Here is a 57671-nt window from a genome sequence, read left to right as displayed (position 1 = left end):
ATCTTGTTGCGGTTGATTTAATCCTTGTAAATAATCCATTTATTTTCTTTTCACTTCCGATGCCGAAGCATCGAGTTACAGCAGTTTTGTTTCTAATATTTCTCTAAATTTCCTTAGGATAGCTATTATTTTTAGAAGGTCTTCTTTATCGGTACTATCAAATGTTTTGGAAACACAGTATGTATGTTTTTCCATTGTAATAAATCGCCAGCTTGCTCCTACTACTTCGCAACCATACAGAGGTTTATCGTCATCATTGTTCGCTTGCCCAATCAGAAACGCCTCTAATAGTTGAGCCATTGGGTCGCCTGTTGGGTTTTTTCCTGGTTTATACTCTTGAAAATGAAAAAATGGACGTATCATATAATCCAATAATCCTTTAGCAATAACAAAATCAGCTTTTACTGAAAGATTATAGCCATTAACTTTTGCTTCTAATTTTTTATCAAAAAAAGAAACAAAATTTGGGTCTTCCATCACAAGTCCTAATTCAAGAATAGGACTAATAAATTTCATTTTCAAATCCTCTTCACTCCATGTACTGACTTTATAAAATTTTTGGGTGAGATATTCAAAATTTCCCTCCTCTCTACTATCAAACTTAGGATTGGACACGTCAAGCCACTCTTCCATAAGTGCCGTAGTATTTGGAATGTCTATCTTAGTGAGTCCGAAGGTCAAAATCATTTCACCTTCACGCCATTCTTTTTTCTTTGCCATAAGTAAAATTGCATAGTATATTTACAAAAGTACAAAAAAAGGATACGCTATCTTGCTAAAAATGTTAAAACAAACTTTCATTGACCTTCTGACCAAATACTCAAATAATCAGGAGTTGATAACTGAATTATGGGCTGAAATTGAGCGTAATTATTCCGACAAAAAAAGACATTATCATACGCTGAATCATTTGGAAAATTTATGGCAACAATTGACGGAAATAAAACCACAATTAGCAAATTGGGACGTAGTGCTTTTTTCACTGTATTATCATGATGTTATTTACAATTCGTTGAAGTCGGATAATGAATAAAAAAGTGCTGATTTAGCCGAAAAACGAATGAAATCAATCGGAGTTCCGTTGGAAATGATAGAGCTTTGCAAAACTCAAATCATGGCGACTAAAACGCACGTTCTGAGTGAAAATATTGATACCAATTTTTTTACCGATGCCGACCTTTCGGTTTTGGGACAGTCTTGGGAAATGTATTCTGAATATTATCAAAACGTTAGAAAAGAATACGCCATTTATCCCGATTTGATTTATAACGCTGGTCGCAAGAAGGTTTTGAAGCACTTTTTAGTAATGGAACGAATTTTTAAAACTGATGAATTTTATCTTAAATTTGAAGCAAACGCAAGAGTGAATTTAGAAAAGGAGTTGGCAATTTTAAACTAAGCGAACAGCGATTTGCGATAAAGCGAATTGCTAAAATGGTTTATCTTTTGCAAATAAATTAAAACAACATTCTAATTCACAAATCACAAATAAAAAATGGAAACCCGAAAAATAAGAGACAACGAAAAAGCTTTAATCACTTTTTTATTAGAAAGCCTGAATTTAGATTTAGCTGATTATCCCATCAATGAAGATGTTTTTGAATACGAAGGTGGTAAAATGGGAAGTATTAGTTTGAATAACAATCCTGATAGTTACGTTGGAGATTTGATACAAGTTGAATACATTGATACCGACGGTATTCCTGTGGTTATTACTTTGACTGAAGATGATAAAGGTCAATTATTAGATTTAGATTTCTGGAAAAATGATATGTCGAAACTCCTAAAATATCCTTCCGTTGATGAAGTCGTGATTTTGAATGGAGAAGAATAATGGTGAATTAGTGAGTTGTGAATTAGAAAAAATGTGAATTAAGGTTTCGATTTCCTTAATAAATACAATTCACTAATTCACAACTCACAATTTAGAAAGTTACCCCGCAACCATACCACCATCAATTGGCAAGGCGTGACCTGTGATGAATGACGCTGAGTCTGAACATAACCATACGATTGCCTCTGCAATTTCTTCTGGTTTGCCAAAGCGTTTCATCGGAATGGAGGCTTCTAATTTATCTTTCATGTCGTCGCCAATTACGTCAAACATTCCCGTAACCAAAGGCGTAATGGTGAACACTGGACAAACGGCATTGACCCGAATTCCTTTCTTGGCATACTCCAAGCCCGCCGATTTAGTCATGCCTACCACGGCGTGTTTGCTGGCGGCATAAGCTATATTGTTCGGGAAGCCCGACAAACCCGCCACCGACGAAACATTCACGATTGAGCCAAAACCTTGTTTGGTCATCACGTCCAATTCTGCACGCATACACATAAAAACACCAGTGGTATTGATAGCCATTACTTTCTCAAAATTATCGGTTGGATATTTATGAGTTGACGTCCACAAACCGCCAATTCCAGCATTGTTTATACCAAAATCAAGTCGCTTGTAAATGTCTATTGTTTTGTAAATGAGATTGTTAACGGATTCTTCGTCAGCGACGTTACATTCTATAAAAGTGGCTTCGCCTCCTTGTTCTTGAATCATTTTAACGGTTTCTTGTCCGTCATCAATAGCAATATCTGAAACGATTACTTTCGCTTGATGTTGGGCAAAAAGTAAAGCGGTGGCTCTGCCCAGACCAGATGCTGCACCTGTGACGAGAGCGACTTTTCCTGCAAAATTTTGTATCATTTTATTAACTTGTTGAGAATTGTTTGAGTATGAGATACTTAAAATGAGCGTTAAAGAAGACTTAAAATGTTTATTTTATTCACTGAATTAAAATCAACACAAATCATTAGTAATTAAAGCGATTGCTTTCTAAATTTGACAAATAATCTTCAAAATACAAAACATTTTACTTTATCAGATAGTAAATATAGAAGTATATCTTAACACTCCAGCCCAAAATTCTTTGTCCAAATTTTATTAGGTTTTCATTTGTACAGGAAATTAGTAGTTCATCAAAAAAAATGAATAGTTAAGCCAAAATAAAACCTAATTAGCTGTCAAATTTGTAATTTCGTTAATATAATTTATACAAAGTAAGTTTAATTTTAAATCATTAGTTTTTTCTGATATTCACTGAAAATATATTATGATTCTGAGGAATTGTAATATCAAATGTGAGAGTTTTTCTTTTAAGCCAACATCAGTTACAGAACTAAAAATTCTTCCTAAAATCATGACAAATACTCCATTGGTAGAGCCTCTTTTGGTAGAAGACCCCAACCGCTTCGTATTGTTTCCTATCAAGCAAAATGATATTTGGCAATTCTACAAAAAAGCAGAAGCTTCTTTCTGGACTGCTGAAGAAATAGACCTTTCTCAAGATTTGAACGACTGGGAAAATCGTTTGAATGATGGGGAAAAACATTTTATTTCACACGTATTAGCATTTTTTGCAGCTTCTGATGGGATTGTTAATGAAAATTTAGCAGTGAATTTCCTTTCGGAAGTTCAATATGCAGAGGCAAAATGTTTCTACGGTTTTCAAATTATGATGGAAAATATTCACTCAGAAACATACTCGTTATTGATTGATACTTACATCAAAAATCCAGTAGAAAAAGACAAAATGTTACGTGCTGTTGACACCATTCCATGTGTGAAAAAGAAGGCAGATTGGGCTTTACGTTGGATTGAAAAAGGGAATTTTGCAGAACGTCTTATCGCTTTTGCAGCCGTTGAAGGAATTTTCTTTTCGGGTTCTTTCTGTTCAATTTTCTGGTTGAAAAAACGTGGTTTGATGCCAGGTTTATCTTTCTCTAACGAATTGATTTCAAGAGATGAAGGTTTACACTGTGACTTCGCTTGTCTCCTATATACCGACCACGTTCAGAATAAATTAGACCCTAAAGATATTTATAGTATTATTCTTGATGCCGTAACGATTGAAAAGGAATTTGTAACAGATGCGTTACCTGTGTCATTAATTGGAATGAACGCAGAGTTGATGTGCCAGTACATTGAGTTTGTAGCTGACCGTTTGTTAGTAGCTTTAGGTTTACAAAAACAATATAATGCAACCAATCCTTTTGACTTTATGGAAATGATTTCGTTGCAAGGAAAAACAAATTTCTTTGAAAAACGTGTGGCAGAATACCAAAAATCAGGTGTAATGTCAGAGAAAGAATCAATGTCTTTCTCTTTAGACGAAGATTTTTAGAGAATATAATTTCAATAAAAAAAGCCGCAAATTATCGAAATTTGTGGCTTTTTTGTTTCAACGGGACTTTATTATTTCTATTTGTCGCAAGACAAAATTAGACCACAGATAATACGGATAAAACAGATTTTTACACCTAATGGAGTTATGATTTCTCTTTGATTTTTCCGACTGCGTCTCAGTGTAAATCTGTTAAATCAGTACAATCTGTGGTCTAATTCTCGTATTACTTTATCAATTTCAAAACTTCTTCTGCTATTTCTCTGGCTGCTTCTGGTTTGGCTAAACCATGAATGTTTTTACTGAGAATTGCCTGTTTCTCTGGGTCTTGCAATAATGAAATGGTTGCCTTGACTAAATCTTCACGAGCGGTAACGTCTTTTACTAAAATAGCCGCATCGTTTTTCACTAAACTCATGGCATTCATGGTTTGGTGGTCTTCGGCGGCAGTTGGTAATGGTACTAAAATAGCAGGTTTAGCCGCCAAACATAACTCAGAAACAGATAATGCCCCTGCACGAGAAACCACCACATCGGCTACGGCATAGGCTAAGTCCATTTCATAAATAAAATCAGAAACAAAAACTTGACCTTCAAATACTTCAGCGGTTTTCTTGGCACGGTCGATGTATAATTTCCCTGTTTGCCAAACTACTTGATAACCTGCCCCGACCAAATTTGTGAGTCCTGCATCAATGGCTTCATTAATTGTTCTTGCTCCCTGACTTCCACCAATAACTAAAACGGTTTTTTTGCTTGATAATAAACCAAAATGTTCAAGAGCTTTTGCACGTTTTGAATTTACTTCCAAAATATCTTTTCTAACAGGATTTCCTGTCATTTTGATTTTGTCTTTGTTGAAAAAGGCGTCCATTTTTGGATAAGCCACACAGATTTTACTCGCACTTTTCGAGAGAAATTTATTGGTTACACCTGCATAAGAATTTTGTTCTTGAATCAAATACGGAATATCCATCATAGAAGCTGCCAACAAAACAGGGCCAGAGGCATAACCACCTACACCAACGGCAACATCTGGTTTGAAATCCTTGATAATTCCACGAGCTTCTGAAAGACTTGAAATTAATTTTTTCGGGAAACTTATATTTGCCAAAAGGTTAGAGCGATTGATACCAGCAATGGGTAAACCGATAATTTTATAGCCCGCCTTTGGAACTTTCTCCATCTCCATTTTACCTTCTGCACCCACAAAAAGAATCTCAGTGGCAGGGTTGATTTCTTTTAAAGCATTGGCAATGGCAATGGCAGGGTAAATGTGTCCGCCCGTTCCTCCTCCTGATATTATGACTTTTGGCATATCGTGATTTTATAAAACTGAATCCTTAATTTTATCTTTACTAACTGAAATGATAATTCCAATCATAGCTCCTGTGAATAAAAGTGAGCTACCCCCCATACTTAAAAGGGGTAATGGTTGCCCCGTAACAGGCCCTAAACCTGTGGCAACACCCATGTGAACCATTGCTTGAATTACTAAACTAAATGTCAGCCCTGCCGACAATAATCCTCCGAAGGCTCGCCCCGAACTATCGACGGCTTTCATGCCTCGATAAAGTAGCCACAAGTACAAACACAAAACGAATAAACCTCCTAACATTCCCCATTCTTCAATAATAATGGCATAAATAAAGTCAGATTCTGATTCACTTAAAAAGTATCTTTGCTGACTTTTCCCCGGTCCTTTTCCTGTAAAACCACCGTTGGCTATGGCATAATAACTTCTTTCAATTTGATAATCAGCATCTTTGCCTGCATCTGATGTTTTCTTGCCTATTAATCCGATAGTAAAGTTGGCAATACGATTTCGGGCTGTTTCAATACGAGTCCCTACCCCAAACGTAACTAAAAAAGTGCCTACAATGAAAATACCTACAAGCGTCATAAGTAGGAAATTACTTGGTACTCGTCCAATAAACATCAACAAAAAACAAGTAGCAAATAGTAATGCCGAAGTAGAAACGTTTGTTAGTGCAATACATCCACAAATAGCAATAATTTTAGCGGTCATTGGTAAAACATCTTTGAAAGAGTATTCCAAATGTTGTCTTTTTGCCAACATAAAAGCCAAATTGGTAATGAGTGAAAGTTTGGCAATATCGGAAGGCATAAAAGTCATTCCACCTAAATGAATCCAACGGTTTGCATTATTGATACCATGTTCAAATTTATAAGCATACAGCAATAAACCGATAGACAGAAAGACACCAATATTTGAAAAAGCAGCAATTTTATGATAGTCAAAACGGTGAAAAAACCACATAGCTCCTAAACCTACGCTCATATAAATAGCGTGTTTGATAACAAGGAAAAATATGCTACCGCCACCTTGAACGGCAAGCCGCCCAGAGGCACTGGCAACTACTACAATACTTATGATGGACAATGCCGCAATAACTGTCCAGATTTGGTAATCACCTTCCAGATTTTTTTTGAGCCAAATAGTCATTTTTTATATATTTAGTAAGGGTTTTTTACAATATTTGTGATTGAGTGAATGGTGATTTAGTGATTAATTGAATACTCCTACAAAATAAAAGTTAATATTATTCCTTCTCTTTCAATCACTAAATTAATAAATCACTAAATCACTAAATCGTATCACGCATGAGCCTCTAACCATTCTTCTCCACCTTCATAAATTTCTTTTTTCCAGATAGGAACAACCGTTTTTAGCGTATCAATCAACCATTGGCAAGCTTCAAATGAGGCGGCACGGTGAGGCGTTGAAACGGCAATAACCACTGCCACGTCACCAATTTGTAAAACGCCTTTGCGGTGAATCATCACTATTTTTTCAATATCCCAACGTTCACGAGCTTTATTAGCAAGTTCTTCCATCTTTTTTACTGCCATACTATCATACGCTTCAAACTCTAAACGGACAACATCTTTGGCATTATTATGATTACGAACTGTACCAATGAACACATCAATTGCTCCTGCACGTTCTGATTGGGCAGCATCTATACACGCTTGAATATCAATGGCTTGGTCGGCTATTTTTATCATTTTAGAAATAAGTAACACAGACTTTAGTCTGTAAGTGAATAAACAGACTAAAGTCTGTGTTACGAAAAGCATCTACTCAACTCCACGAAGGAATATGGGTATTGATGTTTTTCGTCCGTTGTAAAATCTTCTCGATGGGTTTCTTGCCAAATGGATTTATCAATTTCTGGAAAAACTGTATCTCCCTCAAAAGAATGATGCACTTCGGTTAAGTAAATTTTATCTACTAAAGGTAAAGATAACCGATAAATTTCTGCTCCGCCAATGATAAATGCTTCTTCATTTTCTATTTTTTGAGCTTCAATAATTGCATTTTCTAAAGAATCAACGGTAATACAGCCTTCAATTTTAAAATCTGGATTTCGTGAAATAATGACAGAAGTTCTATTTGGTAAAGGCTTCCCGATTGAATCAAAAGTTTTACGTCCCATAATGATACAATGACCCGTTGTGAGTCGTCGAAATTGTTTTAAATCATTGGGTAAATGCCAAATTAATTGATTGTTATTACCAATTACATGGTTTTCGGCAACTGCTACGATGAGGGAAAGTTTCAATTTTTTAGGATTAATATTTACGTAAAATTACGGTTTTAGGACTAATATTTTACAAATTCCTTTCCATTTTTACATATTCAACGCCATCTTTTAACCAATGTTCTGAAACAATTTGAAATCCAAATTTTTGATATAAACCCGTTGCCGTCAGGCGTGCATTACACCATATTTTTTTTACGTTTCTTTGTTTGGTTTCTTCAATTAAGTAGCCTAATAATTGTCCTCCGTAGCCTTTGCCTTGTTCTGAAATTTCTGTCGCAAATTTTCGGAATTGGGCAGAATCATTCTCTATAAAAAGCGAAACGATTGATACCAAATTAGCTTCTTTGAAAAGCCCAAAGTGTAAGCCATTTTCATCTTCCGACAGTTTCACGTATTCAATCGGTTTGTCAGCCCACATCACTCTATGGCGAATTTCCCAAGTATCTGATGGTTGTATTTCTTTTATTTCAAGCATGATTTATTCCTTTCAAAAAAACAAAATTAAGGAAATAAAGAATCAGGAATACGCTATGCCGAAGTGTATTTCATATTGAAGCTGTTTAAACTTTCGCTACCAATGTAAATTGCCTATTATTTAAAGATGTCTTCATTCATTTTTTTCAATGTAGCTCTGCTATATGTCAAAAAATCGCTTCGACCTCTTTAAAAATAAACAAATTTTCAAAAGATACCGAAAGTTTAAACAGCTTCATTTCTAAAAAATGTATATTTGTAGCATTAGACTCTCTTGATAAAATATTAGAATCTCACTGAGCAGTTTTAGCACTGCCATAAGGTGTTTAATTTTTAAACACCTCAACCGTGTATTTTAAATTTTACAGAGAAATCATGAAACAATATCAAACAATCGCCGTTATTGGTGGTACTGGCAAAGCTGGAAAATATTTAGTAAAACAGTTAGTCCAACGAGGTTTCCGCCTTAAACTCCTCATTCGCAATCCTGAAACGTTCCTATTAAAAAATCCTCTAATTCAAGTTGTTGAAGGTAATGCCAACAATGCAGTCGATATTGATTTATTACTGCAAGGTTGCGACGCCGTTATTAGCACTTTGGGACTTGGGCAACCGCCAAGCGAAACGAATATTTTTAGTGAATCCACAAAAAATGTATTATTGGCAATGACTAATCACGCAATCCAACGTTACATGGTTATAACGGGTTTGAATGTCAATACTCCTTTCGATAAAAAAAGTCCTAAAACGCAAATGGCAACGGATTGGATGTACGCTAATTACCCCAAAACAACGGCAGATAAGCAAACAGAATATGATATTTTGTCGGGAAGTAATATTGATTGGACTTTGATTCGTTTGCCCTTAATTGAACAAACTGACGAAAGAACAGGTACAAATATCAGTTTGGAAGATTGTTTAGGAGATAAAATTAGTGCTACCGATTTGGCAGATTTTCTTATTGAACAATTGACGGATGACAGATTTATAAAACAAGCTCCGTTTATCGCAAATAGTTAGGAGAGAGTTATTTTTTGGGTTTTAGGGGTTAGAATATCCGATTATTTTATCAACTAAAACCCCAATCCTAACAACTATTTTTAATTTTTAAAACATGAAAACAATTAAAATATTAGCCATTTTAGGACTTTGGAGTCTGAGTATCATGGGGTGTTCTGAAAAAATAGACCCCACTTCCACACCAGTAACGCCCACTACTCCGACCATTTCCGCAAGTAGCTTTTTTACAGACCCAATCATGAAAAAAGCTAACTTGATTTCGGTAAGTTTTGCAAGTGACCAAACACTTTTTGCCTTCGGGAATGATGCCAATAAAGGCTATCTGTTTAAAAGTACGGATTTAGGAAAAACTTGGTCGGAAGTTAATTTTAGTGCTTCCAATCCGATAATGCAATCGGTAAGTTTTAAAGATGAAAAAGTGGGAATTTTAAACGGTAAAAATGTTTTAGGAACAATTGATGGAGGAACAACTTGGACGTTAATTTCTCGCCCAACTGATGCCCAACAAACTGTATATTCCAAAAATCAAGAAGGACTTGTTTTAATGCGACTTTATGATAATTTTCATAGTAAAAAATATACAGAAGTTCATTCAATAAATACCGCTAATTTGAGCCATAGCAGTTATGTTACACTTGGAGGGTACATTAATGATGTTTATTTCCTGAAAGATAAATTAGGCATTTTTGTAGGAGATTTAGGAGCAATAGATGTAATGATGACCAAGTCAGACGGTACTTATGACTATATCGACCAAATAAAACCTGTAAACGAAGATTTGCTTTCTGTGTATTTAGTGAGCGATAAAAAGGCATTTGTTGGCGGGAAAAATAATACTTTTCTGAAAACGATTGACGGTGGAATAAACTGGACGATAATTAAAACTGGAGTAATTGGGAATGTAGCAAAATTAGCTTTTCAAAATGAAAATTTGGGCTACGGAATTGTAATAGATGGTACAAAAACGCTTCTTTACAAAATAGAAGAGGCTGGCTCAAAATGGACAAAAATTACCACGCCAGACACGGCAGTTTTCAATGATTTAAAGATAAATTCTCAAGGCAAAGCCATCGCCGTTGGGAAAGATGGAGGTGTTTATTTGTTTTGATAGCAATGTAACACAGACTTTAGTCTGTTTATATTTCAAACAGACTAAAGTCTGTGTTACTTTACTTACTAATCTCTAACATCGCTTTCAATGCCTTCAATGCAGGGATACGAACTTCTTCTGCGACTTCAATTTCTGGCAATTCATAGAACATCGCATTGTATAATTTTTCCATCGTGTTCATTTTCATGTATGGACATTCAGAACACGCACATGAATTTTTCTCGTTGGCAGGAGCAGGGATTAACGTTTTATGAGGAACAGCAGTTTTCATTTTGTGCAAAATTCCTGCTTCTGTTGCCACAATAAATTCTTGACATTCAGATGTTTGTACGAAATTTAACAATGCCGTTGTTGAACCCACAAAATCAGCTTGCGACAAAATAATTTCCTTACATTCTGGGTGAGCAATCAATAACGCATTTGGATTTTCTTCCTTCGATTTTTTGAGTTTCTCCAAAGAAATATCAATGTGAACGATACAAGCTCCTTCCCAAAGAATTAAATCACGTCCTGTTTTCTTAGCAACATAACGACCTAAATTGGCATCGGGAGCGAATATAATTTGTTTATCGGCAGGAATAGATTCTACCACTTTTACGGCATTTGACGATGTACAAATAATATCAGTCATTGCCTTAATATCAGCCGTACAGTTGATATAACTTACCACAACGGCATCAGGATATTTAGCTTTGAAAGCCGCAAATTCTTCTTTCGGAGCGGCATCAGCTAATGAACAACCTGCATTCAAATCTGGAAGAACCACTTTTTTATTTGGGTTCAAGATTTTAGCGGTTTCGCCCATAAAATGCACGCCACAGAAAACAATCATATCGGCGTCGGTTTTCTCAGCGGCTTGTGCCAATCCGAGACTATCGCCCAAATAATCTGCAATGTCCTGAATTTCAGCATCTACATAATAGTGAGCCAAGATTACCGCATTTTTTTCTTTTTTCAATTTCAAGATTTGCTCTTTCAAATCTTCACCCTTGAAAGGCACTGAACGGCTAACGTAGCCAACTCGTTGTGATTCTTCTAATAAATTCATGTTTATTTTTAGGGGTTAGGTGTTAGGGGTTGGGTGTTAGTGTATGTACCCGACTCTTATTTCCATGCCCTTCATTGTTTTTAATGTTAAGTCTTGCCTGTTAATCTGTCAAATATTGGAGTAAATCATTGTCATTTATCCAATTAGGAATATGATTGGAAGTGACTTCAAGAATATTTATATCAGAAATATCCAGAAATTTTATTGTTTTGAAAAGAGTTATATTTTCTTTGAATAGAGGGAAGGTATTTTCATACATTTCCTTAATAATTGATGATTCTACTAAATGCCCTCCGTTTTTATGTCTTATATCAGCTCTTAATAAACACAATTCTATGCTATCAGTAAAATAAAGAATAAGGTGAATATGATTACTTGAATCGAAATAAGCAATTGATTTCAAATAATCATAATGAGACTGAAAACCTAAATTGAGTTCTAAAACAAAATCCTTTTTCTGAAATAAGTGGTCTTTGATTAACTCCTAACGTTGCCAATTGTTGATAATCTTGAAAACCATCTTTTCGATACTGATATGCTGCTAAATCTTGGTCAATAATTGGAATTCCATTTGGAACATAATCAAATGAACTCGAGCTTTTCCCAATACCTGGTGGTCCTGCGATGATGTATATATTCATCTTAATTTTTCAATTCGTCCATCCTTATATTCGGCAACTGGTATTCCTTCCAAATAATAAACTAATGGTTGATTAATAGAAAAAAGATAATTTCTAATATCTTTCTTACTTTGCTCTTGCCATTTTTTTAATTCAGCAGGCGACATCTGGCTCGTAGGCTTAGTCATTTTACCAGTTCGATATTTTATTTCTTTTACCATTATTTTGTTGTAAGTAATTGATTATCCAAACCTTTATCTACTTCTATCCCCCAACCCCTAATAAGCTTTCAAACTCAAATCTAAACTATTCACATGATGTGTCAAAGCTCCGCATGAAATATAATCCACGCCACATTCGGCATATTCACGAATGGTGGTTTCATTGATACCACCCGATGCTTCGGTCATGAATTTTCCGTCAATCATTTTTACGGCTTCTCGTAAGTTTTCAAACGAGAAATTATCCAACATGATACGGTCAACTTTCCCAATTTCTAAAACCTGACGTAATTCATCAAGGTTTCTGACTTCAATTTCTATCTGTAAGTCACGCCCAGTAGATTTTAAATATTCAAGTGCCTGATTGATAGCATTATGGATGCCACCCGCATAGTCCACGTGATTATCTTTTATCAAAATCATATCGAACAAAGCGTAACGGTGATTGACCGCCCCACCAATTTTACAAGCCCACTTTTCGCATAATCTGAAATTGGGTGTGGTCTTGCGAGTATCCAATAATTTGGTATTGATGCCTTCCAACAGTTTCACCATCGAAGCCGTGTAAGTAGCAATACCCGACATTCGTTGCATACAGTTTAGCACCAAACGTTCAGCTTTGAGAATAGACTGCGATGAACCCGCCACCGTCAAAACGATTTCGCCTTTTGTGATGGATGCCCCGTCTTGTAAAATGGTTTCTACCTGCAAATTAGGGTCAACTTCGGCAAAAATCATTTTGGCTAATTCTACACCTGCTAAGATACCCGTATCTTTCACCAAAAGCCTCGCCCGACCTGTGGCAGTGCTTGGAATGGTAGAAAGAGAAGTATGGTCACCGTCGCCCACATCTTCGTGCAGGGCGGTTTGGATAAAGTTTTTAATGTATGTTGGTTCTAAGTAATTGAACATTGTTTGGGGTGGTTTTGATTATGGACACACTTTGTAGGTGGCGGTTAGGTCTTTTTGCCAAGTTGTTTTTACTTGACTAAGATTGTTTACACATATAGTTTGGATTTTGTTATTATTACAAAACAAACTTGTTACTTTGAGATTCTTCTTAATATCTAATTCGTTTAAGGAGTTATTATTACATAATAGTATTTCTAATAACGTATTTTGAGTCAAATCTAAATTTGTTATTAGATTCTCGTGACAATAGAGTTCTATGAGCTTATTATTTTTGCTAATATCTATACTTGATAATTTATTAGTGAAACAGTCTAAAATAGTCAAATTCGTATTTTTACTGACATCTAAATTTTTAAGTTGATTATTGTTGCAACGTAACAATTGTAAATTGATATTTTTACTCATATCCAACGTTGTTAATTGATTACCTTGACAAGTCAATCCTGCCAATGCAATATTCTTACTAACATCTAAAGTTGTTAATTTATTTTTATCTATTTGTACTAATATCAAAGCTGTGTTTTGGCTAATATCCAATTGACTTAACTGATTTTCAAAACAATATAGATCAGTTAATTTAATGTTTTTAGAAATATCCAAACTGGTCAATTGGTTACTCCAACACCTTATTGAAGATAATGCAATGTTTTTACTAATATCAATACTCTTAACTAAATTTTTAGAAAACCACAGGGTTTCTAAATTGATAAATGCTTCTATACCTGTAAGGCTATTTATGGGGTCAATATTATCATTAGATGTATCACTAACATTAAGTGAAGTCACTTTAAGAACGCTACTCTTCAATACTTTCCCATCCGAAACATCATCAATTTTTAATGCTATGAGCCATTTTTCAAAATTCGCATCTGGAATGAGAACATAGTCTGCTCCTGTTTTGACATTAAAATTACTAACCGTTTTACTCCCTTTTGTATCTTTTGCTACAACACTTCCTTTTATCTCGGTTTCAAAGGGTAAATTTTTAATCGTATATGTCGTATCGGATAAATTTCTTGTAAGAGTATCATTGTAAACTACTGAGTAGGTTACAATATCTCCATCAGGGTCTTTACTTTTAGTCCATTTTAAAATGACATCTTGACCATTTGTACTTAATGTAGAAGTAATATTGAAGTTTCCAGGAGGTTGATTAATAGGAGCAGGCTCTTCTTTTGATTTACAAGCCATCAGAATTGAAAAAAATGATACTATCAAGGCAAGAACTAATTGATTTGTTTTTGTGGTAATGTTCATTGGTTGTTTCTGCTTAAAATTGTTTTAAAAATTCTCTAAAATGTAAAATCTATAATTTTTCATCTCAAAATTAAGCAATTCTAAAGAAACATTCCATCAAAACTTTGGCACAGAATTCGGAATAACACTCAAAAAAAATGTTGTAGCCTTTTCAAAATATAAATCTTTTTCATAGTGATTTCAAAGTCAATAAAAAAGCCACAGAGATTAAGTTAAACTTTTCTCTGTGGCATCTTGCAGCGAGCATTTTGGGTAAACCCTAATCTTTGTGGTACTTTATTGAATAATTCCCTCTTCTCGGAGATGCTTTTCGATATTAAAACAATGTCCGTTCATTAATTCTACGTCTTTATTCCAACTTCGAGTTATCCAATCTTGTCCTTGTTCGGCAATTAATACTTTTCCATAAAGCGTAAAAATCCATATCACTTTTTCAGTGCCAAAGTCTAATAACTTTTGGGTTTTTCGATACACATAACCACTGTCTTCTGGGTCAGAAATGTCGGCTTTTATATCAATTTCAATTACCACTTTGGCAGGTACATCAGCATATTTGGTATTGATTTTATCGGGAGTCATGACTGATTTTTCAAAAATAGCAATGTCATTTGAAAGGTTGTTCCGATGATCAATATGATTTCCGATTTCATTGCAGTAAATCCGATAATTATCAAAAAAAGCATTTCTAAAGATAGCTTTCATGATATAGGAAACTAATTCAGCTTGTAAGGTGCTACATCCCATAATTTCATCAAGGGTTTTCTTTTTAGATAGAACGTCTTTATAACCTTTGTAGTAGAAAGGTTTTCCGTCTAAAGTTTCATAGACAAGTGCTTCGGGAATTGCTCGAATTCTTGTTTTTCTTTCCAACGGTGCTGTCATATTTGAATAAGTTGTTTAGACAAATTTAAGATATTTTTGCTTTGTGTTATCAGAATTTTACAAGTATATTTATAAATTTAATACAGATTTCTTTTAAAAGTACAAAATCCATTGTAACTTTGACTTGCAAATAACACTATCAACGCTATTTGCCATGTTAGACTCATCGAAGTTCCTTTTTGAAGCCCTTACTTATGACGACGTGCTTCTCCTTCCTGCTTATTCTGAAGTCCTTCCTCGTGAAGTTACTACTCAAACACGACTGACCAAGAACATTACCCTTAATATTCCAATTCTTTCTGCTGCAATGGATACCGTTACAGAAGCTGATTTAGCTATTGCTATGGCTCAAAATGGTGGTATCGGGATTATCCACAAAAATATGACAATTGCTCAGCAAGCAGCTCAAGTTAGAAAAGTAAAACGTTCAGAATCAGGAATGATTATTGACCCAATTACTCTAACAGAAGGACAGACGCTTGGAGATGCTCATAAAATTATGCGTGAGTCAAAAATTGGAGGTATTCCAGTGATTGATGCAGATGGTAAGTTAATCGGTATTTTAACAAATCGTGACTTGCGTTTCCAAAAAGATATGTCTCGCCAAGTTACAGATATTATGACTAAAGAAAACCTTATTACAGCAAAAAAAGGGACATCTTTAGACGAAGCAGAAGTAATATTACAAGAATTTAAAATTGAGAAATTACCAATCGTTGATGAAGAATATAAACTTATCGGATTGGTAACTTATAAAGATATTATCAAACGTAAAAGCCACCCGAACGCTTGTAAAGATGGTTTAGGACGTTTAAGAGTTGGTGCAGCTGTAGGTGTAACGCCTGATTTACTTGACAGAGTAGAAGCATTAGTTAATGTAGGGGTTGACTTAGTAAGTATTGATACTGCTCACGGACATTCAAAAGGTGTAATTGATGCTTTGAAATCTGTAAAAGCAAAATTCCCTAACTTAGATGTTATGTGTGGAAACGTAGCAACGGGTGCAGGTGCAAGAGCTTTGGCAGAGGCTGGTGCAGATGCCGTGAAAGTGGGTGTTGGACCGGGAAGTATTTGTACAACTCGTATCATTGCGGGTGTAGGAATGCCTCAATTATCAGCCGTTTATGAAGCTGCAAAAGCCGTTGCAGATTTGAATGTACCAATCGTTGCCGATGGTGGTATTCGTTTCTCTGGCGATATTGTAAAGGCAATTGCTGGAGGTGCAAGCTCAATCATGGTAGGTTCAATGTTAGCAGGAACTGACGAAGCTCCGGGTGAAGTTGTATTGTATGAAGGACGTAAGTTTAAATCATATCGTGGAATGGGGTCTGTGGAGGCAATGGAAGATGGTTCAAAAGACCGTTATTTCCAAGATGCAGAAGACGATATTAAAAAATTAGTACCAGAAGGAATCGTTGGACGTGTACCGTTCAAAGGTTCAGTTTCAGAAATTATTTACCAAATGGTTGGTGGCTTAAAGGCAGGTATGGGATATTGCGGAGCAGGTTCAATTGATGCTTTAAAACAAGCTCAATTTGTGAAAATTACTTCGGCAGGTGTGAAAGAAAGTCACCCGCACGATATTTCAATCTCGAAAGAAGCACCGAATTATAGCTCTAAGTAGGCGTTGGGGGTTAGGTATTAGGGGTTAGTGGAAAATAGAAGTTCCAGCCCTAATTCCTAATTCCTAACTCCTAATCCCTAAAAAATGGCAAAGGAGAAAATAGAAAAACACGTAGAAATTAAGAATCGGAGGGCATCTTTCGAATATTTCTTCTTAGAAAACTATTCAGCAGGAATTATGCTGATGGGAACAGAAATTAAGTCGATTCGTCAAGGAAAAGTAAACCTGACGGATGCTTATTGTTTGTTTTTGGGGGAAGAATTATATATTCGTCAAATGAATATTTCTAAGTACAATGAAGGGACATATTATAATCATGAACCTTTGCGTGATAGAAAATTGCTTTTGACAAAACGTGAACTTCGTAAGTTGCAAAATAAGTTGAAAGACCAAGGTTTGACGATGGTTCCTACCAGAATGTATATTTCGGAAAGGGGTTTTGCCAAAGTAGAAATTGCATTGGCAAAAGGTAAAAAACTCTACGATAAACGAGATTCTATTAAGGAAAAAGACGTGAAACGAAATATGGAAAGAGAGTAAACGGATTGACGATTTATCGTTTCAACGTTAAAAATAAAAGGTGTTTTCAATTTTTTTGAAAGCACCTTTTATTTTTAGATAGATTCTTTAATAAACCTGATACTGATTTGGAATCACAATGGCATATTTTCCTCCCATAAAAACAAATAAAATGAGAATTGCTACCAAGATAAAAAGTGATAAAATTATGGTAAAATGAGTTTGAGCTTGTTTTTGCCCTACCGCTTTCATGATTTTTAAACGATGTACATTAGCAATATGAAGGGCAAAAGACAAAATTCCTAAAAAGTAATAAGGAACGAAAAATAGATTAATGGGATATTGTAAGACAACTCTTGAGGCAAAATAAAAATTTGTATCAAATTGATAATAAATTCGTTGCCCAATTGTAGCTGAAATATGTTGAATAATAAATAAACCCAGCACTACTCCCGAATATATTTGTAGCTTTTCATAACTTGATTTTTCTTCTTTATTTCTTAATTGAACAATTAAAATTACGCCACTATATGCTTGAAATAAAAAGCATCCAATCAAAATTATTTCTACAACAGGCTGTTGATAAACGATTCTAAGGAATTCTAAAATTTGTTGATGAGTGGCAATACCAAACCATGCCATTGTATGATTGAACAAATGTGCGACCACAAACACAGATACTATAATGCCAGAAAAACGATGTAAGTTTTTAAAAACCATATTAAAATATTTATTTCAACAAAGTTGGGAGCTGAAATATCATTTTCTTTTGATGTAAATCAAATTCGTTTTTTAGAGGCTCTTATTCTACTTAATGTTTCTTGGGTTATTCCGAGAAAAGAAGCTATATCTCCAAGAGGAACTCTATTCTCAATATTGGGATAAATACTGAGCAGACTTTGATAGCGTTGTTGAGCCGTTTCAAATTGTAGAGATACAACCCTCTGTTGGAGTTGAAGCATTGTTTTTGTGATAGTTATTCTTGTCAAACGTTCAACTTCATGGTATTGGTCGCAAAGTTTAAGCATATCATCTCTACGAAGCGTCAATAAGGTAGAATCTTCCAATAATTCGATAAAATGAGGACTTGGAATAAAAAGAAAATAGCTATTGATTGCACAAATAAAGTCATTTTCAAAAGCAAACCAATCTGTAATTACTTTACCATCTTTCAAGTAATAGGCTTTTGCTGAACCTTTTAAAATTAAAAATAGCTTATCCGAATGTTGTCCTTCTTTTACTAATTGATGACCTTTAGGGAAAGTCGAAATTTGAATATGTTGTGCCAATGCCGTAAAAATTTCATCTGAAATCGGAGCATATTGGTCTATAATAGCTTTAATAAAATGCTTGTCCATTGTTTGTAAAATAAAGAGATTTTAAATAAAAAAAGCTTTCAAACGAATCTGAAAGCTAAATGTCACTCTTTAATTTCTATCGCCCGATACCGCCGAACCTCCCTTCAAATCCACAGGTACGCCATCTACTAAATACCCTGTAATTCTGATTTCTGTTCTGCGGTTCATAGCGTGTTCGAGTTCAGTACAAGCCACGCCATCATCACATTTGTTTAATAATTTTGTTTCGCCGTAACCTTTTGCAGAAATTCTATTTGATGGAATTCTCCCTTTTTCAATAATATATTTTACCGCTGCTTCGGCACGTTTTTGAGAAAGCGTAAGATTATAATCATCGCTCGCTCGTGAGTCTGTATGTGAACCCAACTCAACCACAATGTTGGGGTTATCTCTTAAAATCTGAACTAAATTATCCAATTCTTTAGCCGCATCTGGACGAATGTCCCATTTATTGAGGTCGTAACGGATATTTTCAATTTTGAAAGAATCATCAATTTTGATTTTCTTTAACGTAATTGCCCCTTCCACTAAATCAACGCCATTTGGCTGTTTAGAAACATTTTCGATACTAATTCCTGATACACAAAAAACCTTTTTAGGATCTTGCAAATAGCAAGCGGCATTGAAATTTCCTCTTTTACTCATGTAGCGTGTACGTTGTCCTAAGAGGTCATAATCATTACCTTTTTCAAGCATAAAAGTGGCATAACCATTCATGACAACGGCAGAGTCTGCTAATTTCTTTTTAGTCAGATTATATAATTTGATGTAAGTGCCTTCCAAATCGTCTCGGGTATCATAATCATAAGCTTTGATTTGAAGTTGATATTTTTTGATAGGTTCAGCGGTTTTTACTTGAGCGATAATGTCTTCACTATTTAAAAGAAATAAAAAAATGAAGAGCAAGACGATATTTTTCATAATTTAGGACTGATTTTTGATAATTTAGCATTTAAAATTCAAACGAAAAATATACATTTTGTGATGTGTATTTCGTTTTAAATTTTGACAAAGTTGTACCCATTTGTACGTTTTAGAAACAAATTACTGAAAATTTTCTTTATAAAATAAATATCTTAATGAAAGATACCATGAAAAATATACTGTTAATATTACTCATTTCAACCGCTTTTTTCTTACAAAGTTGTGATGAACGCATTACGCCAAATAGTAATACTCCTGAAGTTATACCTCCAACAAAAACAGAATTATTAACGTCACAGACTTGGCAATACAATGAAGTAGTCATTAGAGGTGGCACTAAAACCGTAGTACAGTTTTCTCGTCCTAATTCCATAGGCTTATCGTCTGAATTTAGTACAGTTCTAACGACTTATAAAGCAGATGGTACATATTCGAGTTCTGGAAATGGTGGCACAACTACTGGAAGATGGCAATTTCTTGCCGATGAAACTCAGGTTGCATTGACCAATGCCAATGGCAAAAGACAAGTTTTTGATATTGCGGTGATTAGCAAAGAGAAATTCGATTATACACAAACCACTAAAAAGGCTGATTTTGGTGATGATAGCCTTTGGGCATTGTTTTTAGCTCAGTATGGTTTGCCTACAACATCTACGGAAGTAGTAGTGGCAATTTCAACCATTCCTAAATGATTATAACAATCGTAAAATCATAGAAAGCCCTGTAAGATTTCAAAAATCTTGCAGGGCTTTTTCGTATATTTGCATTAAAAATAACCGAAAATAAGAAATATGCAACACGATATTGTCGTAATTGGTGGAGGAATCGTTGGGCTTGCTACTGCCCTAAGAATCAAGGAGCAACGTCCTGATATGAAGATTTTAGTGCTTGAAAAAGAACGTGAAGTAGCCGTTCATCAAACTGGAAATAACTCTGGCGTAATTCACTCTGGACTATATTATAAACCGGGTTCTTTGAAGGCAACCAACTGTATTCAAGGGTATCATCAGTTAATAGAATTTTGTGAGCAAGAAAATATTCCTTACGAAATTACGGGTAAAGTGGTCGTGGCAACAAAAGAAGAACAACGCCAACAATTAGATAATCTTTATGTGCGTGGACAACAAAATGGCTTGGAAGGAATCCGTAAAATTTCCCCTGCCGAAGTAAAAGAATATGAACCTTATGTGGCGTGTGTAGAAGGAATGTGGGTACCTCAAACGGGTATTGTAGATTATAAAGTAGTTTGTCAGAAAATTGCTGATAAGTTGCGTTCAGAAGGAACAGAATTGAAGTTTGGCGAAAAAGTAACAGGCGTTACCAAAGGTCATTCTTTGTCGATTGTGAAAACAGAACACAATACTTACGAAACCAAATTGGTGATAAATTGTGCAGGTTTATATTCAGATAAAGTTGCCCAAATGTCGCAAGACAATCCAATTGACGTAAGAATTGTGCCTTTCCGTGGAGAATATTTTAAGATTCGTCCTGAGAAACATTATTTAGTGAAAAACCTTATTTATCCTGTGCCAGACCCGAATTTTCCATTCTTGGGCGTGCATTTTACTCGTATGATGCGTGGCGGAATTGAGGCAGGTCCAAATGCCGTTTTAGCATTTAGAAGAGAAGGTTACAAGAAAATGGACATCAACGCCAAAGAATTATGGGAAACCCTAACTTGGGGCGGATTCCAGAAAGTAGCAGCAAAATATTGGGAAACAGGTTTGGGCGAAATGTACCGCAGTTTCTCAAAAGCAGCATTCACAAAAGCCTTGCAAGAATTGATTCCAGATATTCAAGAATCTGACCTTATCGAAGGCGGTGCGGGCGTAAGAGCCCAAGCTTGCGACCGTACAGGAGGACTTTTGGACGATTTCTCAATCATCGAAGACGAAAAAGTTATCAACATTCTAAATGCACCATCACCAGCAGCAACTTCTTCATTATCAATTGGAAAGACAGTAGCAGAAATGGCTTTGAAGAGATTTTGATTTATGTAGCACGGGAATCTGTCCCGTGAAGCCTACAAATAGATTTGACATTGCTTCACGAGACAGATTCTTACTAAATAATTTTAAATCATGGGTATATTCGATATTTTCCGAAGAAAAAAAGATGAAAGCTATTATCACGGAGAGAAGGAAATTATAAGTCAACATAAATTTTCAACGATTGAAGAAATAATAGAATTTATGTTTCAGAATCAATCTGAGCTTAATATAATCCTATATAATAAGGCATCAGATGAAGAAGTTGAATTATTCGAACAGAGTAAAATACATTTGCCCGATGACATAAAACAGTTTTATAAATTCTGTAATGGATTTTATTCTAATGAAGATATGTTTAGAATTATACCATTAAACGAAATTATAGATAATGGAGATGACGAATATCTTAAAAATAAAACTTCATTTCATATTGGTGAATATATGATTTATTGTGATTTGTGGACAATTGATATTAATCCTAATAATAAAAATGATTATATAATTTATCAAAACACAGGAGAGCGTATTATTATTTTGACTAAATCTTTTGTTGAATTTTTAGAGTGCTATATCAATAGAGGAGTTTATGAAGGGTTGTATAATTGGGCTGAAATTAAGAAACCTAAATCTGGTTTGTAGTTGACAATGATTGAATTTTGTAAAACCATATTCTGAATAATGTTTTCTCTATATATTTGATTTAAAATAGTAATACAATGGTTACAGAAAATCAAATACAAAATTATCCCTCAACCTTTGCAGAATTTTTGCTTTGGGAGCCAGAAGATGGCTATAAATACGAGTGGAATGATGGTGAATTAATATGTTTTACAGGAATGAATAAGAAGAAAGTTTACATTTATGACTACATCAATCGTAGTTTTATTGCAAAGCAATATTTAGAATTAGGTTCTTTAGTCTCTGAGTATGATGTTCAATTAAGTGGAATTCAAATGCGGCGACCAGACATCGCTTATTTGACCAAAGAACAAATTACAGAAACTAAAAAAGGCGTAGATGTAATTCCAGAATTTGTTATTGAAATCCTGTCTGAAACGGATAATATCAATCGAGTTGAAGAGAAAGTAACGGAATATTTCAAAGCGGGCGTTAAAGTAATTTGGCATATTTTCCCAGAACTTAAAATGATTTATGTTTATACTTCTCGAAGAGACGTGAAAATATGTATCGAAAATGATATTTGTTCTGCAAGCCCTGTATTGACTGATTTTGAGACAGTTGTGTCGGAATTATTCGCTTAAAAATAATTAATTTACCGTATGGCATGGGGAAACTCATGCCATATTTATTTTACTTCATCATGAAAACCCTCCCTTTTTACATCGTCGATGTTTTTGCTGAAAATAAATATCAAGGCAATCAATTAGCCGTTTTTGAACACGATAATTCGCTTGCTTCGGAAACAATGTTAGCCATTGCCAAAGAAATCAATTTTGCCGAAACCACTTTTATCAATACTCAAACTTCAACTTCGGAAAGTTTTGATGTTCGTATTTTTACGACGGAACAAGAAATTCCTTTTGCGGGGCATCCGACTTTGGGAACTGCCTTTGTGATTCGTGAGCAGATAATAAAACTACCTGTAAGTCAAACCGTTTTGAATTTGGGCGTAGGTAAAATTCCCGTTGATTTTGTAGAAGATAAACTTTGGATGCAACAGATTAATCCAATTTTTGGGAAAGAGTATTCTGCTGATGAATTAGCAGATATTTTAGGACTTCAAGCAGAAGATATGTTTACTGAATTCCCGATTTTAGAAGTTTCGACAGGTTTGGCGTTTTTGATTATTCCTGTAAAAAGTCTTTCGGCAATCCAGAAGATGAAACCCAATGCTGAGAAAATGATAGACTTTTTGTTAAAACAAGAATTGTATAAAACCAATCATCCATCGGGTAAATCTATGAACTTCTTCGTATTCACGAAAGAAACATATTCTGCTGAAAACCAATTAAATGGACGAATGTTTTTGATAGAAGATGAAAAGCTAATTGAAGATTCAGCCACTGGAAGTGCCAATGGTTGTTTATTGGGATATGTATTGAAAACCAATTTCTTGAGAACAGATTCTGTGAAAATTTCAGTAGAACAAGGCTACGAAATTCCAAGACCTTCCATTTTATATCATGACGGACAAAAAATCTCAGAAACAGAATTTAGTATCAGAATAGGAGGGAAGGTGCAGTGGGTTTCTAAGGGAGAGTGGATTTTGTGAGTAACACAGACTTTAGTCTGTAAGTGTGTTGGTACTTACAGACTAAAGTTTGTGTTAATTTTACTTACAGACTGAAGTCTGTGTTACTTTTACTTACAGACTGAAGTCTGTGTTACTTTTTTACTTACAGACTGAAGTCTGTGTTACTTTTTTACTTACAGACTGAAGTCTGTGTTACTTCTTCAATCTCGCAATCATTTCTTCCAAAGCCTTGATTTTCGATTCGGCATCGGCTAATTTTTGGCGTTCTTTTTCTACTAATTCAGGCTTAGCATTGGCTACAAAACGCTCGTTTGCTAATTTAGCTTCTACTGATTTTTTAAACCCTAAATTGTATTCCAAATCTTTTTGAGCGGTTTCTAATTCTGCCTCAACGTCGATTTCGCCTTCGAGCGTAATAAAAAATTCGTCAGATTTTACTACGAATGATAACGCTCCATCTACTTTGTCGGAAACGTAACTAATTGTTTCTGTATTCGCCAATTTTTCAATAATAGCTTTTACATTTTCGTAACGAGCTTGATTATCGGTTTTAATCGCTAATGGTAACGCTACTTTTGGCGATAATTGTTTGGCATTGCGTGTCTCACGAATTTTTGAAACTAATTCAAACATTACGTCAAAACTTGCTAAAATTTCTGAATTAACCTCTCCACCTGTTGGGAATGTTGCTCTACAAATACTTTCACCTTCGTTGCGTTGTGCCAATGCTTGCCAAATTTCTTCGGTAATAAATGGCATATACGGATGAAGCAAGCTCATCAATTTTTCAAAAATCTCAATCGTTGCGTCAAACGTAGCTTTGTCGATTGGTTGTTCAAAAGCAGGTTTAATGATTTCAAGATATTTTGAACAGAAATCGTCCCAAACTAAATTGTATAAAGATAAAAGAGCATCCGAAATTCTGAATTTTGAGAAATGGTCTTGAATCTCCGCAACGGTTTGATTAATTCGTGCATTAAACCAATCAACAGCTAATTGATTACTTTCAATTGTCGCTTGTTCCGTAACTGTCCAACCTTCTACCAAACGGTACGCATTCCAGATTTTATTACAGAAATTACGACCTTGTTCGCACATTTTTTCATCAAAAAGTAGGTCGTTACCTGCTGGTGCAGAGAACAATAAGCCAGAACGAACTCCGTCTGCTCCAAACTTTTCAATTAAGTCTAATGGGTCTGGTGAGTTCCCCAATGATTTGGACATTTTACGTCCTTGTTTATCACGAACGATACCCGTCAAATATACATTTCTGAATGGTAATTCATCACGCCATTCATAACCTGCGATAATCATACGAGCCACCCAGAAGAATAAAATATCTGGACCTGTTACTAAATCGTTGGTCGGATAATAATATTTAATGTCTTCATTATCAGGATTTTCGATGCCGTCAAAAACTGAAATTGGCCATAACCACGAAGAAAACCAAGTATCCAAAACGTCTGGGTCTTGGGTTAAATCTTCTTCGGTCAAGGCAAATAACTGCATTTCGTGCTGAGCTTTACGCAAAGCCTCACGTTTCGTTTTTGCCACGATAACCGTTCCGTCTTGTAGGTAAAACGCAGGAATTTGTTGTCCCCACCACAACTGGCGAGAAATACACCAATCGTGTACATTTTCCATCCAAGAACGGTAAGTATTCTTGAATTTTGAAGGATACAATTTGATGTTATCGTTCATGACATTTTCCAAAGCAGGCTTAGAAATGTCTTCCATCTTCAAAAACCACTGTAACGACAATTTTGGCTCAATAACCGCACCTGTACGTTCAGAAGTTTTTACGATAGATTTGTATTCCTCCATTTTCACTAAGAAGCCAGCTTCTTCCAAATCTTTAACGATATTTCTACGAGCCGCAAAACGGTCTTGACCTACATAAAGAACGGCTTTCTCATTCAAGAAACCGTTATCATCTAAAATATCAATTACAGGTAATTTGTGTTTGATACCCAATTCGTAGTCATTCAAATCGTGAGCAGGTGTTACTTTTAGGCAACCCGTACCAAAATCCATCGTTACATATTCGTCTGTAATTACAGGTATTTCACGATTTAATAATGGAATAAAAACTGATTTACCATGATAGGCTGTATAACGTTCATCATTTGGATTCACACAAATAGCTGAATCCGCCATAATCGTTTCTGGACGAGTGGTGGCAATGGTTAAAAACTCACCTTCGCTACCCACAATTGGATATTGCAGATAATACAGTTTTGCCATCACTTCCTTCTCGATAACTTCTTCATCAGAAAGAGCCGTTTTTCCGAGTGGGTCCCAGTTCACCATTCTCACGCCACGATAAATTTGTCCTTTGTTGTAAAGACGAACAAAAGTGTCGATAACTGCCTCATACAAAGATGGTTCCATCGTGAAACGAGTTCTGTCCCAATCACAAGAAGCACCTAATTTTTTCAATTGGTCAAGAATAATTCCGCCGTATTTATCTTTCCATTCGTGAGCGTATTTCAAGAATTCTTCACGAGAAATATCTTTTTTCTCAATACCTCTTTCCTTCAACATTGCCACCACTTTTGCCTCCGTTGCGATAGACGCATGGTCAGTTCCAGGAACCCAACAAGCCTCTTTGCCTTCCATACGAGCCTTACGAATAAGTACGTCTTGGATGGTATTGTTCAACATGTGTCCCATGTGAAGCACGCCCGTAACGTTTGGCGGAGGAATGACTATTGAATAAGGTTCCTTGTCAGGGTTTGGTTTTGACGCAAAGTGTTTATTTTCAAGCCAGTACTGATACCATTTGGCTTCAATGTCTTGTGGAGCGTATGTTTTTGAAATCATTTTAAAAGTATTAAGTATTAGGTACGAAGTATTAAGTGATGGTAAACTCATCGTTGAGGAAGAAAATCTTAGGACTTAATACCTCATACTCAATACTTCGTAGGATTGCAAAGATAAGAAATTTGAGGCAAAGGCTTTGAGCGTTTTCGTAGAAATGATGAATAGTAGTTTTTTACTATGTTTCAACTAACAAACCCTCTTGATTCATTCAATAAATTCTTGTATGTTTGTAAAGATAGGTTTTTGGTTTTTGTTGCGGCAGGCGTTCCTGTTAGTTTTTAGTCATTAGATTATGAATAATTCTTTTGCTAACCCTAATCCCCAACACCTACCCCCTAATTCCTAAACGAAAAATGGCTCTCCTCAACGAAACTATTGCTTGGCTCATGAAAAGACGCTTGCCCCGTATCCAGTCGTTTATGGAACGACCAATGGAGACGCAGGAGCAAATGTTTTGGCATTTGATTCAGTCGGCAATGTTGACGGAATGGGGAAAAAAATATCATTACGAGTCCATTAGTTCTATTAAAGATTTTCAAGAACGTGTCCCGATTTCTACCTACGAAAATCTTTTCCCTTATATAGAGCGTATGATGCGGGGCGAGCAGGAAATTCTCTGGCATTCCGACGTACAATTTTTCTCAAAATCTTCTGGAACAACCAACGCACGAAGCAAGTTTATTCCTGTTTCCAAAGAAGCCCTTGACGATTGTCATTTTATGGGTGGAAAAGACATGATGACGCTTTTGGTTGCCAACAAACCCGATACCGAAGTGTTCTCGGGTAAAGGACTTTCTATTGGTGGAAGTTTGTATTCTAATGAGTTGAATTCCAGAAGTTTGTTGGGCGATGTGTCGGCAGTGGTGATGAAAAATCTCCCAATTTGGGCTCAATTAATCCGCACGCCCTCGTTGGATGTGGCTTTGATGGACGTTTGGGAAGAGAAAATCCAAAAAATGGCGGAAGTTACCTCTCAAGAAAACGTAACCAGTATTTTGGGTGTTCCGACTTGGACGTTAGTGTTGATTGAGAAAGTTTTAGAAATAACAGGTAAGCAAAATATCCTTGAAGTTTGGCCAAATTTCGAGTTTTTTATTCATGGAGCCGTGGCGTTTCAGCCTTACCGTGAAATGTTTGCGAATCAAATTTTTCCTTCAAAATCAGTAAGTTATCTCGAAATATATAACGCTTCGGAAGGTTTTTTTGGGGTGCAAGATGATTTTTCTCGCCCCGATGAGATGCTTCTGATGTTAGATTATGGCATTTTCTACGAATTTATTCCGATGGAAGAAATTGAAAATGAAAATCCGAAAACCTTAACGCTCGACGAAGTAGAATTGCATAAAAACTACGCCATCGTGATTTCTACCAATGCGGGTTTGTGGCGTTATAAAATTGGAGATACTGTCAAATTTACTTCAAAATATCCGTACCGAATCAAGATTTCGGGACGAACCAAACACTTCATAAATGCTTTCGGAGAAGAACTAATTATTGAGAATGCCGAAAAAGCTATCACCCGTGCTTGCGAAGCCACAGGGGCAATTTTGACCGACTACACCGCAGGCCCTGTTTATATGAACGACCGCCAACAGGGTTGCCACGAGTGGATAATTGAATTCTCGCAAGAGCCTGATAGTCAGGAAGTATTCGATAAAATATTAGATGAAACCCTTAGAGAAATCAATTCAGACTACGATGCCAAACGCTACAAAGACATGGTATTGAAAGCCCCCAAAATCAACGTCGTACCCAAAGAAACTTTCTACACATGGATGCGAAATCGTGGAAAATTAGGCGGACAACACAAAGTGCCAAGACTAAGCAATTCAAGAGAATTTGTTGAAGAAATTTTGTTGGTGGCTAAGGAGGTTTTGGTGTAGGTTTGTTTATTGATTTTTGTTTAGGCTGGAAGCCTTGTAATAGTCGTCACTCGCCAGAGGCGAGCGACTGAGATAGAAAAAATATATGGATTTTAACAAAAAAAATATATTGACTGTTACAGTCATTTTTTTGCAATTATCTTGTGAATTACCAAAAACTAAAAATAATGTGGTAGTACATTATAAAAAAATAACAGCTAATAGAGAGCTTCCGCAGGGAGTAACTATTAATGGATTAAAGCAAGGCTTATGGATAGATTACGATACATTAGGACATTTCAGGTCATCTGTAAGTTTTTTGAATGGAATAGAAAATGGTGAGTTTAGAATATTTGGTGAATTTGGTAAATTAGTTCAAAAAGTAGATATTCAAGAGGGAAAATACAATGGACGTTTTGAAAACTATGGTGAGAATGGAAAGATTTATGCAATGGGCAATTATAAAAATAACAAAAAAATAGGTGATTGGTTATACTACGATGATAATGGAGTATTGACTGAGCAAGAAAAATGGGATAATGGAAAAATGTTAAGTAAGAAGGTATTCAAAAAATGACCCCGCAGTCTGAATCAGTCGCTCGCCTCTGGCGAGTGACGACTATTAAAAGGCTTCCAGCCTAAACAAAACAAACATAAAATCTACAAAAAATGTCAGAACTTAGAAAAGCCAATGTTCCACAATCTACCTATTTTATTACTTTAACTGTTGTTGGTTGGATTGATATATTCACACGGAAAGTTTACGTAGATGACCTGATTAAGAATTTGAAATTTTGCCAAGAAAATAAAGGTTTAGAAATATTTGAATACGTTGTCATGCCAAGTCATATCCACATGATTTGCCGACGAAAAGAAGGGTTATTAAGTGATTTATTAAAAGAATTTAAAAGTTTTACAGCGAAAGAAATATTAAGGCTTATCCAAGAAAATCCACAAGAAAGTCGTCAGGAATGGCTGATGTATATGTTTCAATTTTTTTCAAAACGCTTTGCCCAAAATGCACAGTATATGTTTTGGCAAAAAACAAGTTACCCTATTGAAATATATAATCCAGAAATCATGAAACAAAAATCTCGTTATATCCGCATGAATCCCGAAGTAGCGGGCATCGTTACAGACTCCGCTTATTATACTTATTGTAGTGCTTGTGCTAATTCGCCTTTGGTGATGGATGTTTATTGATTTGATGTCTTGGCTTGAATAGTAGCCATTCCATTTTGGACAAGAGACAAGAGTGACTGAAACTACAAAAGGAGAAGCATTACGCTCCTCCTTTTGTATGGATTAGGGTTACTATTTCTGAACCTGTTGATATTCTACTAATTCATTGACAGCCAATGTTGTTTTGTTATATCTTACCAAAAAGTAAGAGCTATTCAATAATCTTAAAGTTACTATACTGGTCAAAAGCCAAAGAATAAAACGCATATTGGCAAATAAATGGTTGACTACAAAAAAACCATTTTCAAGCGTATCTGTTTCTCGATTACTCTCTTCAAAAAACGTACTGATTGCATCTGCAATTCCTTGATTTATCTGATTTAGGTTTGGAACGCCTAAATTAAATTTAGCTAATAGTGACCAAGTACAAATGCAAAAACTTACGGTTAATAAAAGTTGAAAAAAAATGTCGGAAGGCATTTTACTAAAAATGATTTTCCCTATAAAGAGTTCTTTTTCCATACCCAAAATGTATTAAAGATGATTTAATTCTATTTTAAAGATATAGATTTATTTTTATAAAACTATTTTTAAGGTTTCATTTTGATGTAAAAATTATCAAAAAATTGAAAAATTGCATTTTATAGGTTTTAAAATTATATTTTTAATGATTATTTTTTGGAAATAATTAAAAGTTGGATTCTATGCTTATTGAAGAATTGTCTTTGTTTACTGGTTTTGCAGAGCTTTTATACTTATTGTATTACTTGTGTTAATTCGCCTTTGGTGATGGTGTTTACTGATTTGATGAAGCCTTGTAATAGTCGTCAATCCAAAATTCCACTATGGACAAGCAACTGCGTTTAATTTCGCCAAAGCAGAAAAGCGAACAACAATATCCAAAGTATATCTACGAAATGCCAATAAAAAATAATAAGATTTATTTTTAACTGATTGGGTGGATTGACAGAATAAATGAATGATTCTAAATATGAAATTCTTTTGATGGCTTCTACAAAAATTTTGATTAAGAAAAACAAGCCAACCACAATATGCACAATATGCAAACCCGATAGCATATAAATAAACCCTCTTGCTGTTCTTGCTTCTGGACTGTTATTTTGAGTAAATAATTCTTGCCAACCCCACAATTGCATTCCAATAAAAATTAGACCCAGCGAAAGCGTAATGCCCATTAATATTCTGTAATTCAGGTATTTGTCTTGTTTGAAATTCATGTTAGCAAGGTGTAATGTCAAGCTACTAATCATGATAAGTAATGTGCTTGCCCAGAAAATCTGCGGAATTTCTATTTTGTCAAAACCTGCGTTCGGTCTTTCTAATTTGAGATATGAAGCCATTAAGCCCAAAAACATTAATCCACTACCGAAGATTGCCATTTGGAGCATAAATTTAAAAGGGTCTGTGTGTTTCATAATTTGTAATACGAATCTCCTGATTCGTGAAGTCTAAAATCACGAATTCGGCAATTCGTGCTACATTTTTCCTTGCCAAAGAGAATATTCAGCAAAATGTTCTTTCAAATCTATTGCTTGGTCAAAAATCCCAAATACCGTTGAGCCTGAGCCTGTCATGCTTGCATAAGCTGCTCCATTTTGGTATAATTGGTCTTTGATGGCTTGGATAGCGGGATATTTTGGTAAAAGATGATTTTCAAAATCGTTTTTTACAATTCCAGTCCATTCGTTGATAGGTTTCTGTAAAACCTCCCTCAAATCAATTCCTGTTTTCGTTGGTTTCACACCCGAATAGGCTTCTGCCGTAGAAATATGAATATTTGGATTTACCAAAACGATAAATTTCCCTGATAAATCCAAAGAGATTTCTGCAAATTCATCTCCTTTCCCAAAACAATATTGCGGACGATTTTGAATGAAAAAAGCACAGTCGCTACCCAACTGACGAGCATAATTTTCCATCACCTCCGTTGTAAGATGTAACGCAAAAAGCTCGTTTAGAGTTTTAATGGTAAAGGCACAATCTGCCGAACCACCGCCCATTCCTGCTCCAATGGGTACGGCTTTGTGCAAGTGAATCATCACGGGAGCGATGTCAAAGTCTTGTTTTACAAGGTGATACGCCTTTAAACAAAGATTCGTTTCTGGATTCCCGGGAATTTCAATACCAGAACTTTTAAAGGATAATTTTTCGGCAGGAAAAATCTCCAAAGCATCTGACCAACCGACAGGATAGAAGCAAGATTCGAGATTATGAAAGCCGTCTGCACGTTTTTCTGTAATGTGCAGACCAATATTTATTTTAGCGTTTGGGAATGTTAGCATTTTTGAAGGGACTTAGGTTTTAGGGCTTAGGTTTTAGCTTAGAGACCTCTACAAATCCCTAAATCCTAAAACCTATTTTACAAATCTATCAGGATAATCAGAAATTAAGCCATCTACTCCGATTTCTTTCATTTCTTTCATGGCATCAACGTCGTTTACTGTCCACGGCACAACTTTTACCCCTTTATCATGACACATTTTTACTTTGCCAACGGTCAATTGTTTGTAATATGGACTAAAAATATCAGGCAAAAAACCTAATTTTTCAAAACTTGGCTCAACGCCTTCACGTTCCACTAATGCCGATAAAGTTACCTTTTTATATTTCTTGCTTTTGAATTGTAAGTTCCAATGTTTCAGTATATTAAAGTCGAAACTTTGTAAAATGACTCTTTCAGGAGGAAGCTGTTTTATGATTTCTTTGTAAACTAAATCGGAAAATTCTTCAACCGTTTTTGGCTGAGAAATACCATATTCTTGTTCTTCCGATTTTATCTCAATATTGTATTTTACAGGTTTCAGTTTATGTTCTTTTATGTAGGTTTCACAAGCCGCAATCATATCTTTTAGAAGAGGTTTGTAAGTCGCCAATTTTTGTTGTTCTGGATACAAAACATTTCCTCTAAGTCCTGAATCATACTTTTTGATTTCATCATAAGTCATCGTATAAAGATTCAAACTTTTTTCTTCTGCTTTTGTTACGGGCGAACCGTCTGGCTTTGAACAAAAAAGGCTATTCATGTACGGTTCATGCGAGACAACCACTTGATGGTCTTTAGAAATACAAACGTCCAATTCCAACGTAGTTACGCCTAAGTCAAGAGCTTTTTTAAAGGCAGGAATTGTGTTTTCGGGCATTAAACCCCGGCAACCCCGATGTCCCTCGAAGTCGAATGTTTGAGCATTTACAGAATTAATCATAAAAAGAGCTATGATTGAAAAAATGGAGATTCGCATAATTTGAAATTAAAAAGGCATAAAGCTAATTTCGCCTTATGCCTGTAAATATACCGAATGGATTTATTCTTAGAGATTATATTTTTGTTTTATAGCGATTACAAAAGTCAGAGAAACACCCGAAAATTCAGCAATTTGCTCAATGGATAATTTTGAGTTCATCAGGAAGTTCAAAATAATTTTTTCGGTTGCTTTTTCTTCACCTTTTTCAACGCCTTCTTCCTCTCCTTTTTTATAGAGAAAGTCTTCTTTGATGTCGATGTATTTTGAAATAGAATTCATGATAATTTGTATTTGGTTTTCTAAATTACGAAGTCTTCCTAAAATTAACACATCTTTAATGACAACATAATCAAGAACACTATACCTAATTTCAATGATATGATATTGAAACGCTATACCGTCTCAATAACTTCTTCCTCTTCTACTTTTGTTTCTTCAAAAAGTTTGGCTTCTTGAATATCTTTAAGAGTTACTTGGAAGAATTTTTTATGAACATCAAACGATGCTTCTCCACATTCAGCAGGCGAGGCACAACGCTTAAATGAACCATCTTCTTGCATTTCATAGGCGTTTACATTGTCTTTGAAATTCCAGTATAGAATATGAATAGCCTGTTGTTTTACTTGCTGAGAATGAATTTCAAAAAGAGACTCAATTCTTCGGTCAAAACTACGCACCATAACATCTGCCGAACCTCCATAAACTTTAGGGGCATTATTGTTGTGGAAATAATAAATACGTGTGTGTTCCAAGAAATCACCTACTAATGAACGTACCGTAATATTATCAGAAAGTCCTTTTCTTTGAGGACGTAAACAACAAATTCCTCTTACAATCAATTTAATTGGTACGCCAGCCTGTGATGCTTTGTACAATTCATCAATCGTGATTTTATCTTGTAATGAATTGATTTTGATGCAAATACCACTTGTCAAACCTGCACGAGCATTGTCTGCTTCGTGGCGTATCATTTCTACCAAACGGTTACGCATATCTCTCGGAGCAGTGATTAAACGTTCGTAAGAATGAGGTTGCGAATGTCCTGTAATTACATTGAAAAACTCCGAAATATCTCTTGTCAAGACTTCATCAGTCGTTAAAAGTCCGATGTCAGTATAAAGTTTTGCGGTATCTTCATTATAATTTCCAGACGATAAATGAGCGTAGCTTCTTACTCTATCTCCTTCATTTCTAATTACTTGTAATAATTTTGTATGAGTTTTTAAACCCGGAATTCCATAAATTACAAAACAACCCGCTTTAGAAAGTCTCTGTGCTTCACGGATGTTATTCTCTTCATCGAAACGAGCTTTTACTTCAAATAATACTGAAACGTGTTTTCCGTTTTCGGCTGCATGAAGAAGTGCGTCTGCAATTCGAGAATTTTTTGAAATTCGGTATAACGTTATTTTAATTGCCAAAACCTGTGGGTCTTCAGCGGCTTGTTCCAACAGTTGCAAAACAGGCTCAAAATTATTGAAAGGGTGATGTAGCAAAATATCACCTGCTCTCATCGTTTCAAAAATATCTTCTGGCGTTTGGGTGCTTAAACCCAAAGCTGGAACTGCCGAACGCTGAACTGCCTGTTTACCTTTAAATTCTGGATGCTTGATAATTTGCCAAAAAGCGGTGAAATCTAAAAGGTTTTTAGAGAAAAAGATGCCATTTTTTTCTAACTTCCAACGTTTTAACATTACCTCCAACATCCATTCAGAACATCCCGCTTCCATTTCTACACGGGTTACTCTGCCCAAACGACGGTCTTTGATTTTTTTTCTGATTTCATCAATAAAATCGGTTTCTGAATCTTCATGTTCTACCACATCAAAGTCTCCATTTCGGGTCAGTCTGAACAATGAAACGGCTTCTATTTCTACATTTTTATAAAGTTTCCAGATTTCGTGACGGATAATATCTTCAATAGGAACAAAAAGGGTTTCGTCTTCTCTTTCAAAAATAAAAAAGCGTTTTAAGTTTTGTGGAATTTGTACAAAACTAATTTTTCTGCTTTCGTTTTTGTCATTGTCACTACGCTCATTTTCGCTTTTTGTAACTACACCAAAAATTAAAGTTTTGGCTAATAAACTCGGAAACGTATGCGTATGGTCAAAAACCATAGGCGTAAGCATTGGGTAAATTGTTCGATTGAAATATTCAAGAATTTGTTCTGTTTCTTCACTATTCAAATCGGAAATATTTACAATTCTAAATCCATTTTCTGAAAAATCTGGAACAATTTCTTCTTGGTAAAGTCTTTGTGCTTCTTCAATAAATGCCTGTGTTGCAGCCATTAAGGTTTTTTTGAAAGGTATTTCACGTAAGCCAGAGTAATCGGTACGTTCTTTCCCAAAATCAATATAATTGTATAATGACCCAACTCTAATTGAAAAAAACTCATCAAGATTTGAAGCCGTAATTGCCAAAAACTTCAACCTATCAAAAATATTTCTGCGTGTATCTCTTGCTTGGTCAAGGACACGTTCGTCAAATTTTAACCAACTTAAATCACGACTGATATAATCTGATTTTTCAATTACGTCATACGACTTGTTTATAACTTTTTCAAGACGACGTTTCTCCTCTGGCGTTTGCTTAGTATTCATAAAATTATTTAAAAAAGAAAAAAGATTCCCCACGAGAGAATCTTTTGCCCTACTGCGTTTAGTATATTTTGGAATCATTCCACTCATAGCCTACAAATTTACAAGATAATCTACGATGTTACATCAGATTTAAGGTTAAGAAATTGTTTCCTTTTTTGTGTATAAATTTATGGAATTTCAAGGAATAATTCTAAAACTGTTTTATTTTTCTATTGTTTCAACTTCCGTTTTTACTAAATCACTAATGTATTCTTCTAACTTTTTTAGGCTTTGAGGTGCTTGATAATAGTCCATAATCTTCTTGGTTTTCCCTTGGTCTGTAAATGAAATATAAGTGGTAGGGAAGTCTGAAATTTGGGCTGTATATTGGTTTTTGAAACTGAAAAAATGAGCAGTTCTAAATTTCTCTATCAACGAATTGACTGTACCTTGAGGAATTTTTTTTGATGAAATACCTTCTTTGGCTACATATTTGAACCCTTCATAAACAAGACTATCGTTATCAAAAATTATAACCTTAAAGGCTGGACAAGTTCCGTAGCAAGGCGTTTTTTCTAAATAAAAAACCTGACTTGGTACATTTACAAGTACAGATGTTGAGGCTACTTTTTTAGAACTTTGACACGCCTCTATTATTCCTAAAAATATCAATATGATTAGTAATCTAACTTTCATAACTGCATTAATTTAACGTATTTTTTAGACAAAATAGTATTTAAGAACTTGAAAATAAGGTTATTTGAGCATTATATTAGGTAAAAGGCGAATGGTAAACAAAAAAATTCGTTATTTTGTCTTTTATTAATAGCTATTATTTAAAACGATGAATGTAAAAAAACTCACAGACGAACAATTAGTAGCACTTTTCATAGATACTCAGAAGAATCTTTACTTTGAGCAACTTTATGATAGATATTCCGATAAGGTATATCGTAAGTGTTTATCGTTTGTAAAAGACGATGCTAAAGCTGAGGATTTTACCCACGATATTTTTCTGAAATTAGTCCTCAATCTTTCATCTTACAAAGAGACTGCCAAATTTTCAACATGGCTGTATTCAATTACTTATAATTATTGTATTGACCAAACTCGTATCTCCAAAAAATATTCGGAGGTAGGATTGGATGATAATTTTGACGCTCCCGACGACGACGACGACGCACAAATGGCCGAATTAGAAGCACAACAACTAAATAAGGCTATGCAGCAAATTTTGCCAGAAGAGAAATCTATTTTGATGATGAAATACCAAGATGATTTAAGTATCAAGGAAATCTCTGAATCACTCGATATTTCTGAAAGTGCCGTGAAAATGCGATTGTTGCGTGCGAAAGAAAAACTACGTAAAGTTTATCTCGAAGGTGTTTTATTCTGGGGAGTTGTCATTGCCAAATTAGTGAGTTTGTTTTTTAGAAATGATTAATATTCCTGTATAATAACCACACCATACAAATGACAGATAACGAAAATCCGTTTAAGCTAATTGAACCAGAGGGACAAGTGCCAGAAAGTTTAAAGAAAGCATTGGTTTCAGAAATTGATACAATCCGCAACACTTCAACATTGATTGATTTGTTTGTAGGAAATTTTATCAATACGCTTTCTGCTTCATTTTCTGGTGGTGAAAACAGTCAACAAGAAAGTTAAAAGAGGGTAATACCTCATTATTAAACCACATAAATATTTCCTTAACTAATTTATATTAAGTCATGCCAAATATTCAAGATATTCTGATTGATACCTTCCGAAAACTCTTAGAACAACTTACAGGTTTTGTACCTAAACTTATCGGTGCTATTATTTTACTAATTGTCGGAAAAATTGTAGCTCAACTTATTACCAAATTATTGCAAAAAGCACTTGAAAAATCAGGTTTTGATAAATTAGGTGATAAACTTAATGAAATTGATGTAATTAAGCGTTTTGGAGAATTGAAGTTGAGTGTCGTTATCTCAAAAACACTTTATTATTTTATTCTTTTAGTATTTATTACAGCCGCTACTGAAACGCTGGGCATGAAAGTGCTTACTGATATGGTGGCATCTTTGGTTAATTTAATTCCTAAATTGATTGCAGCCGCTATTATGCTTTTTGCAGGAATTATGATTGCTGATGCTCTGAAAAATGCAGTAATAAATGTTTCGAAATCTTTGAAAATCGAATCAGGGAAGTTGCTGGGTAATATCGTTTTCTTCTTCTTTTTGGTAATTGCCACGATTGCCGCTCTGAAACAAGCAGGAATTGAAACCAGTTTGTTGGAATCAAGTTTTAATTTAATCATTGGAGGAATTATCTTTGCTTTTGCCGTAGGTTATGGCATGGCTTCTCGTGATGTTTTGTCTAATATTCTTTCAAGTTTTTATACAAAAAATAAATTTAAAGAAGGTCAAATCGTTGCTATTGATGGAGTAAAAGGGGAGATTTTATCAATGGATACAACTTCAATCACTTTAAGTACAGGTGAAACCCAAACAGTTTTTCCTTTGAGTGTATTACAAAATAAGAAGGTTGAACTTTTTAGTTAATAGCCTTATCAATTGTTAACTTTTGTCAACGGATAGTTAACAAAAGTTACTTTATTGTTTGAAAATCGTTACGAGTATAAAAAAAATAATACTTTTACACTTTCTTATCTTCATTTGTAAGTTATTAGAGCCTAAATAGTGCTTTTGAAAAACTGAATTCACATCAAAATATCGTCATCTGACGGACAAAATCATTATTAAAAAACACCGTGAGGGACAGGCGTGTCCGTCTGTTTTATCGTTCCTTACAATAAAAAATAGCTATTTATGAAAAAACACGTTTCCTTATTTGTTGTCGTTGCTTTATTAATTACATCAAATTTATTCGCTCAAGAAGCAAAAAAAGATACTTCTTATTGGAAAAAGAAAACTCAATTTGGTTTTAATATCAATGAAGGTGGAGTTAATAATGATTTTGCAGCAGGTGGACAAAACTCTTTCGGTATTAATGCCTTTTTTAATACAAAAGGAGAATACGCAAAAGACAAAACAACATGGGTAAATGATTTACAGTTACAATTTGGATTAATCAATACCTATGGACAAGGTGGTACAGGCGTAAGAAAAAGTATTGACCGTATCTTCTTTGATACTAAAGTAGGACGTAAATTGTCTCCAACTTGGGCTTTAGTAGGCGGTGCCAACTTTCAAACACAATTTGCCAATGGTTATAAATATGGCGGAAATAAAGATGGTTCAAATATGTTGAATTCTGCCATTTTTTCACCAGCTTTCATAACGGAATATGTCGGTTTAGAGTGGAAACCAAAACCGTTTTTTAATGTAGTATTTGCTCCCGGAGCTTTAAGACAAACGGTTGTGTCTGATGATGCCGTTAGAGAAAAAGATGCAACAACGGGTGCATTGTTACCTGCTTATGGTGTTCCTGTTGGAAAATCAGTACAGAACGATGTGGGTATTATGCAAATTGTAGCCAATTTTGATAAAGATGTGGCAAAAAATGTAAATTTGAAATTACGTTATCAAATGTTTATGAATGCCAATCGTATAGAACATATTGATAATCGTTTGGACGCAAAAATGGCGGCTAAAATCAATAAATATTTCAGTGCAACTGCTGATTTAATTATTTTATATTACGATAATCAAAGTACAAAAATTCAAACAGCACATAATTTTGGTCTTGGTTTTCTTTACACATTTTAATATTTGAATAATTTACTCACATAAATCCCCAAACAAGCTATGTTAAACGAATTCAAAAAATTTATTGCACAAGGAAATGTCCTTGATTTGGCTGTTGCTGTAATCATTGGCGGAGCTTTCGGAAAAATAATAGGGTCATTGGTTGACGATATTATTATGCCGATAGTTGGCGTTGCCATTGGTGGAAAGAATTTCTCAGGAATGTCCGTAACCATCGGTGAAGCAACCATCAAGTATGGTAACTTTATTCAAATGGTGGTGCAGTTCTTGATTATTGCTTGGGTTATTTTTCTAATTGTGAAAGTGGCAAATAAAGCTGGTTTCACTGAGAAAAAAACCGATGAAAAAGCTTAATTGAAAATCTTAAAGAAATTACCTGTTTCTATGAAGAATTAGTCCAGCCCGAAGGTTTACTTTCGGGCTTTTTTATGCCAAAACAAAAATCCCCGCCATCGGCAGGGATTTTGTGTATTAACCTTTTCTAAAAATTCACACGAGAAGTGTAAATAGCCTTTGTGAATTATCCCATTTTAGGATTCACGTAATTTCTTTTGCATCAAAAAGTCCGTTTGAGCGTCGTCTCCGAGTTGGAAAATATGTGTTCCAAATACTTCAAAACCCCATTTTTGATAAAATGCAATAGCTTTTGGATTATGTTCCCATACGCCCAGCCAAAGACTTGTATAATTATTTTCAAGAGCGGTATCGATGCAACCTTGCATTAACAATGCTCCCAATTTTTGTCCGTGATATTGTTTCGTGATGTAGATTCGTTCAATTTCCAGAGCTTTTTGGTCTGGATTTTCCACTAAGTTTACCCGCAATTTAGCGTATCCAATTATCTCATTCTCCTGTTCAACAAGTAAAAATATGGTATTGGGAGTGGTAAGTTCATCTGAAATTTGCTTTTCATTGAATTTTTCATCGAGATAGGCTTGCAGATTTTCAGGTGTATTTTGATTTCCGTAGGTTTCCACAAATGTTTTTGCCCCGATTTCACATAGTTGTTCAACATCGGTAATGTTCGCAATACGTATATAGTGGTTTCTGCTCATTTCTGTACAAAAGAATAAAATTCTATTTATAATAAAAAATACTTAATTTGCATTAATTAATAACAAAAACGCATTAAATGGAATTTCGTCAGTTACAAAATTTTCTGTGCGTTGCTTCTGAATTACACTTCTCAAAAGCGGCAGAGAAATTATTTATCGCACAGCCTGCACTTAGTAGGCAAATTCAGCAATTAGAAGAGAATTTAGGCGTTTTACTTTTTGAAAGGGATAAACGTAATGTAAAATTGACGCCTGCGGGTGAGTATTTGCGAGATGAAGCATCGCAGATTTTATCCCAATTAGAAAATATTAGCAAACGAACACAGCTTATCCATAAAGGAGAAGAAGGGGAAATTAGGTTGGGTTATCCCGGTTCGGCGATTTATTCTGTCATTCCGCCACTTTTATCTAATTTACGTTTACATTATCCGCATATAAAATCTAAATTATCAGAGGTTTTGGAAGATGATTTATTCGGGAATTTGAAAAATTATCAGCTTGATGTTGGTTTTATTCGTGAACCATTTTCGGATAAACAAATTGCCAGTAAGGTGATTTTTGAGGAGTGTTTTTCATTGGTAGTGCCTGATAATCATAGAATTACGCCTGATAATTTTGTTAGTTTGAGACAGGTGAAAGATGAGCCATTTATTCTTCCACCACGTTATACGGGTTCGGTGTATTATGATATGCTTGTGCGTATGTGCGAACGAGAAGGTTTTGTGCCAAATGTGGTGCATGAGTCAAATTATGGAGCAACCATTTTGCGTTTGGTTGAACATAATTTGGGCGTTTCATTAATGCCGATTTCTTATCGTTTTAGTTCTGCCATGCGGTTAAACTTTATAGAATTGACTAATATTCCAGAACGAACACATCTTTCAATGGCTTGGCGGAAAGATGATACCAATCCTGTGTTGCATAATTTTCTAAAAGTAGCTGATATGGTGACATTTAATCCTTGATTTAGCGGATAAACTATTTTACAAACATCAATAACTAAAAAACTCATTATCTTTGAGTAATTATTTTTAAACGGTCTAAAAACATCATGGAAGCAATATTTGAGCATCCCCTTCAAGATAAAGTAGAAACAGCTTTAGATAAAATTCGCCCTTATCTAAAAGCTGATGGCGGAAATGTGCGAGTTCTTGAAATTACGCAAGAAAATACGCTACGATTGGAATTAACAGGAGCGTGTGGTTCGTGTTCAATGTCGGCAATGACTTTTAAAGGTGGTATTGAAGATACTATCAAACGAGAAGTTCCTGAGATTTTAAAAGTAGAGGCAATCAATATTAATTAAATTGATATAAGTAGGAGCGAGCATCGCTCAGTTAAAATGTAGTTGTTAGTGTTGAAACTTGTTATTAATCAGGTTATTCCAACATTCTTATTTTTGACGAATACTTTACAATAAAAATGTCTTCAAAGCTGATATTAGCATCAAACTTGAAGGTAAATTTTTGCAGAAAATATTTAAGAAAAGCATAACGAGTTAATGAAAATAGGCATTTTTTTTGGCGGTCCCGCCCGTGAGAGAGAAATTAGTTTTGCAGGTGGTAAAACTGCTATGGAGAACATCGATAAGTCTCTTTTTGAACCCGTACCAGTATTTGTAGATGGTTGCGGAAACTTCATTTTACTAAAACCCGAATTGGTTTATGCTCCTTCAATTCGTGATTTTTATCCTCCAAAATCTTATCAAGGCGACTATCAAATTTATTCAGAATCATTAGGTCAATTGTCTGATGATGAGTTAGAAACCATGATTTCGTCGGTTGGGGTACGCATTACGCCAGATAAATTTGCTGAACATTTCAAATTTGCTTTTATCGCTATGCACGGGCCAGCCTGTGAAGATGGAAGTATTCAAGGACTTTTGGAATGGTACGGAATGCCATATTCTGGACCAAGTTTGATGGGGTCATCGATTGGGATTGATAAAATTGCCCAAAATGATTTAATCAAATTAGCAATTGGACTTGATAAAAAGACCACTACGCTAACTCGTGCTTATTTTGAGAAAAATGAGGCATCTGCGGTTTTTGAAGAAATTAAAGCAAAAGTTGGTCTGCCCTTCGTGGTAAAAGCACCGCATCAAGGTTCGTCGATTGGAGTAGCTTTTGTCAAAAAAGATTCAGTTGAAGATTTCGAAAAAGCCGTAAAACAATGTTTGTTTATCAGAGAAGTGTCTGAAAATGAATGGAATAGTGCAGATAAGCATGAGTTTGTTCAACGCATGGCTAATTTGGATGAAGGTATTGGTTTGCCAGTTTCTTTGAACGGTGAAGTTGTGTATCATCCGCAGGAATTATTAGAAAAATTGAATAATATTTTTGACGGAACTACAAAAACTTCATCTTTAATTTCCATGAATTCGGAAGATGCTGTTTTGATTGAAGGTTTTGTGAAAGGACAAGAATTTAGTTGTGGCGTAATTCAAACACCTGATTGTGAGTCTGTTGCTTTACCTCCAACTGAAATTATAGCAGCCGTTGAAGTTTTTGATTTTAAAGCGAAATATCAATCTTCTGCAACTCGTAAGAAAATCCCTGTTGATACTGCTTTAGAGAATAATCAGCAGATTCAGCACGATGTAAAAGCTACTTTTGATGCTTTGAAATTTGGTGTTTGTACTCGTATTGATGGATTTTTAACGCCAGACGGAAGAGTAATTTTGCACGACCCAAATACGATTCCGGGAATGTCACCTACTTCGTTGATTTTCAAGCAAATGGCAGAAATTGGCATGAACGTAACTGACGCCATTACGTACTTTATTCGTCAGTCAATTCGTGAGCGTATCAGAGTTGGGAAGAATACATTTAAGTTTCAACAATTACTTGATAAATTAGATTTAGCCATTGCTCAACGAGTGGCAGAATTGCCAAAACGTAAAAAAGTAGCCGTAATTTTTGGAGGATATTCTGCTGAAAATCAAGAGGAAAGCTATGTGAAAGCTCGTAAGGCTTTTGGTAAATTAGCGGCTTCTTCGGAATATTTACCGATTCCTGTTTTTGTGACAGAAGATGGAAAATATCATCAATTGCCCATCAATTTGATGTTCAAAGAATTTGCAGAAGACATTATGAAATTATTAGACGGAACAGTTCATCCGTTAATCGTTTCAACCCGTAAAAAAGCAGAACCAATCACTTTACATTTTACAGGAAAACTTTTAGAAAGCGTAAAAATCATTGACACTTTAACAGGGTTTGATTTTGGCGTGTCTTGTGGGGAGGATTTGGTAGTTGATTTGCCTGCGTTGGCTTTTTAAGTAAAAAATTCCTTGCCGATGTGATTGGCAAGGGATTTTTTAAATACATTTTATCTCAGTTTGACCGTTTATAGCCTGCTTTTTTCGCTCCCACAGTCCATTGAATAAATAAATATCCTCCATCAAAATTATAACTTGAATTGCAAACTGACGGTTTTCCATCTGGAGCTTTCAGACACAGTTTTCCTGCTTGTGTAAACCACCGATACCCCGCATTCATAACTGTTTGAATATCTTTATTTAGTTCAAGTTCGCCAATGGCACTAACGTCGATATTTGTCCCGTAAGAAATCATAGATACTCGGGTTGCCTCTTGCATAGTTCCGTCGGGAAAAAATGTCAAATATGTGTCCGAATTAACACCTCCGCTTGTATAAGTTTTTACTTGATACCACTTGCCAATTAGATTTGGGTCACGATTAAGCCCATCATTTGCTTTGGGTTTTACGGAAGCTTGAGGAGCGGTTTTTGTTTCGGCTTTTTGAAATTCACCCATGAGTATAATTAACTCATTTTGTAAAATAACGAACCCAATAATATTACCCTCCTGAGCCATTTTGAAGGTGAAAACTGTTCCGTCTTTATACGTTAAAGTTCCTAAATAGATGCTATTATCCTTTTTCCCTGCAAGTGTGTAACTATCATTTTGACCATCAGTAGTAATAAAAAGTGTTCCTGATACATTTAAACCATTTGTCTGAATATTCAGGGTACTTGGTACTTGAATATTAGCTTTTTGCTGTACCAAAGTACCTTGATAATTGCCAGAAGTGAGTTGTCCAAACATTTGAAATGACAAAGAATAAATGAAGAATGAGAATATGAGGGCTTTCATAGAGCGATGGTAAGTTGTAAACTCTAAATTAAAGATTTCTTATTAAAATTTATTCTTTTGTCGGGGTGATTGATTGAGTGGTTAATTTTCCTTACTTCTAAAAAATAAAGCTCCCAAGGCGATTAAAAGCCAAATCGTTAAATCAATAGCCATTGTATTATAAAATTCAATTTTACGTACATAAACGTTAAACCCATAAATTATGATTGCCAAAAGCGTTAAGAATGCAACCGCCGACAGCCAGCCTTTTCTGGTATTTTTATCGGTAGAGTGATAAGCGATATAACCCCAATAGCCCATTGCGATTTGGTAGCCACCCAAAAAATTGACAAAAGCCTGTTCATGCACACTGTCGGGGTGAGCGTGAAAATATTCCAATGATAAACTCGGAGCAAAAAGAGCAGGAAGACCCAACAGTAAACTGTAAATCGTTACCATTAGGATGAATGTGTTTGTTTTCATGGATTGATTGTTTGGTTTATGATAATCTTAATCGTTCTAAAATTGTCACTGTAAATACATTTTAAATTTTTAAAGAATGTTTTATGCGATTAATTGTAAGCGTTTACTAACTTCAGCACGTCGCCGTCTGGAGATGGACGCTTGTAAATTATTGGTCAAAAATGCCTCTTCATGGAGTCTGTCAATGCGTAAAAGATGGTCGCAATTGATAATGAAACCTCGGTGAGTTCTGAGGAAATTGTAGTTTTCTAAAAGGCTTTCAAAAAGTTTTAACGTTCTTGGAACGAGTGTTTTACGTCCGCCTTTTAGATAAATAAGTGAATAATTGATGTCTCCTTGAATCATGATGATTTCATGGAGTGGGATGATTTTTTTGGTACGGAGAAAATAGATTTTTTCTCGTGATATTTCGCAGAAATGTTGAGATGATGTTTCCATTTTGGTTCGTGTTGGAGATAAGAATTTGAGGCTTAGTCGGGAAGAAGAAAAAAGCACGAACAGATTTTTGTATTTTTTTTAAGAAAATCTGAAATCAATAAAAAATGGCAACTCAGTTTTTAGTATTTTTTTCTATATTTATCCTATCGAAAATTCGTAATAAATAGACTTATTTTAACCGCTCCAATTTTTGAATATTAACCACCAATAACGAATTACCCATTAGCTACTTCATTTATATCCGTTTTCATTATGCCATTCTTTCGTAAAACGCTCACTGACTCAGAACTTATAGATGGAATCTTGACGGGAGGACAACAACAACGGTATTATGAAAATTATCTCTACGACCAATACCTGTACTTAATTCGTGATGCCGTCAGAAAGCATCAATTAGATGACGAAGATGCTTCCATTGTCTATTCAGATACAATTTTGACCAGTATCGAAAATATACAGAGAGGACGTTTTGAAGGGCGTTCTACAATCAAAACCTATATTCATCAAATTTTCTCGAATAAATGTGTTGATGTAATTCGTAAAAAAACGACTAAGCACTCATTGGATTATCAGCGGGTATCGCTACAAGATTTGCTAATGCCCATTCCTGATAATAAGCGTTCAATTTTGGTGGACATCATCAAGCAACAAGACTATTCACAGCTCAATAATTTTATCAAACGACTTGGCGAACGTTGCCAAGAAATTTTAAAACAATGGAGTGAAGGTTTTACTGACGAAGAAATCGCCAAAGAATATCAATATACTTCGGCAGGCGTGGCACAGACTACTCGGTTGAGATGCTTAGAAAAATTAAGAGAGTTTTACAAAGCGAAATAAAAAATCACACCTAAACAAACCGTAAGGAAAACTTAAAATTTAATGACTTACGACATAATGGTTTATAGATATGTGGGAAACGATAGATAATTATTTTCAGGGAAAATTAGGAATAACTGAAAAAGAAGCCTTTAAAGCCCGACTGGAACTCGACAAGAATTTTGCCGAGGAGGTAGCTCTTTATCTTCAAACAAAAACTCATTTACAGGAAGAAAAGCTTCGTCAGCGTCATGCCGAATGGTTGCCAAACCGTCAGCGTGGGAAAAAAGTTGTCATTTATCAGCGTGTAGTTGTGGGTATTGCAGCATCATTGGTATTGATAATGTTTGGATGGTTATTCTTGAAAAAGCCAGAACTGACACCAGAGCAAATGGCTACGGAATATATTGAGCAGAATTTTGATAAACAGATGGGCGTATCAATGTCTGACAATGCAGATAGTTTGGCAATTGGGAAACAGTTAGCAATTGAAGGAAAGGTAAATGAAGCCCTCAAAATATTTGATGAATTGATAAAAAATGACTCAACGAATTTTCAAGCAAAAAAAATCGCAGGAATTGTTAGTGTAAAAGCAAAGTATTACGACAAAGCCATCAAATACTTCGATGTACTCGGAAAGCAACAAGGTTTACAGTCTAATGCAGGATATTTTTATGAGGCTCTCGTTTTGTTAAAAACTAATTTACCGAATAATAAAATAGTAGCAAAAAACTTGCTTGAAACAGTCGTAAAACAGAACTTAGAAGGTAAACCTGAAGCAGAGAGAATATTGGAGTATTGGTAGCACATTATTAACCTTAAAAACTACTAAGATGAAGAAATTAATTATTGCTTTGCTCTGCCTACTTGTCCATTTTGCTGATGCTCAGAATGGTAAGAAAAAACTTCCAAATAATCCTTCTCCTGTAAATCCGCACCCAGATACTACAATTAATGATACTCGATTTGTTTGGTATAAAGGAGGGTATGTGGCAAGAGATCAAAAAATTATATTGTTAGATAAAAATTCTGCAAAGTATAAATTGTTTAAAAAAGATAAATTATTAATTAGTATAAGACAATCTCACGCTGATAAACTACATGTTCCTATTGATTCCATTAAGGTTTTAAGATCCTGCGATTGTGATGAAGAACTATATTTGTTAGGGGCAAGTAATCTTTATTCAACTGCTGTAATACCCGACCCAGACGGCTCATCAGGAGGTAGTGGTGATAATAATGGTTATACTGGTAGCCCTAATCCAGAGACAGAGCTAACAGGACTAAATAATCCTTTAAATCCTTTTAGTATAAATACATTTAAATCTGATTCATCTCAAAAAGAAATAATAGATTTTTGCAAACTTAATTTGCCTATAAAAATTGCATATATTGATGGAGGATTAAGAAATTCTGATCCTAACTTATTTGCAAGTTATAGACATTTTTATTACTTGTATGGAGATTTTGGAACATGGAGAAACCCTAATAATGATAAATTCTATGGTTACAATTTTACTACGTCTCCTAAGAGTCAGAATATCGAGGAAGATGGGTGTCCACATGGGGTAAATATAAGCCATATTTTAGCAGGAGAATTTAGGCATAATGCTCCCGATGGGACTCTTATGGAAGCCTCTGTCAAAATAATGCCTTTAAAAGTATTCCAAAATGGCAAAGGCAATTTATTTGATGCTCTATGTGCAATTCTCTATGCTCAGAAGAATAGATTTGATATTATAAATTGTAGTTGGGGACATAAAGGAGTAAGCAACCCAATTTTTGAAAAAATTATCAAGTCCCTCGAAATTGATAATATTATGGTTGTAGCTTCAGCGGGAAATGATTGTCAAGAATTAGGATCTAATAATTATGGACATTACCCTGCAATGTTTAGTAAGCGGTTTAGTAATGTCATAAGTGTTACTACTGTGATAGACCCCCCAAATGCTTTACCTACTTTAATAACTTCATCAGGAAGCACTGATACACCATGTGTACCTGATAATTTTTGTGGAAATTATGGTAGAGATTATGTGAATGTAGGTTATCGAGGTGGCACAACATTTCAAGTAAGAATAGGCTACCCATTAAGTCAGTCTGCTTTGTATGGAACATCTTATGCAGCAGCACATATAACAGGTATGCTTGCCAATAATTACTTAAAATACTTGAAAATTCGTAGAGATAATATCTTGAATACAGGAAGTAGTCCAAGTATTAGGGATATTTTTCTTAATGATACAAGCCTATTTGAAAAAGATATTATTGGTTATCCGTATATAAAAAATGGTAAAATAAACAAACGCTAATATATGCTAAAAGGGCTATTTCTAATTGGTTTTTTAGTTTTAATAAATACTTTCATTTTAAAGGCTCAGTGCATTTCAGAGAAAGATATTTCCAATAAAATTACCTTTTTCAATGAGAATAGCATCACTGTAAAAGATTCAGTGATGCTATTCTTGTATAAAACAAATTATGAGAAATGTAATTATAAGAAAGACTCTTGTTATGCAAAAATTCTTTATTTGATTGGACTGTATTACTTCCAAAATCAAAAGTTTTCAGAAAGCCTATCTTTTTCTCAACAAGCACTCTCTATTTTTAACCTAAACTCATTGAGTTATATTAAATCACTAAACAGTATTGCAGATTCAAAAAGAAAACTGAAACATTATCAAGAATCAATTAACATTTATTTACAAGTAATAAGTAAAGCGGAATATTTATCATTAGCCTGGCATCTTTCCTCTAATGCACATCGATATATTGCTAATATTCAGTATCGAAGCGGAGAATTTCAAAAAGCAATTGAAAGTACAATCTTAGGAGAAAAAATTGGTATAAAAGCTAATCAAAAGCAGTTAGTTGTTGAAAATCTAAGAGAACGAGCAAAAGCACTAAATGGCTTGAATAGAACTCAGGAAGCTGAGGATGCAATAAATAGAGCTATTGAACAATGTGATACTGAAAGTAATTTAGCTATTCTTTATCAAACAAGAGGTTTTATTTTTGTAAATAAAAAAGACTATAAGGGAGCTTTAGAGTCTTTTTTATTGGCTTCTTCTCTTTTTCAAAAATACAAGGACTACATCAATTTTAATCTTACATGTATTGATATAGGTTTTCTATATTATGACTCTGCTCATGACTATGAAAAAGCTTTATTCTATTATAATTTAGGGCTAAATAATTTTTCTAATTCTTTTACCAAAGTTCAACTTTACGACAATATTGGAGCCGTTTATTGGAAACAAAAAAACTTCAAAAAAGCATTAGCGTTTTATCAAAAAGCATTAACTACAAAAGATTTTTTCAAATTTGATAACCCCGATATTACAACTTTACCTTCGGTCAAAGATTTACAAATTGCGGATTATAAACGTACATTTTTAATAATTTTGGAAGATAAAGCGTTGGCTTGGCTCGACTATTATAAATTTCAACACAACAAAAAACACCTTCAAAACGCTCTAGATACCTACAAAACCGCCGACCGTATGATTGATATTATGCGTTGGGAGCAAACAGGCGAGCAATCAAAATTATTTTGGAGAAAGAAAACCCGTAGTATTTACCAAAATGCTATCGAAACGTGTTTTCTCTTGAATAAACCCGAAGAAGCTTTTTACTTTTTCGAGAAAAGTCGTGCCGTGATGCTTAATGACCGTCTGAAAGAATTGGGAGCAAAACAATTACTTTCTCCAGAAGACCAACAACAAGAAAGTAAATACCAATTGGAGGTTGACAATGCTCGAAAATTAGTCAATAATGGTAAAATCAATGAAGAAAATCAGCAAAAATTATTGAATGCCGAAAATGCCCAAACAACATTTTTGAAGCAAATCGAACTGAAAAATCCTACGTATTACCGCTATAAATATGATACTTCTACGGTAAATATTAGAGATTTGCGGAGGAAACTTAAAGACCAGTCATTGGTAGAATATTTTGTGGGAGAGGAGGTTGTTTATGCCTTTGTTTTATCTCAAAACACCATGAAATTACATCAAATTAAAGCCAATAATTATGGTAGTGTTTCAAATGAAATCTTAGCAATGATGGCGGATGAAAATGCCCTCAATAAGCAATTTGTGAAGTATTTGCGTTTAAGTAATCAGTTTTATACTCAATTTGTTAAACCACTTGCTTTGCCAAAGGGACGTGTTTCTATTTCGCCCGATGGAGTAATTTTACCATTTTCTGCTCTTAGTTTTTCCCCAATGCAGGCGGAATATTTAGTGAAAGATTATGCTTTTAGCTATACTTATTCTGCCAAATTTTTAAATCAAAACAAGGAACAAATTGCTTCTAAATCGTTTTTGGGAATTGCACCAGTGAGTTTTAAAAATAATCAACTCAAACTAACAGGGTCTGATGTTTCTTTACAAAAAATCGCCAGTCATTTTTCTTCGCCACAATTATTATTGAATGAAAAGGCTTCTCGAAGGAGTTTTTTGGAAATGATGGACAATTATCAGATTGTTCAGCTTTACACTCACGCATTAGCCAACGATACAACGGCTCAATTGTATTTTGCAGATTCGATAATTAAAGCTTCGGAACTGACAACCAAAACTTTATTACCAACCGAATTAATGGTTCTTTCGGCGTGTCAAACAGGTATTGGTAAGGAGGAAAAAGGAGAGGGAATTTTTAGTTTAGCAAGAAGTTTTGCGATGTTGGGCATTCCGTCAACACTTACAACATTATGGGAAGTTGATAATCAGGCGACGTATCAAATTACAGAATTGTTTTACCAATATCTTGCCAAAGGTTTACCCAAAGATTTAGCTTTACAAAAGGCTCAGAATGAATATTTATCGCAAAATACCTCTGGTTTAAGTATGCCAAATTTTTGGGCAGGTTACGTTTTAATTGGCGATAGCACCGCTTTGGATAGTCACCATTATTGGATATACTGGGTTGGTGGAATATTTCTGTTGTTGGTATTAGGATATTTTATAAAGAAGAAAACCCGCTTTCACAAGTTGTAAGGTATATACTTACTGCTCAAACTTCACAATTTGTATTTTTCCCTGATTGGCATTTCCATCTACTTTTTGCAAAGGAGCTCCGATAAATATAGTATTTGATTTTGTATTAATGCTGACTGCTCTGCCATAACCATAGCCTTGTTTGGGGTTGGGGTCGGTAATCTCACTTATTTCTGTATTCCAGTTAGTACCATTAAATTTTAGTAATCTGGCATATCCAAAACTATTACCAGTACTTCCTCCTGGCACTATTCCCGAAAGGCCACTACCCAAAGTTAAATAGATATTATTGCAGTCACTCCCTTTCATAATTGACTGTGTAAAACCCATGCCTAATGAGCCATTCCCACCGCCATTTCCAGAATTTGGAATAGTTGTAACCGTAAAATTAGCAACATTGCCAACGATAGAACTAAGCGTTAAATCACTAACTCTACCTATGCCTGTTGTTCTTCCAGGAGAACCTGCAATTACTTTTTGACATTCAAAACAATTGCCGACACTGTACCCAAAAAGTTCGTTATCCAAACCATCTGTTGGGACAATTTTCGCCACATTTACCCATGTTGAAGAGCCCAATGCTTTGCGATAAACTAATACTGAACCAACATTAGTTTTGCTGATTTCGTCATCATAGGGAGCTCCTGCAAATGCCCATACTTCATCAACATTGACATCGTAGTATAATGATACTGATAAACCTAACGAATCACCTGCAAGTCCATTTGGGTCAACTAAATTGGCATCTAAATTCCACTGTAAAGTATTGGGATTATACTTATAAATGTAGATTTCGCCCCTTCCACTGTTTGCTCCAGAAGCCCCCACCACGACATAACCTTTGCCTGTATTGTCATCAATATTTTTTCCATTAATATCAACGGATCTGCCAAAATGAGCATTAGCGGCTTTTCCTGCGGCATCTCCTGCTACAATCTTTTGTTTGAAGGAGTAGTCATCGAATATATAAGCACTTCCACTATTTACATTTGTAGAATCATCTAATGACGAACCAACAATAAAAGCTTCTGAAGTGTTGATTTTATCGACAGCAACAGCATTTCCAAAACCATCACCTGCAAGAACAGTATTGGGTGTATTGGCATCAAAAGACCATAAATTATTCCTCATAAATCTTAATCGATACATCGTTCCTCGACCAGAATTATCTCCAGGAGCTCCCACAATTCCCAGTGTACCATTGGTTCCACCTAATGAAATAGCTGTTCCTGTACGGTCGCCTGCTGCTCCATTTTGGTCGGTTCTATCTGTCGGTTGTTTATATACAGACGATGCTTGATTGGCGAGTTGATTCCATTTGTTGGTATTGAAAAACCAAAAGCTATCGGTTGAAGTATCAAAAACCATTAAGCCATCAATTGGCGAAACTATCGCTAATCTTTGACCAGTTGTCATACGGGGTGGAACAAACCCTTTCGTTGTTGAATTAAGCTGAAAAACTGCACTTGCGTTTGGACTACCACCACCAATAGCTATTTGTGCTTTCGCAGAAAAGATTATTGATAAAGAGATAAGTAACAGGATAAATGATTTCATGGGTTGTTTATAGATTTTGAATAACTACTCTGAACAGAATTTGCTTAACATTTTCTTTACGTTTTGTTGATTCCCAATTCGTCGAGACACATTGGCGACCAAATTATTTTCCATAAGCAATTCTTTATCATCCATTTTGAAATCGTGTATATAATTTGGATTAATAATAAAACTGCGATGAACACGAAGAAAACCATGTTGGGCAAGGTCGTTTTGATAAGTCATAAGCGTATGGGAAAAAAGGCGTTTTCTTCCACCATCCAAATGAAAAACAGTATAATTAGCAAGCCCTTCGAGCATGATAATTTTTTCCACTAACAGGACAATTTTGCGTTTGTAGTCAACTACGAGATGTTCTTTCCCGTGATGAAATATAAGATTCGACATGAGTTTTATGAGGAAAGAGTTTGTAAAATAGATATGACAAACTTATACCATTAAAAATCATGAGGAAACTACTAATATTAGTAGGTGAGGAGGACGGGGAAGATTAATGCCCCAATCGTTTTCAGACTAAATGCCTTTGTATGGCTTGAGAAATGGCTTCTGTGGCAGAATTTACATGAAGTTTTCGGTAGATATTTTTGAGATGAAAATTAACCGTTGAATAACTAATACCACATTCTGAGGCAATCATTTTGTAACTCATGCCTTTCACTAAACATTCTAAAACTCGTTGTTCTGTTGTGGATAATGCTTGAAATTCTTGTTGTTTTTGATTTTGTTGCATGAACATCGTCATGACTTTTCGGGCAATGGCGGGCGACATTGACGAGCCTCCCTGATATACTTCAATAATGGCATCAAGGTATTTTTCTGGACTTGAATCTTTTAGAATATAACCACTTGCTCCTGCACAAATGGCTGCAAAAATCCGTGCATTATCTTCAAAAACTGTTTGAATAAGCACCTGAATATCATTTTGTTGTGCTTTGATGAGTTTTAACGCCTCAATTCCCGAAATCCCTGGCATTTGAATATCCATTAAAACAACATCAGGTTTATCTTTTTTGATGACACGCAATACGTCATTGGCATTTGGATACGCTCCAACCAAGAACAATTCTTCTGAAAGGCTAACCGTTTCAGAAAGAAATTCCCTAATTTCTGTATTATCTTCAAAAATGCAAACTCGTATCATCGTAAGCGTGGTTTATTTTAGGTAGAAATAAACGTAAAACTATTATCTAATGGTCTGTTTTTCAACTACTAATATTAGTAGGAAAATGAAATTAATGCTAAACTTTGAATGTCAGATTTAAAGTTGTTCCTTGTCCGATTTTTGAATTAATATCAAATTTTGCTTTCAATCTGTTTGCTCTATTTTGGAAATTTAACAGACCATTTCCATTGCTTAAAATGCTGGTATCAAAGCCTTTACCATTGTCTTTTATGGTCAAATGAATACTTTGGTGATGCAATTGTATCTCCATATTTACTAAATCTGCTTCTGAATGTTTAGCCATATTATTGACGGCTTCTTTGATAAAAAGATAAAAATCTCGGCGGTAATCAATTGGTAAAATGAAGTTTCGGAGGTGTTCGTCTATCTTTAAATTTACCGTTATTTGTTTGCTTTCAAGGGTTTCGGTAGTGAATTTTATAATTCTGTCCAACCATTCGTCCGACTCATCATTGCGTGGATTCATTTCCCAAACATTTTCTCGAACTAAATTTAAAATGTCTCGTGATTTCTCACTTATTTTAGTGAAAATCAATTCATTGGGAGATAATTCTTTTTGTGCTTTTCTTCGATTTGATTCAGAAAACATCGTTAAACTACTCAATGAAGCCGCTAAATCATCATGTAAATTGGCAGCAATTTCATCTCTCAGATATTGTTGTCGCTCCTTTTCTAATTGCTCTTGTCTGAATTTATCCCCCAAAGCCAACGAAAAAAGTACCATTTCAATCATTGAGCCAATCATCAAATAATAATCCTGATTTTCAGCAGAAAGTACGCCGAAGTTTTTCAAAATCACACAGAATGACGCCAACATCAACGCACTAAAAGCTAAAAGTGAAAAATAGGCAGTTTTTTGTCTTAAAATGGCAAGTTTGATATTCACATAAAAGAACCAAAGAACTAAGAAAACCAAGATAATAATGCCGATAATATTAGAATACCAGCGGTAAAATAGCGTACTAATGCTTATCAGAAAAATAATGAACCAAGATACATACGTTGAAAATTGATGCCAATTAGGAAGGTGCTTTTTTAAATTCCAGAAGTTGCGTAAAAAGTAAATCATGAACAAATTTGACCCAAACATGAAAACAATTACACCTCGGTCGTTAATAAAGCTGTTCGACCATAAATATTGAAAACCATAGCCGTATAAATCTGCTTGAAGTAAACCAAAAGTGAGGGCATAAAAGACATAGAAAATATAGGTTTTGTCTCTGATTGTCAGCCACAAAAAGAAATTGTACAACGAAATAAGCAGAATAAAACCAAAGTAAATTCCCCAAATCAAATTCCGATTAGCAAGATGTTGATAGAGTTTATGTTCTTCCCAAAAAGTAATAGGAAATTTTAAATCTTCGCTACTATTGGCTTGTAAATAAATGATATAATTGGCTGATTTTTCAAGATTCTTTAAGTCGAAAAATATATTCCTATCAGCTATTGAATAAGAATTAAATGGTTGATAATCACCAGTTTTTGAGTGGAAAATGATGTGGTTGTTTTTTGTCAGAAAGAACGATAAATGATTAATTCGTGGATTATCAATTTCCAAAAACCAACGTTTAGAGGATTGATTTTTTACGGCAATTTTCAACCAAATATTAGCCGTTCCGTAGCCAAAATTGGGAATAAAAGAATCGTTTTTTTGAAAGTTTTTCTCAAATTGTTGTGATGAAATATCTTTGGCAGAATAAAGATGTTTTTTATCTTGAAACGTCCAACAATTAAGATTTAAAGGAATTTCATTTAAGGTATCCGAGAGCGTTATTTCTTGTGCAAATATGGGAACTTGCAAGAAGAAAAGAAGCCCCCAAATGAGTATTTTCATGATTAGTTTGATTATCCAATTAAAGGTATTGATAATTAACGCTAATCGCAATTTTGAAAATTATTTCTGGATGAATCGTACAATTTGTCGATAAAAAAGCCAACGTTTTTGCGTTGGCTTTACTGATTATTTGGAGTAAATCACAATTGGCGTTGTTTGTACAATATTGCTTGCATTCAAGGCTCTATCTTTAATTTGTATCTCAAATTTTACAGTATCCTTTTTTCCTGTTAGTAATGGTATTCCTTGAAAAACATTGTATTCAAAAGTTGCTGAATAATCAATTGTTCCTTCAATTGGACCAGGTTTTGAGCCTTGTTTAAATCTGATAGGAATATTTCCACCAAACTTTTCTTTAGGATTACTTTTTACAAATTTTCCATTTTTTGAAACCCATATATTAACGATAAAAGTCTGTAAACTATCGCCTGTGGTCTTTTTTAGTTTCGCTAATTCCTCGGTGGTAAATCCTAAATCTCCATCTCCATCTTGAAAATCAACCGTCATAATTACCGAATCTTTTTTAGAAATGCCCAATAAACCCTGAGTTTCGGTAGTCAGTAATTGAATTTTATTAAAACCAATGGAAGGTACGTTACTAAAATCAGGTTCGCTTACGCAAGCAAACATAAAAAGGAATAAAGCTGGTATATAGAGTATTTTATTTTTCATATTTAAAAACGCTTGCCCATCATAAAATTAAATAGATATTCATATTTTGGGCTGATTGAAATATGAATATTAAACGAAAAATAATGTCGGTTGTTGTTTGAAAACCTCGTAAAGATAATGATTTGACGTAATTTTGTTATACGATTCTCAATCGTTTATATTAAAATTCATGCAACAGGCTCAAATACTCAAACGAAAAGTTTTACAAATGGAATCCAAAGATTTTGACACTTTGGCTTTGGAAGTTTTTCGTTATCAGGCAGAGCATAATTCTGTCTATCAAAAATATCTTCAATGTCTTCAAATTCAAATAGATAGCGTTCGAAGCATTGAGCAAATTCCTTTTTTGCCAATTGAATTTTTCAAGACTCAAACAGTTGTGTCAGGTATTTTTGAACCTCAAACTACCTTTGAAAGTAGTGGAACAACGGGTATGAATACTTCACGACATTATGTAAAAGACCCCAAATTTTATCTAAAGGTTGCAGAGCAAATTTTTGAAAAATTCTATGGTAAACTTTCCGACTTCAAGATTTTGGCTCTTTTGCCCTCATATTTAGAGAGAACCAATTCTTCTTTGGTCTATATGGTTGAGCATTTTATTCAAAAAAGTGGCAATCCTAATTCTGGTTTTTATTTAGATAATTACGAAAAATTAGCCGAAGCTTTAAGAGACGATAGGAGAGAAGACAGAAAAGAAAATGATAATTCCGATATTCAAACATCGAATATTGAATATCGAAATAAAAAAACTTTACTCATTGGCGTAACTTTTGGGCTTTTGGATTTTGCAGAATCTGGGATTGACTTATCTTTTTTGCAAAACCGTGACGACTTAATTGTGATGGAAACAGGAGGAATGAAAGGGCGTAGAAAAGAACTTTTGCGTGAAGAAGTTCACGAAATTTTGACTAATGCTTTTGCGGTAAAATCCATTCATTCTGAATACGGAATGACTGAATTATTGTCGCAAGGATATTCTTATGGCGAAGGTATTTTTGATTTACCTGTTTCTATGCGAATACTCTTGCGTGATGTGAACGACCCATTTACATACATCAATAATGCTCGTTCGGGCGGAATAAATGTTATTGACCTTGCCAATATAGATTCGTGTTCTTTTGTCGAAACCAAAGATTTGGGCAGTTATCAGTTATCAGTGAACAGTGAGCAGTTATCAGTGAACAGTGA

General features: G+C 34.7%; 63 protein-coding genes (1 of these 63 only partly in view). 29 read left to right on the top strand and 34 right to left on the bottom strand.

The features are described from left to right. A protein-coding gene (locus LV89_RS06855) for an ATP-dependent helicase (protein ID WP_109742125.1) crosses the window boundary here: on the bottom strand, positions 1–39 show its 5' end (the start). It extends 2292 nt beyond the left edge of the window; 39 of the gene's 2331 nt are visible here — the first part of the coding sequence; the start codon lies at positions 37–39; its stop codon lies beyond the left edge, outside the window. A gap of 36 nt (positions 40–75) precedes the next feature. Next, positions 76–720 carry a hypothetical protein gene (locus tag LV89_RS06850; protein ID WP_109742124.1) on the bottom strand — a complete coding sequence of 215 codons (645 nt, stop codon included), beginning with the start codon at positions 718–720 and terminating at the stop codon, positions 76–78. A 61-nt stretch (positions 721–781) separates the two neighbouring features. Between LV89_RS06850 and LV89_RS25565 the strand changes: the two genes are divergently transcribed. The 3 genes from LV89_RS25565 (at position 782) to LV89_RS06840 (ending at position 1834) form a co-directional block, all read left to right on the top strand. Next, positions 782–1033 (top strand): hypothetical protein, encoded by a 252-nt coding sequence (locus LV89_RS25565; protein WP_211321164.1) that lies wholly within the window; start codon positions 782–784, stop codon positions 1031–1033. 27 nt (positions 1034–1060) lie between these two features. Then, entirely contained in the window at positions 1061–1399 is a 339-nt protein-coding gene (locus LV89_RS25560) for an HD domain-containing protein (RefSeq protein ID WP_211321163.1), read from the top strand. 96 nt (positions 1400–1495) lie between these two features. Continuing rightward, on the top strand, positions 1496–1834 hold the full coding sequence (locus LV89_RS06840; protein WP_109742123.1) for a DUF6984 family protein: 339 nt from the start codon (positions 1496–1498) through the stop codon (positions 1832–1834). A 99-nt stretch (positions 1835–1933) separates the two neighbouring features. On the opposite strand, the gene LV89_RS06835 is transcribed toward LV89_RS06840, so the two are convergent. Further along, positions 1934–2698, bottom strand: coding sequence for a glucose 1-dehydrogenase (locus LV89_RS06835; protein ID WP_109742122.1), 765 nt, complete (start codon positions 2696–2698; stop codon positions 1934–1936). 493 nt (positions 2699–3191) lie between these two features. Here LV89_RS06835 and LV89_RS06830 point away from each other — a divergent pair, with 493 nt between their 5' ends. Then, entirely contained in the window at positions 3192–4175 is a 984-nt protein-coding gene (locus LV89_RS06830) for a ribonucleoside-diphosphate reductase small subunit (protein ID WP_109742176.1), read from the top strand. A gap of 226 nt (positions 4176–4401) precedes the next feature. Here the strand turns inward: LV89_RS06830 and murG are convergent, their stop codons facing one another. From murG to LV89_RS06805, 5 genes are all read right to left on the bottom strand, one after another. Continuing rightward, positions 4402–5493, bottom strand: coding sequence for an undecaprenyldiphospho-muramoylpentapeptide beta-N-acetylglucosaminyltransferase (murG, locus tag LV89_RS06825; protein ID WP_109742121.1), 1092 nt, complete (start codon positions 5491–5493; stop codon positions 4402–4404). A gap of 9 nt (positions 5494–5502) precedes the next feature. Continuing rightward, positions 5503–6642: an FtsW/RodA/SpoVE family cell cycle protein gene (locus LV89_RS06820; protein ID WP_109742120.1), complete on the bottom strand. Its 1140-nt coding sequence runs from the start codon at positions 6640–6642 to the stop codon at positions 5503–5505. A gap of 152 nt (positions 6643–6794) precedes the next feature. Further along, positions 6795–7205, bottom strand: coding sequence for a molybdenum cofactor biosynthesis protein MoaE (locus LV89_RS06815; protein ID WP_109742119.1), 411 nt, complete (start codon positions 7203–7205; stop codon positions 6795–6797). Positions 7206–7264: 59 nt separating this feature from the next. Continuing rightward, positions 7265–7762, bottom strand: a complete 498-nt coding sequence (locus tag LV89_RS06810; protein ID WP_109742118.1) for a dihydrofolate reductase — start codon at positions 7760–7762, stop codon at positions 7265–7267. Between the two features lie 49 nt (positions 7763–7811). Next, positions 7812–8219: a GNAT family N-acetyltransferase gene (locus tag LV89_RS06805; protein WP_109742117.1), complete on the bottom strand. Its 408-nt coding sequence runs from the start codon at positions 8217–8219 to the stop codon at positions 7812–7814. 374 nt (positions 8220–8593) lie between these two features. Between LV89_RS06805 and LV89_RS06800 the strand changes: the two genes are divergently transcribed. Both LV89_RS06800 and LV89_RS06795 read left to right on the top strand, forming a co-directional pair. Beyond that, positions 8594–9238 (top strand): NAD(P)-dependent oxidoreductase, encoded by a 645-nt coding sequence (locus LV89_RS06800; protein WP_109742116.1) that lies wholly within the window; start codon positions 8594–8596, stop codon positions 9236–9238. 94 nt (positions 9239–9332) lie between these two features. Next, positions 9333–10346, top strand: coding sequence for a WD40/YVTN/BNR-like repeat-containing protein (locus LV89_RS06795; RefSeq protein ID WP_146199099.1), 1014 nt, complete (start codon positions 9333–9335; stop codon positions 10344–10346). Positions 10347–10407: 61 nt separating this feature from the next. On the opposite strand, the gene nadA is transcribed toward LV89_RS06795, so the two are convergent. From nadA to LV89_RS06760, 6 genes are all read right to left on the bottom strand, one after another. Further along, entirely contained in the window at positions 10408–11397 is a 990-nt protein-coding gene (gene nadA / locus LV89_RS06790; RefSeq protein WP_109742114.1) for a quinolinate synthase NadA, read from the bottom strand. Between the two features lie 407 nt (positions 11398–11804). After that, the gene (locus tag LV89_RS06780; RefSeq protein WP_109742112.1) at positions 11805–12038 is read right to left on the bottom strand and encodes a hypothetical protein; all 234 of its coding nucleotides are present in this window, start codon (positions 12036–12038) and stop codon (positions 11805–11807) included. Beyond that, positions 12035–12238: a hypothetical protein gene (locus tag LV89_RS06775; RefSeq protein WP_109742111.1), complete on the bottom strand. Its 204-nt coding sequence runs from the start codon at positions 12236–12238 to the stop codon at positions 12035–12037. Before LV89_RS06775 ends, LV89_RS06780 begins: the two co-directional genes overlap by 4 nt. A gap of 57 nt (positions 12239–12295) precedes the next feature. Beyond that, a complete protein-coding gene (nadC, locus tag LV89_RS06770; RefSeq protein ID WP_109742110.1) occupies positions 12296–13150 on the bottom strand; it encodes a carboxylating nicotinate-nucleotide diphosphorylase in 855 nt (284 codons plus the stop codon). A gap of 18 nt (positions 13151–13168) precedes the next feature. Further along, positions 13169–14407: a fibronectin type III domain-containing protein gene (locus LV89_RS06765; RefSeq protein WP_109742109.1), complete on the bottom strand. Its 1239-nt coding sequence runs from the start codon at positions 14405–14407 to the stop codon at positions 13169–13171. A 276-nt stretch (positions 14408–14683) separates the two neighbouring features. Further along, entirely contained in the window at positions 14684–15289 is a 606-nt protein-coding gene (locus LV89_RS06760) for a hypothetical protein (protein ID WP_109742108.1), read from the bottom strand. A 154-nt stretch (positions 15290–15443) separates the two neighbouring features. On the opposite strand from LV89_RS06760, the gene guaB reads away from it, so the two are divergent. Next, complete coding sequence (gene guaB / locus LV89_RS06755; protein WP_109742107.1) at positions 15444–16913, top strand: IMP dehydrogenase; 1470 nt, start codon at positions 15444–15446, stop codon at positions 16911–16913. Positions 16914–16997: 84 nt separating this feature from the next. Continuing rightward, on the top strand, positions 16998–17453 hold the full coding sequence (gene smpB, locus LV89_RS06750) for an SsrA-binding protein SmpB (protein WP_109742106.1): 456 nt from the start codon (positions 16998–17000) through the stop codon (positions 17451–17453). Between the two features lie 87 nt (positions 17454–17540). Here the strand turns inward: smpB and LV89_RS06745 are convergent, their stop codons facing one another. The 3 genes from LV89_RS06745 to LV89_RS06735 all read right to left on the bottom strand — a co-directional run bounded on the left by LV89_RS06745 (position 17541) and on the right by LV89_RS06735 (position 19711). Beyond that, the gene (locus LV89_RS06745; protein ID WP_146199098.1) at positions 17541–18152 is read right to left on the bottom strand and encodes a hypothetical protein; all 612 of its coding nucleotides are present in this window, start codon (positions 18150–18152) and stop codon (positions 17541–17543) included. Positions 18153–18211: 59 nt separating this feature from the next. Continuing rightward, entirely contained in the window at positions 18212–18790 is a 579-nt protein-coding gene (locus LV89_RS06740) for a Crp/Fnr family transcriptional regulator (RefSeq protein ID WP_109742104.1), read from the bottom strand. A 69-nt stretch (positions 18791–18859) separates the two neighbouring features. Beyond that, positions 18860–19711 carry an OmpA family protein gene (locus tag LV89_RS06735; protein ID WP_109742103.1) on the bottom strand — a complete coding sequence of 284 codons (852 nt, stop codon included), beginning with the start codon at positions 19709–19711 and terminating at the stop codon, positions 18860–18862. A 170-nt stretch (positions 19712–19881) separates the two neighbouring features. On the opposite strand from LV89_RS06735, the gene LV89_RS06730 reads away from it, so the two are divergent. From LV89_RS06730 to LV89_RS06710, 5 genes are all read left to right on the top strand, one after another. Continuing rightward, the gene (locus tag LV89_RS06730; RefSeq protein ID WP_146199097.1) at positions 19882–20406 is read left to right on the top strand and encodes a hypothetical protein; all 525 of its coding nucleotides are present in this window, start codon (positions 19882–19884) and stop codon (positions 20404–20406) included. Positions 20407–20505: 99 nt separating this feature from the next. Then, entirely contained in the window at positions 20506–21705 is a 1200-nt protein-coding gene (gene lhgD / locus LV89_RS06725; RefSeq protein WP_109742101.1) for an L-2-hydroxyglutarate dehydrogenase, read from the top strand. A 90-nt stretch (positions 21706–21795) separates the two neighbouring features. Next, entirely contained in the window at positions 21796–22344 is a 549-nt protein-coding gene (locus tag LV89_RS06720; protein ID WP_109742100.1) for an SMI1/KNR4 family protein, read from the top strand. Between the two features lie 77 nt (positions 22345–22421). After that, a complete protein-coding gene (locus LV89_RS06715) occupies positions 22422–22967 on the top strand; it encodes a Uma2 family endonuclease (protein WP_109742099.1) in 546 nt (181 codons plus the stop codon). Positions 22968–23026: 59 nt separating this feature from the next. After that, complete coding sequence (locus LV89_RS06710) at positions 23027–23938, top strand: PhzF family protein (RefSeq protein WP_109742175.1); 912 nt, start codon at positions 23027–23029, stop codon at positions 23936–23938. A gap of 174 nt (positions 23939–24112) precedes the next feature. Here LV89_RS06710 and LV89_RS06705 read toward each other — a convergent pair whose 3' ends face one another. Continuing rightward, entirely contained in the window at positions 24113–26743 is a 2631-nt protein-coding gene (locus LV89_RS06705) for a valine--tRNA ligase (RefSeq protein WP_109742098.1), read from the bottom strand. A gap of 353 nt (positions 26744–27096) precedes the next feature. On the opposite strand from LV89_RS06705, the gene LV89_RS06700 reads away from it, so the two are divergent. The 3 genes from LV89_RS06700 (at position 27097) to LV89_RS06690 (ending at position 29808) form a co-directional block, all read left to right on the top strand. Next, a complete protein-coding gene (locus LV89_RS06700; RefSeq protein ID WP_109742097.1) occupies positions 27097–28626 on the top strand; it encodes a GH3 auxin-responsive promoter family protein in 1530 nt (509 codons plus the stop codon). Positions 28627–28711: 85 nt separating this feature from the next. Next, positions 28712–29182, top strand: a complete 471-nt coding sequence (locus tag LV89_RS06695) for a toxin-antitoxin system YwqK family antitoxin (protein ID WP_109742174.1) — start codon at positions 28712–28714, stop codon at positions 29180–29182. 92 nt (positions 29183–29274) lie between these two features. Continuing rightward, the gene (locus tag LV89_RS06690; RefSeq protein ID WP_109742096.1) at positions 29275–29808 is read left to right on the top strand and encodes an REP-associated tyrosine transposase; all 534 of its coding nucleotides are present in this window, start codon (positions 29275–29277) and stop codon (positions 29806–29808) included. A gap of 111 nt (positions 29809–29919) precedes the next feature. Here LV89_RS06690 and LV89_RS06685 read toward each other — a convergent pair whose 3' ends face one another. The 7 genes from LV89_RS06685 to LV89_RS06655 all read right to left on the bottom strand — a co-directional run bounded on the left by LV89_RS06685 (position 29920) and on the right by LV89_RS06655 (position 36328). Beyond that, positions 29920–30309, bottom strand: coding sequence for a hypothetical protein (locus LV89_RS06685; protein ID WP_109742095.1), 390 nt, complete (start codon positions 30307–30309; stop codon positions 29920–29922). A gap of 341 nt (positions 30310–30650) precedes the next feature. Next, entirely contained in the window at positions 30651–31223 is a 573-nt protein-coding gene (locus tag LV89_RS06680) for a cytochrome c oxidase subunit 3 (RefSeq protein WP_109742094.1), read from the bottom strand. A 60-nt stretch (positions 31224–31283) separates the two neighbouring features. After that, positions 31284–32090 (bottom strand): 4-(cytidine 5'-diphospho)-2-C-methyl-D-erythritol kinase, encoded by an 807-nt coding sequence (gene ispE, locus LV89_RS06675; protein WP_109742093.1) that lies wholly within the window; start codon positions 32088–32090, stop codon positions 31284–31286. Positions 32091–32162: 72 nt separating this feature from the next. Further along, positions 32163–33047 carry a glycerophosphodiester phosphodiesterase family protein gene (locus LV89_RS06670; protein WP_109742092.1) on the bottom strand — a complete coding sequence of 295 codons (885 nt, stop codon included), beginning with the start codon at positions 33045–33047 and terminating at the stop codon, positions 32163–32165. A gap of 69 nt (positions 33048–33116) precedes the next feature. Then, positions 33117–33329: a hypothetical protein gene (locus LV89_RS06665; protein ID WP_146199096.1), complete on the bottom strand. Its 213-nt coding sequence runs from the start codon at positions 33327–33329 to the stop codon at positions 33117–33119. Between the two features lie 113 nt (positions 33330–33442). Then, complete coding sequence (gene ppk1 / locus LV89_RS06660) at positions 33443–35653, bottom strand: polyphosphate kinase 1 (protein ID WP_109742173.1); 2211 nt, start codon at positions 35651–35653, stop codon at positions 33443–33445. Between the two features lie 201 nt (positions 35654–35854). Next, positions 35855–36328, bottom strand: a complete 474-nt coding sequence (locus tag LV89_RS06655) for a DUF6438 domain-containing protein (RefSeq protein ID WP_109742090.1) — start codon at positions 36326–36328, stop codon at positions 35855–35857. Between the two features lie 148 nt (positions 36329–36476). On the opposite strand from LV89_RS06655, the gene LV89_RS06650 reads away from it, so the two are divergent. The 5 genes from LV89_RS06650 (at position 36477) to mscL (ending at position 39699) form a co-directional block, all read left to right on the top strand. Continuing rightward, positions 36477–37076 carry an RNA polymerase sigma factor gene (locus tag LV89_RS06650; RefSeq protein ID WP_109742089.1) on the top strand — a complete coding sequence of 200 codons (600 nt, stop codon included), beginning with the start codon at positions 36477–36479 and terminating at the stop codon, positions 37074–37076. A gap of 29 nt (positions 37077–37105) precedes the next feature. Further along, the gene (locus LV89_RS06645; protein WP_109742088.1) at positions 37106–37300 is read left to right on the top strand and encodes a hypothetical protein; all 195 of its coding nucleotides are present in this window, start codon (positions 37106–37108) and stop codon (positions 37298–37300) included. 62 nt (positions 37301–37362) lie between these two features. Then, complete coding sequence (locus LV89_RS06640; RefSeq protein WP_109742087.1) at positions 37363–38178, top strand: mechanosensitive ion channel family protein; 816 nt, start codon at positions 37363–37365, stop codon at positions 38176–38178. Positions 38179–38445: 267 nt separating this feature from the next. Next, positions 38446–39345 carry a DUF3078 domain-containing protein gene (locus LV89_RS06635; RefSeq protein ID WP_109742086.1) on the top strand — a complete coding sequence of 300 codons (900 nt, stop codon included), beginning with the start codon at positions 38446–38448 and terminating at the stop codon, positions 39343–39345. 39 nt (positions 39346–39384) lie between these two features. Then, on the top strand, positions 39385–39699 hold the full coding sequence (gene mscL, locus LV89_RS06630; RefSeq protein ID WP_109742085.1) for a large conductance mechanosensitive channel protein MscL: 315 nt from the start codon (positions 39385–39387) through the stop codon (positions 39697–39699). A gap of 176 nt (positions 39700–39875) precedes the next feature. On the opposite strand, the gene LV89_RS06625 is transcribed toward mscL, so the two are convergent. Next, positions 39876–40400 (bottom strand): GNAT family N-acetyltransferase, encoded by a 525-nt coding sequence (locus LV89_RS06625; protein WP_109742084.1) that lies wholly within the window; start codon positions 40398–40400, stop codon positions 39876–39878. A gap of 77 nt (positions 40401–40477) precedes the next feature. Between LV89_RS06625 and LV89_RS06620 the strand changes: the two genes are divergently transcribed. The 3 genes from LV89_RS06620 (at position 40478) to LV89_RS06610 (ending at position 43680) form a co-directional block, all read left to right on the top strand. Next, positions 40478–41365 (top strand): LysR family transcriptional regulator, encoded by an 888-nt coding sequence (locus LV89_RS06620; RefSeq protein ID WP_109742083.1) that lies wholly within the window; start codon positions 40478–40480, stop codon positions 41363–41365. 86 nt (positions 41366–41451) lie between these two features. Then, positions 41452–41706: a NifU family protein gene (locus LV89_RS06615; protein ID WP_109742082.1), complete on the top strand. Its 255-nt coding sequence runs from the start codon at positions 41452–41454 to the stop codon at positions 41704–41706. 195 nt (positions 41707–41901) lie between these two features. After that, complete coding sequence (locus LV89_RS06610; protein WP_109742081.1) at positions 41902–43680, top strand: D-alanine--D-alanine ligase family protein; 1779 nt, start codon at positions 41902–41904, stop codon at positions 43678–43680. 55 nt (positions 43681–43735) lie between these two features. Here the strand turns inward: LV89_RS06610 and LV89_RS06605 are convergent, their stop codons facing one another. From LV89_RS06605 to LV89_RS06595, 3 genes are all read right to left on the bottom strand, one after another. Continuing rightward, positions 43736–44515: a hypothetical protein gene (locus LV89_RS06605; RefSeq protein ID WP_109742080.1), complete on the bottom strand. Its 780-nt coding sequence runs from the start codon at positions 44513–44515 to the stop codon at positions 43736–43738. An 81-nt stretch (positions 44516–44596) separates the two neighbouring features. Beyond that, positions 44597–44977: a hypothetical protein gene (locus tag LV89_RS06600; protein ID WP_109742079.1), complete on the bottom strand. Its 381-nt coding sequence runs from the start codon at positions 44975–44977 to the stop codon at positions 44597–44599. Positions 44978–45058: 81 nt separating this feature from the next. Next, positions 45059–45415, bottom strand: coding sequence for a LytR/AlgR family response regulator transcription factor (locus tag LV89_RS06595; RefSeq protein ID WP_109742078.1), 357 nt, complete (start codon positions 45413–45415; stop codon positions 45059–45061). A gap of 252 nt (positions 45416–45667) precedes the next feature. Here LV89_RS06595 and LV89_RS06590 point away from each other — a divergent pair, with 252 nt between their 5' ends. From LV89_RS06590 to LV89_RS06575, 4 genes are all read left to right on the top strand, one after another. Then, positions 45668–46255: an RNA polymerase sigma factor gene (locus LV89_RS06590; RefSeq protein WP_109742077.1), complete on the top strand. Its 588-nt coding sequence runs from the start codon at positions 45668–45670 to the stop codon at positions 46253–46255. Between the two features lie 70 nt (positions 46256–46325). Beyond that, the gene (locus LV89_RS06585) at positions 46326–47039 is read left to right on the top strand and encodes a tetratricopeptide repeat protein (RefSeq protein WP_109742076.1); all 714 of its coding nucleotides are present in this window, start codon (positions 46326–46328) and stop codon (positions 47037–47039) included. A 28-nt stretch (positions 47040–47067) separates the two neighbouring features. Further along, on the top strand, positions 47068–48546 hold the full coding sequence (locus LV89_RS06580) for a S8 family serine peptidase (protein ID WP_109742075.1): 1479 nt from the start codon (positions 47068–47070) through the stop codon (positions 48544–48546). A 3-nt stretch (positions 48547–48549) separates the two neighbouring features. Further along, positions 48550–51234 carry a CHAT domain-containing protein gene (locus LV89_RS06575; protein WP_109742074.1) on the top strand — a complete coding sequence of 895 codons (2685 nt, stop codon included), beginning with the start codon at positions 48550–48552 and terminating at the stop codon, positions 51232–51234. A 9-nt stretch (positions 51235–51243) separates the two neighbouring features. Here the strand turns inward: LV89_RS06575 and LV89_RS06570 are convergent, their stop codons facing one another. The 5 genes from LV89_RS06570 to LV89_RS06550 form a co-directional block, all read right to left on the bottom strand. Continuing rightward, positions 51244–52791: an FG-GAP repeat protein gene (locus tag LV89_RS06570; protein ID WP_109742073.1), complete on the bottom strand. Its 1548-nt coding sequence runs from the start codon at positions 52789–52791 to the stop codon at positions 51244–51246. 24 nt (positions 52792–52815) lie between these two features. Beyond that, on the bottom strand, positions 52816–53178 hold the full coding sequence (locus tag LV89_RS06565) for a LytR/AlgR family response regulator transcription factor (RefSeq protein ID WP_109742072.1): 363 nt from the start codon (positions 53176–53178) through the stop codon (positions 52816–52818). 121 nt (positions 53179–53299) lie between these two features. Next, positions 53300–53932 carry a response regulator gene (locus tag LV89_RS06560; protein WP_109742071.1) on the bottom strand — a complete coding sequence of 211 codons (633 nt, stop codon included), beginning with the start codon at positions 53930–53932 and terminating at the stop codon, positions 53300–53302. 97 nt (positions 53933–54029) lie between these two features. After that, positions 54030–55808: a sensor histidine kinase gene (locus LV89_RS06555; protein WP_109742070.1), complete on the bottom strand. Its 1779-nt coding sequence runs from the start codon at positions 55806–55808 to the stop codon at positions 54030–54032. Between the two features lie 126 nt (positions 55809–55934). Further along, positions 55935–56480, bottom strand: a complete 546-nt coding sequence (locus tag LV89_RS06550; RefSeq protein ID WP_109742069.1) for a hypothetical protein — start codon at positions 56478–56480, stop codon at positions 55935–55937. A gap of 169 nt (positions 56481–56649) precedes the next feature. On the opposite strand from LV89_RS06550, the gene LV89_RS25080 reads away from it, so the two are divergent. Continuing rightward, the coding region (locus tag LV89_RS25080) for an acyl transferase (protein WP_109742068.1) at positions 56650–57671 on the top strand (1022 nt) is incomplete at its 3' end.

The organism is Arcicella aurantiaca (genome assembly GCF_003148625.1).
Classification (GTDB): Bacteria; Bacteroidota; Bacteroidia; order Cytophagales; family Spirosomataceae; genus Arcicella; species Arcicella aurantiaca.
Note: the sequence above shows the minus strand (reverse complement) of the source record. Positions and strands in the feature narration are given on the sequence as shown.

Coding starts and splice junctions, on each gene's coding strand:
- LV89_RS06795 (WP_146199099.1), top strand. CDS start 9,333: ATGAAAACAATTAAAATATTAGCCATTTTAGGACTTTGGAGTCTGAGT.
- LV89_RS06670 (WP_109742092.1), bottom strand. CDS start 33,047: ATGCGAATCTCCATTTTTTCAATCATAGCTCTTTTTATGATTAATTCT.
- LV89_RS06550 (WP_109742069.1), bottom strand. CDS start 56,480: ATGAAAAATAAAATACTCTATATACCAGCTTTATTCCTTTTTATGTTT.
- LV89_RS06655 (WP_109742090.1), bottom strand. CDS start 36,328: ATGAAAGTTAGATTACTAATCATATTGATATTTTTAGGAATAATAGAG.
- LV89_RS06705 (WP_109742098.1), bottom strand. CDS start 26,743: ATGATTTCAAAAACATACGCTCCACAAGACATTGAAGCCAAATGGTAT.
- LV89_RS06835 (WP_109742122.1), bottom strand. CDS start 2,698: ATGATACAAAATTTTGCAGGAAAAGTCGCTCTCGTCACAGGTGCAGCA.
- guaB (WP_109742107.1), top strand. CDS start 15,444: ATGTTAGACTCATCGAAGTTCCTTTTTGAAGCCCTTACTTATGACGAC.
- LV89_RS06745 (WP_146199098.1), bottom strand. CDS start 18,152: ATGGTTTTTAAAAACTTACATCGTTTTTCTGGCATTATAGTATCTGTG.
- LV89_RS06600 (WP_109742079.1), bottom strand. CDS start 44,977: ATGAAAACAAACACATTCATCCTAATGGTAACGATTTACAGTTTACTG.
- LV89_RS06695 (WP_109742174.1), top strand. CDS start 28,712: ATGGATTTTAACAAAAAAAATATATTGACTGTTACAGTCATTTTTTTG.
- LV89_RS06740 (WP_109742104.1), bottom strand. CDS start 18,790: ATGGACAAGCATTTTATTAAAGCTATTATAGACCAATATGCTCCGATT.
- LV89_RS25565 (WP_211321164.1), top strand. CDS start 782: ATGTTAAAACAAACTTTCATTGACCTTCTGACCAAATACTCAAATAAT.
- murG (WP_109742121.1), bottom strand. CDS start 5,493: ATGCCAAAAGTCATAATATCAGGAGGAGGAACGGGCGGACACATTTAC.
- LV89_RS06815 (WP_109742119.1), bottom strand. CDS start 7,205: ATGATAAAAATAGCCGACCAAGCCATTGATATTCAAGCGTGTATAGAT.
- nadA (WP_109742114.1), bottom strand. CDS start 11,397: ATGAATTTATTAGAAGAATCACAACGAGTTGGCTACGTTAGCCGTTCA.
- LV89_RS06700 (WP_109742097.1), top strand. CDS start 27,097: ATGGCTCTCCTCAACGAAACTATTGCTTGGCTCATGAAAAGACGCTTG.
- LV89_RS06665 (WP_146199096.1), bottom strand. CDS start 33,329: ATGAATTCTATTTCAAAATACATCGACATCAAAGAAGACTTTCTCTAT.
- LV89_RS06710 (WP_109742175.1), top strand. CDS start 23,027: ATGAAAACCCTCCCTTTTTACATCGTCGATGTTTTTGCTGAAAATAAA.
- LV89_RS06625 (WP_109742084.1), bottom strand. CDS start 40,400: ATGAGCAGAAACCACTATATACGTATTGCGAACATTACCGATGTTGAA.
- LV89_RS06615 (WP_109742082.1), top strand. CDS start 41,452: ATGGAAGCAATATTTGAGCATCCCCTTCAAGATAAAGTAGAAACAGCT.
- LV89_RS06850 (WP_109742124.1), bottom strand. CDS start 720: ATGGCAAAGAAAAAAGAATGGCGTGAAGGTGAAATGATTTTGACCTTC.
- LV89_RS06760 (WP_109742108.1), bottom strand. CDS start 15,289: ATGACAGCACCGTTGGAAAGAAAAACAAGAATTCGAGCAATTCCCGAA.
- LV89_RS06575 (WP_109742074.1), top strand. CDS start 48,550: ATGCTAAAAGGGCTATTTCTAATTGGTTTTTTAGTTTTAATAAATACT.
- LV89_RS06595 (WP_109742078.1), bottom strand. CDS start 45,415: ATGGAAACATCATCTCAACATTTCTGCGAAATATCACGAGAAAAAATC.
- LV89_RS06565 (WP_109742072.1), bottom strand. CDS start 53,178: ATGTCGAATCTTATATTTCATCACGGGAAAGAACATCTCGTAGTTGAC.
- LV89_RS06730 (WP_146199097.1), top strand. CDS start 19,882: ATGAAAAATATACTGTTAATATTACTCATTTCAACCGCTTTTTTCTTA.
- LV89_RS06805 (WP_109742117.1), bottom strand. CDS start 8,219: ATGCTTGAAATAAAAGAAATACAACCATCAGATACTTGGGAAATTCGC.
- LV89_RS06685 (WP_109742095.1), bottom strand. CDS start 30,309: ATGGAAAAAGAACTCTTTATAGGGAAAATCATTTTTAGTAAAATGCCT.
- LV89_RS06605 (WP_109742080.1), bottom strand. CDS start 44,515: ATGAAAGCCCTCATATTCTCATTCTTCATTTATTCTTTGTCATTTCAA.
- ppk1 (WP_109742173.1), bottom strand. CDS start 35,653: ATGAATACTAAGCAAACGCCAGAGGAGAAACGTCGTCTTGAAAAAGTT.
- LV89_RS06715 (WP_109742099.1), top strand. CDS start 22,422: ATGGTTACAGAAAATCAAATACAAAATTATCCCTCAACCTTTGCAGAA.
- LV89_RS06820 (WP_109742120.1), bottom strand. CDS start 6,642: ATGACTATTTGGCTCAAAAAAAATCTGGAAGGTGATTACCAAATCTGG.
- LV89_RS25560 (WP_211321163.1), top strand. CDS start 1,061: ATGAAATCAATCGGAGTTCCGTTGGAAATGATAGAGCTTTGCAAAACT.
- LV89_RS06555 (WP_109742070.1), bottom strand. CDS start 55,808: ATGAAAATACTCATTTGGGGGCTTCTTTTCTTCTTGCAAGTTCCCATA.
- smpB (WP_109742106.1), top strand. CDS start 16,998: ATGGCAAAGGAGAAAATAGAAAAACACGTAGAAATTAAGAATCGGAGG.
- LV89_RS06645 (WP_109742088.1), top strand. CDS start 37,106: ATGACAGATAACGAAAATCCGTTTAAGCTAATTGAACCAGAGGGACAA.
- LV89_RS06780 (WP_109742112.1), bottom strand. CDS start 12,038: ATGAATATATACATCATCGCAGGACCACCAGGTATTGGGAAAAGCTCG.
- LV89_RS06620 (WP_109742083.1), top strand. CDS start 40,478: ATGGAATTTCGTCAGTTACAAAATTTTCTGTGCGTTGCTTCTGAATTA.
- LV89_RS06640 (WP_109742087.1), top strand. CDS start 37,363: ATGCCAAATATTCAAGATATTCTGATTGATACCTTCCGAAAACTCTTA.
- LV89_RS06680 (WP_109742094.1), bottom strand. CDS start 31,223: ATGAAACACACAGACCCTTTTAAATTTATGCTCCAAATGGCAATCTTC.
- lhgD (WP_109742101.1), top strand. CDS start 20,506: ATGCAACACGATATTGTCGTAATTGGTGGAGGAATCGTTGGGCTTGCT.
- nadC (WP_109742110.1), bottom strand. CDS start 13,150: ATGTTCAATTACTTAGAACCAACATACATTAAAAACTTTATCCAAACC.
- LV89_RS06580 (WP_109742075.1), top strand. CDS start 47,068: ATGAAGAAATTAATTATTGCTTTGCTCTGCCTACTTGTCCATTTTGCT.
- LV89_RS06735 (WP_109742103.1), bottom strand. CDS start 19,711: ATGAAAAATATCGTCTTGCTCTTCATTTTTTTATTTCTTTTAAATAGT.
- LV89_RS06840 (WP_109742123.1), top strand. CDS start 1,496: ATGGAAACCCGAAAAATAAGAGACAACGAAAAAGCTTTAATCACTTTT.
- LV89_RS06650 (WP_109742089.1), top strand. CDS start 36,477: ATGAATGTAAAAAAACTCACAGACGAACAATTAGTAGCACTTTTCATA.
- LV89_RS06830 (WP_109742176.1), top strand. CDS start 3,192: ATGACAAATACTCCATTGGTAGAGCCTCTTTTGGTAGAAGACCCCAAC.
- LV89_RS06765 (WP_109742109.1), bottom strand. CDS start 14,407: ATGAACATTACCACAAAAACAAATCAATTAGTTCTTGCCTTGATAGTA.
- LV89_RS06800 (WP_109742116.1), top strand. CDS start 8,594: ATGAAACAATATCAAACAATCGCCGTTATTGGTGGTACTGGCAAAGCT.
- LV89_RS06590 (WP_109742077.1), top strand. CDS start 45,668: ATGCCATTCTTTCGTAAAACGCTCACTGACTCAGAACTTATAGATGGA.
- LV89_RS06610 (WP_109742081.1), top strand. CDS start 41,902: ATGAAAATAGGCATTTTTTTTGGCGGTCCCGCCCGTGAGAGAGAAATT.
- LV89_RS06560 (WP_109742071.1), bottom strand. CDS start 53,932: ATGATACGAGTTTGCATTTTTGAAGATAATACAGAAATTAGGGAATTT.
- LV89_RS06585 (WP_109742076.1), top strand. CDS start 46,326: ATGTGGGAAACGATAGATAATTATTTTCAGGGAAAATTAGGAATAACT.
- LV89_RS06720 (WP_109742100.1), top strand. CDS start 21,796: ATGGGTATATTCGATATTTTCCGAAGAAAAAAAGATGAAAGCTATTAT.
- LV89_RS06570 (WP_109742073.1), bottom strand. CDS start 52,791: ATGAAATCATTTATCCTGTTACTTATCTCTTTATCAATAATCTTTTCT.
- mscL (WP_109742085.1), top strand. CDS start 39,385: ATGTTAAACGAATTCAAAAAATTTATTGCACAAGGAAATGTCCTTGAT.
- LV89_RS06775 (WP_109742111.1), bottom strand. CDS start 12,238: ATGGTAAAAGAAATAAAATATCGAACTGGTAAAATGACTAAGCCTACG.
- ispE (WP_109742093.1), bottom strand. CDS start 32,090: ATGCTAACATTCCCAAACGCTAAAATAAATATTGGTCTGCACATTACA.
- LV89_RS06690 (WP_109742096.1), top strand. CDS start 29,275: ATGTCAGAACTTAGAAAAGCCAATGTTCCACAATCTACCTATTTTATT.
- LV89_RS06635 (WP_109742086.1), top strand. CDS start 38,446: ATGAAAAAACACGTTTCCTTATTTGTTGTCGTTGCTTTATTAATTACA.